Source organism: Streptacidiphilus jeojiensis (assembly GCF_042510965.1).
GTDB classification, from domain to species: Bacteria; Actinomycetota; Actinomycetes; order Streptomycetales; family Streptomycetaceae; genus Streptacidiphilus; species Streptacidiphilus jeojiensis.
In genome coordinates this window covers 1-54,707 of the sequence record NZ_JBEUKS010000023.1, presented here as the reverse complement: position 1 = coordinate 54,707, position 54,707 = coordinate 1, and the positions used below count along the sequence as shown (strand labels likewise).

General features: G+C 71.7%; 54 protein-coding genes, 5 tRNA genes and 1 pseudogene (1 of these 60 running past the window's edge). 30 read left to right on the top strand and 30 right to left on the bottom strand.

All coding sequences use genetic code 11. The features are described from left to right. From ABUW04_RS38980 to ABUW04_RS38965, 4 genes are all read left to right on the top strand, one after another. Positions 1-168, top strand: partial view of a glutamate--cysteine ligase family protein gene (locus ABUW04_RS38980; RefSeq protein WP_030266464.1) — the 3' portion only. 1,359 nt of this gene lie to the left of the window's left edge; the window shows 168 of its 1,527 coding nt (coding positions 1,360-1,527); its start codon lies beyond the left edge, outside the window; the stop codon is at positions 166-168. Between the two features lie 193 nt (positions 169-361). Further along, positions 362-1,141, top strand: coding sequence for a CPBP family intramembrane glutamic endopeptidase (locus ABUW04_RS38975; protein ID WP_380569013.1), 780 nt, complete (start codon positions 362-364; stop codon positions 1,139-1,141). An 89-nt stretch (positions 1,142-1,230) separates the two neighbouring features. Next, a complete protein-coding gene (locus tag ABUW04_RS38970) occupies positions 1,231-1,788 on the top strand; it encodes a hypothetical protein (protein ID WP_380569012.1) in 558 nt (185 codons plus the stop codon). Between the two features lie 217 nt (positions 1,789-2,005). Beyond that, positions 2,006-3,529, top strand: coding sequence for a hydrolase (locus tag ABUW04_RS38965; RefSeq protein WP_380569011.1), 1,524 nt, complete (start codon positions 2,006-2,008; stop codon positions 3,527-3,529). Between the two features lie 61 nt (positions 3,530-3,590). Here ABUW04_RS38965 and ABUW04_RS38960 read toward each other — a convergent pair whose 3' ends face one another. Together ABUW04_RS38960 and ABUW04_RS38955 are read right to left on the bottom strand one after the other, a co-directional pair. After that, positions 3,591-4,274, bottom strand: a complete 684-nt coding sequence (locus tag ABUW04_RS38960) for a response regulator (protein ID WP_030266452.1) — start codon at positions 4,272-4,274, stop codon at positions 3,591-3,593. Positions 4,275-4,298: 24 nt separating this feature from the next. Next, positions 4,299-5,624, bottom strand: a complete 1,326-nt coding sequence (locus tag ABUW04_RS38955) for a sensor histidine kinase (protein ID WP_380569009.1) — start codon at positions 5,622-5,624, stop codon at positions 4,299-4,301. 231 nt (positions 5,625-5,855) lie between these two features. On the opposite strand from ABUW04_RS38955, the gene ABUW04_RS38950 reads away from it, so the two are divergent. From ABUW04_RS38950 to ABUW04_RS38940, 3 genes are all read left to right on the top strand, one after another. Continuing rightward, positions 5,856-6,554 carry an ABC transporter ATP-binding protein gene (locus ABUW04_RS38950; RefSeq protein WP_380569008.1) on the top strand — a complete coding sequence of 233 codons (699 nt, stop codon included), beginning with the start codon at positions 5,856-5,858 and terminating at the stop codon, positions 6,552-6,554. Next, the gene (locus tag ABUW04_RS38945) at positions 6,551-8,950 is read left to right on the top strand and encodes an FtsX-like permease family protein (protein ID WP_380569007.1); all 2,400 of its coding nucleotides are present in this window, start codon (positions 6,551-6,553) and stop codon (positions 8,948-8,950) included. The genes ABUW04_RS38950 and ABUW04_RS38945 overlap by 4 nt, the downstream gene beginning before the upstream one ends. 98 nt (positions 8,951-9,048) lie before the next feature. After that, positions 9,049-9,723 (top strand): PadR family transcriptional regulator, encoded by a 675-nt coding sequence (locus tag ABUW04_RS38940; RefSeq protein WP_380524914.1) that lies wholly within the window; start codon positions 9,049-9,051, stop codon positions 9,721-9,723. A 17-nt stretch (positions 9,724-9,740) separates the two neighbouring features. On the opposite strand, the gene ABUW04_RS38935 is transcribed toward ABUW04_RS38940, so the two are convergent. Further along, positions 9,741-10,370: an HAD domain-containing protein gene (locus ABUW04_RS38935; RefSeq protein ID WP_380524916.1), complete on the bottom strand. Its 630-nt coding sequence runs from the start codon at positions 10,368-10,370 to the stop codon at positions 9,741-9,743. A gap of 327 nt (positions 10,371-10,697) precedes the next feature. On the opposite strand from ABUW04_RS38935, the gene ABUW04_RS38930 reads away from it, so the two are divergent. Beyond that, positions 10,698-11,156: a Clp protease N-terminal domain-containing protein gene (locus ABUW04_RS38930; protein ID WP_380569006.1), complete on the top strand. Its 459-nt coding sequence runs from the start codon at positions 10,698-10,700 to the stop codon at positions 11,154-11,156. 332 nt (positions 11,157-11,488) lie between these two features. Here the strand turns inward: ABUW04_RS38930 and ABUW04_RS38925 are convergent. From ABUW04_RS38925 to ABUW04_RS38910, 4 genes and pseudogenes are all read right to left on the bottom strand, one after another. Then, positions 11,489-11,578 (bottom strand): annotated as a pseudogene (locus ABUW04_RS38925). Positions 11,579-11,600: 22 nt separating this feature from the next. After that, the gene (locus tag ABUW04_RS38920; protein WP_380569005.1) at positions 11,601-12,332 is read right to left on the bottom strand and encodes a DUF7873 family protein; all 732 of its coding nucleotides are present in this window, start codon (positions 12,330-12,332) and stop codon (positions 11,601-11,603) included. A 100-nt stretch (positions 12,333-12,432) separates the two neighbouring features. Then, positions 12,433-13,293 carry an alpha/beta fold hydrolase gene (locus ABUW04_RS38915; RefSeq protein ID WP_380569004.1) on the bottom strand — a complete coding sequence of 287 codons (861 nt, stop codon included), beginning with the start codon at positions 13,291-13,293 and terminating at the stop codon, positions 12,433-12,435. After that, entirely contained in the window at positions 13,290-14,189 is a 900-nt protein-coding gene (locus ABUW04_RS38910; protein ID WP_380569003.1) for an alpha/beta hydrolase, read from the bottom strand. Before ABUW04_RS38910 ends, ABUW04_RS38915 begins: the two co-directional genes overlap by 4 nt. 166 nt (positions 14,190-14,355) lie before the next feature. Here ABUW04_RS38910 and ABUW04_RS38905 point away from each other — a divergent pair, with 166 nt between their 5' ends. Beyond that, positions 14,356-14,988, top strand: coding sequence for a TetR/AcrR family transcriptional regulator (locus ABUW04_RS38905; RefSeq protein ID WP_380569001.1), 633 nt, complete (start codon positions 14,356-14,358; stop codon positions 14,986-14,988). 13 nt (positions 14,989-15,001) lie between these two features. On the opposite strand, the gene ABUW04_RS38900 is transcribed toward ABUW04_RS38905, so the two are convergent. The 3 genes from ABUW04_RS38900 to ABUW04_RS38890 all read right to left on the bottom strand — a co-directional run bounded on the left by ABUW04_RS38900 (position 15,002) and on the right by ABUW04_RS38890 (position 17,233). Continuing rightward, entirely contained in the window at positions 15,002-15,496 is a 495-nt protein-coding gene (locus ABUW04_RS38900; protein WP_380569000.1) for a hypothetical protein, read from the bottom strand. Positions 15,497-15,589: 93 nt separating this feature from the next. Next, positions 15,590-16,432 carry a peptidoglycan-binding protein gene (locus tag ABUW04_RS38895; protein WP_380568999.1) on the bottom strand — a complete coding sequence of 281 codons (843 nt, stop codon included), beginning with the start codon at positions 16,430-16,432 and terminating at the stop codon, positions 15,590-15,592. A 183-nt stretch (positions 16,433-16,615) separates the two neighbouring features. Continuing rightward, positions 16,616-17,233, bottom strand: coding sequence for a peroxiredoxin-like family protein (locus ABUW04_RS38890; RefSeq protein WP_380568998.1), 618 nt, complete (start codon positions 17,231-17,233; stop codon positions 16,616-16,618). 71 nt (positions 17,234-17,304) lie between these two features. Between ABUW04_RS38890 and ABUW04_RS38885 the strand changes: the two genes are divergently transcribed. From ABUW04_RS38885 to ABUW04_RS38870, 4 genes are all read left to right on the top strand, one after another. After that, the gene (locus ABUW04_RS38885) at positions 17,305-17,931 is read left to right on the top strand and encodes a TetR/AcrR family transcriptional regulator (RefSeq protein ID WP_380568997.1); all 627 of its coding nucleotides are present in this window, start codon (positions 17,305-17,307) and stop codon (positions 17,929-17,931) included. 108 nt (positions 17,932-18,039) lie between these two features. After that, positions 18,040-18,591 carry an RNA polymerase sigma factor gene (locus ABUW04_RS38880; RefSeq protein WP_380568996.1) on the top strand — a complete coding sequence of 184 codons (552 nt, stop codon included), beginning with the start codon at positions 18,040-18,042 and terminating at the stop codon, positions 18,589-18,591. Then, positions 18,588-19,154 carry a hypothetical protein gene (locus ABUW04_RS38875; RefSeq protein WP_380568995.1) on the top strand — a complete coding sequence of 189 codons (567 nt, stop codon included), beginning with the start codon at positions 18,588-18,590 and terminating at the stop codon, positions 19,152-19,154. The genes ABUW04_RS38880 and ABUW04_RS38875 overlap by 4 nt, the downstream gene beginning before the upstream one ends. An 8-nt stretch (positions 19,155-19,162) precedes the next feature. Further along, a complete protein-coding gene (locus ABUW04_RS38870) occupies positions 19,163-20,461 on the top strand; it encodes an MFS transporter (RefSeq protein WP_380569023.1) in 1,299 nt (432 codons plus the stop codon). On the opposite strand, the gene ABUW04_RS38865 is transcribed toward ABUW04_RS38870, so the two are convergent. Further along, positions 20,355-21,650 carry an MFS transporter gene (locus tag ABUW04_RS38865; protein WP_380568994.1) on the bottom strand — a complete coding sequence of 432 codons (1,296 nt, stop codon included), beginning with the start codon at positions 21,648-21,650 and terminating at the stop codon, positions 20,355-20,357. The two genes, ABUW04_RS38870 and ABUW04_RS38865, sit on opposite strands and share 107 nt — an antisense overlap. Before the next feature lie 27 nt (positions 21,651-21,677). Between ABUW04_RS38865 and ABUW04_RS38860 the strand changes: the two genes are divergently transcribed. The 3 genes from ABUW04_RS38860 to ABUW04_RS38850 all read left to right on the top strand — a co-directional run bounded on the left by ABUW04_RS38860 (position 21,678) and on the right by ABUW04_RS38850 (position 22,760). Next, the gene (locus ABUW04_RS38860) at positions 21,678-22,106 is read left to right on the top strand and encodes a MerR family DNA-binding protein (protein WP_380568993.1); all 429 of its coding nucleotides are present in this window, start codon (positions 21,678-21,680) and stop codon (positions 22,104-22,106) included. 95 nt (positions 22,107-22,201) lie between these two features. Next, a complete protein-coding gene (locus ABUW04_RS38855) occupies positions 22,202-22,453 on the top strand; it encodes a hypothetical protein (protein WP_030266399.1) in 252 nt (83 codons plus the stop codon). 25 nt (positions 22,454-22,478) lie between these two features. Continuing rightward, positions 22,479-22,760 carry a hypothetical protein gene (locus ABUW04_RS38850; protein WP_380568992.1) on the top strand — a complete coding sequence of 94 codons (282 nt, stop codon included), beginning with the start codon at positions 22,479-22,481 and terminating at the stop codon, positions 22,758-22,760. Between the two features lie 6 nt (positions 22,761-22,766). Here the strand turns inward: ABUW04_RS38850 and ABUW04_RS38845 are convergent. The 7 genes from ABUW04_RS38845 to ABUW04_RS38815 all read right to left on the bottom strand — a co-directional run bounded on the left by ABUW04_RS38845 (position 22,767) and on the right by ABUW04_RS38815 (position 25,123). Continuing rightward, a tRNA-Gln gene (locus tag ABUW04_RS38845) sits at positions 22,767-22,839 on the bottom strand. A 92-nt stretch (positions 22,840-22,931) separates the two neighbouring features. Continuing rightward, positions 22,932-23,016, bottom strand: a tRNA-Ser gene (locus tag ABUW04_RS38840). Between the two features lies 1 nt (position 23,017). Then, positions 23,018-23,091: transfer RNA gene (locus ABUW04_RS38835), tRNA-Leu, on the bottom strand. 13 nt (positions 23,092-23,104) lie between these two features. Further along, positions 23,105-23,177: transfer RNA gene (locus ABUW04_RS38830), tRNA-Leu, on the bottom strand. Positions 23,178-23,274: 97 nt separating this feature from the next. Next, positions 23,275-23,351, bottom strand: a tRNA-Met gene (locus ABUW04_RS38825). A gap of 72 nt (positions 23,352-23,423) precedes the next feature. After that, positions 23,424-23,621, bottom strand: coding sequence for a hypothetical protein (locus ABUW04_RS38820; protein WP_380568991.1), 198 nt, complete (start codon positions 23,619-23,621; stop codon positions 23,424-23,426). A gap of 311 nt (positions 23,622-23,932) precedes the next feature. Then, the gene (locus tag ABUW04_RS38815; protein ID WP_380568989.1) at positions 23,933-25,123 is read right to left on the bottom strand and encodes a helix-turn-helix domain-containing protein; all 1,191 of its coding nucleotides are present in this window, start codon (positions 25,121-25,123) and stop codon (positions 23,933-23,935) included. Between the two features lie 123 nt (positions 25,124-25,246). Between ABUW04_RS38815 and ABUW04_RS38810 the strand changes: the two genes are divergently transcribed. The 3 genes from ABUW04_RS38810 (at position 25,247) to ABUW04_RS38800 (ending at position 27,636) form a co-directional block, all read left to right on the top strand. After that, a complete protein-coding gene (locus ABUW04_RS38810) occupies positions 25,247-25,963 on the top strand; it encodes an HAD family hydrolase (protein ID WP_380568988.1) in 717 nt (238 codons plus the stop codon). A 502-nt stretch (positions 25,964-26,465) separates the two neighbouring features. Then, positions 26,466-27,188 (top strand): SMI1/KNR4 family protein, encoded by a 723-nt coding sequence (locus ABUW04_RS38805; protein WP_380568987.1) that lies wholly within the window; start codon positions 26,466-26,468, stop codon positions 27,186-27,188. Positions 27,189-27,309: 121 nt separating this feature from the next. Next, complete coding sequence (locus ABUW04_RS38800; RefSeq protein ID WP_030266384.1) at positions 27,310-27,636, top strand: 4a-hydroxytetrahydrobiopterin dehydratase; 327 nt, start codon at positions 27,310-27,312, stop codon at positions 27,634-27,636. A 133-nt stretch (positions 27,637-27,769) separates the two neighbouring features. Here the strand turns inward: ABUW04_RS38800 and ABUW04_RS38795 are convergent, their stop codons facing one another. Together ABUW04_RS38795 and ABUW04_RS38790 are read right to left on the bottom strand one after the other, a co-directional pair. Then, positions 27,770-29,188, bottom strand: coding sequence for a sugar porter family MFS transporter (locus ABUW04_RS38795; RefSeq protein WP_030266380.1), 1,419 nt, complete (start codon positions 29,186-29,188; stop codon positions 27,770-27,772). 173 nt (positions 29,189-29,361) lie between these two features. After that, on the bottom strand, positions 29,362-30,024 hold the full coding sequence (locus tag ABUW04_RS38790) for an FMN-binding negative transcriptional regulator (protein WP_380568985.1): 663 nt from the start codon (positions 30,022-30,024) through the stop codon (positions 29,362-29,364). Positions 30,025-30,097: 73 nt separating this feature from the next. On the opposite strand from ABUW04_RS38790, the gene ABUW04_RS38785 reads away from it, so the two are divergent. Further along, entirely contained in the window at positions 30,098-31,444 is a 1,347-nt protein-coding gene (locus tag ABUW04_RS38785; protein WP_380568984.1) for an aminotransferase class I/II-fold pyridoxal phosphate-dependent enzyme, read from the top strand. Positions 31,445-31,508: 64 nt separating this feature from the next. On the opposite strand, the gene ABUW04_RS38780 is transcribed toward ABUW04_RS38785, so the two are convergent. The 3 genes from ABUW04_RS38780 to ABUW04_RS38770 form a co-directional block, all read right to left on the bottom strand. Further along, positions 31,509-33,101, bottom strand: a complete 1,593-nt coding sequence (locus ABUW04_RS38780) for a VWA domain-containing protein (protein WP_380568983.1) — start codon at positions 33,099-33,101, stop codon at positions 31,509-31,511. Between the two features lie 149 nt (positions 33,102-33,250). Then, positions 33,251-33,517: a DUF5302 domain-containing protein gene (locus tag ABUW04_RS38775; RefSeq protein WP_030266367.1), complete on the bottom strand. Its 267-nt coding sequence runs from the start codon at positions 33,515-33,517 to the stop codon at positions 33,251-33,253. A 78-nt stretch (positions 33,518-33,595) separates the two neighbouring features. Continuing rightward, positions 33,596-34,093 (bottom strand): MarR family winged helix-turn-helix transcriptional regulator, encoded by a 498-nt coding sequence (locus ABUW04_RS38770; protein WP_380568982.1) that lies wholly within the window; start codon positions 34,091-34,093, stop codon positions 33,596-33,598. A 99-nt stretch (positions 34,094-34,192) separates the two neighbouring features. Between ABUW04_RS38770 and ABUW04_RS38765 the strand changes: the two genes are divergently transcribed. Continuing rightward, positions 34,193-34,606: an organic hydroperoxide resistance protein gene (locus tag ABUW04_RS38765; RefSeq protein ID WP_030266362.1), complete on the top strand. Its 414-nt coding sequence runs from the start codon at positions 34,193-34,195 to the stop codon at positions 34,604-34,606. 88 nt (positions 34,607-34,694) lie between these two features. Here the strand turns inward: ABUW04_RS38765 and ABUW04_RS38760 are convergent, their stop codons facing one another. Continuing rightward, positions 34,695-35,171, bottom strand: a complete 477-nt coding sequence (locus ABUW04_RS38760) for a MarR family winged helix-turn-helix transcriptional regulator (RefSeq protein WP_380568981.1) — start codon at positions 35,169-35,171, stop codon at positions 34,695-34,697. An 85-nt stretch (positions 35,172-35,256) separates the two neighbouring features. Here ABUW04_RS38760 and ABUW04_RS38755 point away from each other — a divergent pair, with 85 nt between their 5' ends. Beyond that, a complete protein-coding gene (locus tag ABUW04_RS38755) occupies positions 35,257-35,706 on the top strand; it encodes a hypothetical protein (RefSeq protein ID WP_380568980.1) in 450 nt (149 codons plus the stop codon). After that, positions 35,703-37,328 carry a multicopper oxidase family protein gene (locus ABUW04_RS38750; protein WP_380568979.1) on the top strand — a complete coding sequence of 542 codons (1,626 nt, stop codon included), beginning with the start codon at positions 35,703-35,705 and terminating at the stop codon, positions 37,326-37,328. Before ABUW04_RS38755 ends, ABUW04_RS38750 begins: the two co-directional genes overlap by 4 nt. Here ABUW04_RS38750 and ABUW04_RS38745 read toward each other — a convergent pair. Further along, positions 37,315-38,748, bottom strand: a complete 1,434-nt coding sequence (locus ABUW04_RS38745; RefSeq protein WP_380568978.1) for a pyridoxal phosphate-dependent decarboxylase family protein — start codon at positions 38,746-38,748, stop codon at positions 37,315-37,317. The two genes, ABUW04_RS38750 and ABUW04_RS38745, sit on opposite strands and share 14 nt — an antisense overlap. A 206-nt stretch (positions 38,749-38,954) precedes the next feature. On the opposite strand from ABUW04_RS38745, the gene ABUW04_RS38740 reads away from it, so the two are divergent. The 4 genes from ABUW04_RS38740 (at position 38,955) to ABUW04_RS38725 (ending at position 46,475) form a co-directional block, all read left to right on the top strand. After that, complete coding sequence (locus tag ABUW04_RS38740; protein ID WP_380568977.1) at positions 38,955-40,832, top strand: HSP90 family protein; 1,878 nt, start codon at positions 38,955-38,957, stop codon at positions 40,830-40,832. Beyond that, a complete protein-coding gene (locus ABUW04_RS38735) occupies positions 40,829-43,945 on the top strand; it encodes a tetratricopeptide repeat protein (RefSeq protein ID WP_380568976.1) in 3,117 nt (1,038 codons plus the stop codon). Before ABUW04_RS38740 ends, ABUW04_RS38735 begins: the two co-directional genes overlap by 4 nt. Before the next feature lie 90 nt (positions 43,946-44,035). Next, positions 44,036-44,758: a hypothetical protein gene (locus ABUW04_RS38730; RefSeq protein WP_380524933.1), complete on the top strand. Its 723-nt coding sequence runs from the start codon at positions 44,036-44,038 to the stop codon at positions 44,756-44,758. Between the two features lie 733 nt (positions 44,759-45,491). Then, complete coding sequence (locus tag ABUW04_RS38725; RefSeq protein WP_030266338.1) at positions 45,492-46,475, top strand: phospholipase D-like domain-containing protein; 984 nt, start codon at positions 45,492-45,494, stop codon at positions 46,473-46,475. Positions 46,476-46,626: 151 nt separating this feature from the next. On the opposite strand, the gene ABUW04_RS38720 is transcribed toward ABUW04_RS38725, so the two are convergent. Beyond that, the gene (locus tag ABUW04_RS38720) at positions 46,627-47,121 is read right to left on the bottom strand and encodes a hypothetical protein (RefSeq protein WP_380568974.1); all 495 of its coding nucleotides are present in this window, start codon (positions 47,119-47,121) and stop codon (positions 46,627-46,629) included. Positions 47,122-47,334: 213 nt separating this feature from the next. On the opposite strand from ABUW04_RS38720, the gene lnt reads away from it, so the two are divergent. From lnt to glmS, 3 genes are all read left to right on the top strand, one after another. Then, on the top strand, positions 47,335-48,885 hold the full coding sequence (gene lnt, locus ABUW04_RS38715; RefSeq protein WP_380568973.1) for an apolipoprotein N-acyltransferase: 1,551 nt from the start codon (positions 47,335-47,337) through the stop codon (positions 48,883-48,885). Between the two features lie 100 nt (positions 48,886-48,985). After that, positions 48,986-49,273: a hypothetical protein gene (locus tag ABUW04_RS38710; protein WP_380568972.1), complete on the top strand. Its 288-nt coding sequence runs from the start codon at positions 48,986-48,988 to the stop codon at positions 49,271-49,273. Between the two features lie 89 nt (positions 49,274-49,362). Continuing rightward, a complete protein-coding gene (gene glmS / locus ABUW04_RS38705) occupies positions 49,363-51,189 on the top strand; it encodes a glutamine--fructose-6-phosphate transaminase (isomerizing) (RefSeq protein ID WP_030266331.1) in 1,827 nt (608 codons plus the stop codon). Here glmS and ABUW04_RS38700 read toward each other — a convergent pair. From ABUW04_RS38700 to ABUW04_RS38685, 4 genes are all read right to left on the bottom strand, one after another. After that, on the bottom strand, positions 51,176-52,546 hold the full coding sequence (locus ABUW04_RS38700) for a GNAT family N-acetyltransferase (protein ID WP_380568971.1): 1,371 nt from the start codon (positions 52,544-52,546) through the stop codon (positions 51,176-51,178). The genes glmS and ABUW04_RS38700 overlap by 14 nt on opposite strands. A gap of 63 nt (positions 52,547-52,609) precedes the next feature. Continuing rightward, positions 52,610-52,996 carry an ArsR/SmtB family transcription factor gene (locus ABUW04_RS38695; protein WP_380568970.1) on the bottom strand — a complete coding sequence of 129 codons (387 nt, stop codon included), beginning with the start codon at positions 52,994-52,996 and terminating at the stop codon, positions 52,610-52,612. Continuing rightward, the gene (locus ABUW04_RS38690; RefSeq protein ID WP_380568969.1) at positions 52,993-53,364 is read right to left on the bottom strand and encodes a hypothetical protein; all 372 of its coding nucleotides are present in this window, start codon (positions 53,362-53,364) and stop codon (positions 52,993-52,995) included. Before ABUW04_RS38690 ends, ABUW04_RS38695 begins: the two co-directional genes overlap by 4 nt. A 114-nt stretch (positions 53,365-53,478) precedes the next feature. After that, entirely contained in the window at positions 53,479-54,276 is a 798-nt protein-coding gene (locus ABUW04_RS38685) for an SGNH/GDSL hydrolase family protein (RefSeq protein ID WP_380568968.1), read from the bottom strand. Positions 54,277-54,707: the final 431 nt, after the last annotated feature.

The window sequence follows — 54,707 nt, the reverse complement described above, 5'->3', positions numbered from 1 at the left end:
GACCGCTGCCGGACCGGGATGAACGGGGCGGCCTGGCAGAGCGCCGTCTTCCACGACCTGCGGGACCGCGGCGGGCTGGACCGCAGGACCGCGCTGGAGCGGATGACGCTGCGTTACATGGAGCTGATGCGGCTGGGCGAGCCGGTGCACACCTGGCCGGTGCGCTGACGGCGGCAGGCTCAGTCCGCTGTGCGATGATCGTCCGAATCGACCGTTCAGCCAGCGCCCGCGTGGGAGACGACACCCCGTGACCACTCCGCTTCGCCTCGTAGAGCTCGCCCGCATGAGGATCGCCGGCTGGGGGTCGCACGGGGATGCCGGGGGGCTCCCCCCGGGGGGTTGGAGCAACGGCGAGGACAGCATGCCGACCCAGCTGCCCGCGCCGGTCAGGCTGACCCGCCGGCTGATGGGGCTGGAACTGCTCACCGTGCTGGGGCTGTCGCTGGGCGCCAGCGGGGTCAGCGCACTGATCAGCTTCATCGGGTCGCTGACCGCGCCGGCCGCGCTCAACACCCAGACCGCGACCCTCAACGGTTCACTGGCCCCGGGGCGTCCCTGGCTGGACCTCAGCTGGCAGCTGTTCGACATCGCCACCCCGCTGGTGCCGGTGGTGCTGGTCGGCTACCTGCTGCTGCGCGAGGGCGCGTCGCTGCGCTCGCTGGGCTTCGACCTCACCCGGCCCGGCTGGGACTTCGGCCGCGGGGTGCTGATCGCCGCCGGCATCGGCGGCTCCGGACTGCTGCTCTACCTGGGCGCGCGGGCGGCCGGCTTCAACCTCACGGTGATCCCCAGCTCGCTGCCGGACGTCTGGTGGCGCATCCCGGTGCTCATCCTCTCCGCCGCGCAGAACGCGGTGGTGGAGGAGGTGATCGTGATCGGGTACATGATCCGCAGGCTGAGCATGCTGGGCTGGTCCTGGCCCGCGATCGTCGCCGCCAGCGCGCTGCTGCGCGGGTCGTACCACCTCTACCAGGGGGTGGGCGGCTTCGTCGGGAACGTGGTGATGGGCGTGATCTTCTGCCTGCTCTACCGGCGCTGGCGCCGGGTCGCGCCGCTGGCGATCGCGCACACGCTGATCGACACGGTGGCGTTCGTCGGGTACGTGCTGCTGGCCGGGCACGTGAGCTGGCTGCCTACCTGAGGCGCACTGCCGTACCTGTTCGCTGACGGCTCATCGCCGCTCGGGTCAGAAGTCTTGGCCAGGCCTTGTAATCATGTAATGGTGATTTCATGACTGGTAGCGGCAAGACCGGGGAGTCGGTGGCGGCGTGGTTCGCCGAGCGACTGCCCGAGGGGCTGTTCGAGGAGGCGCCGGAGATCCAGGCCGACCGTGAGGAGATCACGGTGGTGGGCCGGATCCCGGCAGGGGAGTCCGCGGAGCGGGCGGTGGGCGAGTTCCGGGAGCGGACCCGGGGCGAGCGGATGAAGGTGGCCAAGGAGGCCGAGCGGCGCTACGGGCGCAAGGTCTCCTGGGGCGTGCTGCACGGGGACCAGCGGGTGATGTTCACCCACCTCGCCGTGCCGGCGATGACTCGGCTGCGGCAGCCCGAGCGCCAGGTGCTGGACACCCTGGTGGCCGCGGGCGTGGCCCGCAGCCGCAGCGATGCGCTGGCCTGGTGCGTCCGCCAGGTCGGTGCCAACGCCGACTCCTGGCTCGGTGACCTGCGGGACGCCCTGCGGCACGTCCGCGAGGTGCGCGAACAGGGACCCGATGCGGCGGGATCCGGCGCGGCGGGACCCGACGCGGCGCCGGAGGCCGAGGCTCCGACGGACACTCAGGCGGAGTGAGACCAGGCGCACCGATCGAGCCGCCGGCGCTGTCAGCGCCGGCGGCTTTCCTGTGGATTCGGGCAGGCGTCAAGCTGCGACCTGCGATGTCATGAGATCGTCAAGAATCTTTAACCCACGAGACCTATCCACCGTCGGGTCTACGCGCGAATACTCCGAGTCTACGCGCGGATACCCCTGTCCGACGCGTCGTCAACTCCAATCGGAGGAAGCACTCATGACGGGTGTTGGTAAGGACCGGCGGCTGGTCGCCGTGTTCGCCGCAGCGATCACGATCGGTGCCGGACTGGTGGGCGTCACCGTGGTCGCCCCCACCGCGCACGCGGCCACCAAGTACAACGTGCTGTTCGACGACGGCCACGCGGAGACCGCGGGCAACGCCGACTGGATCATCAGCACCAGCATGCCCGACCCGCTGGCCCAGAACAGCAGCCCGTCCGTCGAGACCGACTGGACCGGGGCCCTCTCCAGCTGGGGCGTCGCCCTGCAGAAGACCGGCTCCTACAGCCTCAAGACCACCACCAGCGCGCTGACCTACGGCACCAGCGCCTCCCTGGACCTCAGCAACTTCAACGAGGTCGTCATCGACGAGCCGAACACGCTGTTCACCGCCGCGGAGAAGACCGCGCTGATGAACTTCGTGAAGAACGGCGGCGGTCTGTTCCTGATCTCCGACCACACCGGCAGCGACCGTAACAACGACGGCTACGACTCCCCGGCGATCATCAACGACCTGATGACCAACAACACCGTGGACAGCACCGACCCCTTCGGCTTCTCGGTCGACCTGCTGAACATCGCCTCGGGCACGCCCAAGGCCATCAGCGACTCCACCAACCCGGTGCTGAACGGCAGCTTCGGCACGGTCACCGGCAGCGACTTCTACAACGGCACCACCTTCACGCTCACCCCGGCCGACAACTCCGCGGTCAAGGGCCTGCTCTACCGCAGTGGCTACAGCGGTAACACCGGCGCCTTCTTCGTCACCAGCGGCTTCGGCTCCGGCAAGGTCGCCATCTGGGGCGACAGTTCGGACGTCGACGACGGCACCGGCCAGTCGGGCAACACCCTGTACGACGGCTGGAACGACACCACCGCCACCAACGCCGCCCTCGCGCTGAACGCCACCGCCTGGCTCGCCGGCGCGAGCGGCTCCACCTCCACCGCCTCGGCGAGTGCCTCGGCCAGCGCCTCCGCGAGCACGTCGGCCAGTGCCAGTGCCAGTGCCTCGGCCAGCGCCTCCCCCACCTCGACCGGTAGTTGCGCCTCCAGCCAGCTGCTCGGCAACCCCGGCTTCGAGACCGGCTCCGCCTCGCCTTGGACCGCCAGCACCAGCAGCAACATCTACAGCGGCACCAAGGAGCCGGCCCGCACCGGAAGTTACGACGCCTGGCTGGACGGCTACGGAACGACCACCACCAACACGCTGTCCCAGTCGGTGACCCTGCCCAGCGGCTGCTCCAGCTACGCGCTCAGCTTCTACCTGCACATCGACACCGCGGAGACCACCACCAGCACGGCCTACGACACCCTGAAGGTGCAACTGCTGAACAGCTCCGGCACGGTGCTCTCCACCCTGGCCACCTACTCCAACCTGAACGCCGCCTCCGGCTACACCCAGCGCAGCTTCAGCCTGGCCTCCTACGCCGGACAGACGGTCACCCTGAAGTTCACCGGTGCCGAGGACAGCGTCGACCAGACCTCGTTCGTCCTGGACGACACCGCCCTCAACGTCGGCTGATCCCGGTCGGCGCGGGCCGTGCCCCCCGGGGGCGGCCCCGCGCCGGAACCCCAGACAGGACCTAGGCGTCGGTCGTCGCGGCGCCGGGGGAGATCAGGCCGGTCTCGTAGGCCAGGACCACGGCCTGGACCCGGTCGCGCAGGCCCAACTTGGAGAGGATCCGGGCCACATGGGTCTTCACCGTGGTGGCGCTGAGAGTGAGCCGGTCGGCCAGTTCGGCGTTGCTGAGGCCGGTGGCCAGCAGTCGCAGCACCTCCAGCTCACGGGGTGTCAGTTCGGACAGGTCGCGGTGCCGGGTCGCCTTGACCTCGTCCCGGGGTGCGAAGCGCTCGATCAGCCGGCGGGTGATGGTCGGGGCGAGCAGGGCGTCGCCGGAGCGGACCAGGCGGACCGAGGCGACCAGGTGCTCGGGGGTGACGTCCTTGAGCAGGAAGCCGCTGGCGCCGGCGGTCAGCGCCGCGTAGACGTAGTGGTCCAGGTCGTAGGTGGTGAGGATGAGGACCCTGGTCCCGTCCGATCCACCGGCCATGATCTGCCGGGTGGCCTCCAGGCCGTCCAGTTCGGGCATCCGGATGTCCATCAGGACCACGTCCGGCCGGGTGCGCCGGACCGCGGCGACGGCGTCCGCGCCGTTTGCGGCCTCGGCCACCACTTCGATCCCGTCGGCCGCCAGGATCATCCCGAAGCCGGTGCGGACCAGCGCCTGGTCGTCGGCGATGACGGCGCGCAGGGGCGGTTGGGTCACGCGGTGCTCCTCATCCGGTGTGCCTCATGCCGTGCTCGAAGGGGTGTGTTCCAAGGGGATGCGGGCCTCCACCCGGAAGCCGCCGTTGATCGTACGCCCTGCGTCAAGCGTGCCGCCGTAGACGGCGAGCCGTTCGCGCAGGCCGAGCAGGCCGCGGCTGTTTCCGGTCAGCGACTGGAACCCCGGGGTGCCGCCGGTGTCGACCACCTCGATCTCCAGCACCCCGGCGGAGTGCCCGATGGTGACCGAGGAGGCCGCGCCGACGGCGTGCTTGATGGTGTTGGTCAGCGCCTCCTGGACCACCCGATAGGCCGTCAGATCGATTCCGGACAGCAGTGGTTCGGGCGGCAGCGACACCGAGACCGAGACCGGCGTCCCGGCTGCGCGGACCCGGTCGACCAGCGGGGTGAGCTGGCCCAGGCCCGGCTGCGGCACCAGCTCCTCCGCGGTGGGACGGCCGTCCCTGAGGTCCTTCGGCCGGCCGCCGGTGCCCGAGGCCGCCAACAGGCCCATGACGTGCCGGAGTTCGGCCATCGCCGCGCGCCCCCCGGCCTCGACGGCGAGCATCGCCTCCTTGGCCATCTCCGGGGAGGTGTCCAACACGGTTCGGGCCGCTCCGGCCTGAATGACCATCACGCTGACGTTGTGGGTGACCACGTCGTGCAGCTCGCCGGCGATCCGGGAGCGCTCCTCCTCTACGGCCTGGCGCATCGCCGTCTCCTGGGCCTGCTGGATCTCGGCGATCCGGAGCTGGGTGGCGGCCACCCGGGCCCGCCAGAACCGGGCGGTGCCACCGATCAGACCGAGGACCAGCATCAGGATGAGCATCGGCGGCACGGCCGTGTCCGCGTTCTGGAACATGGTGGTCGCCAGCAGCGCGGCCAGCAGGAGACTGCCCAGCACCGGGATCTGGTTGCGGCTGTGCAGGACCGCCGCGCAGATGGCGATCCCGCTGATCAGCAGGGTGACCACGACCGGCAGGAAGTAGTCGCTGCGCAGGGCGATCAGCACCACCCAGAAGGCGACCAGCGGGTACCGGCGCCGCGCCGCCAGGGCCAGGGCGGCCACCGCGCCGGCCAGGTAGTGGTGCCAGTCCGGGGTGAGCGGGACGGCGGTCAGGTCCACCGGCTGCGGCGGGACCGGAGCCGTCGGTGGGAACGGATACGCGGTGACCGGCCCCTGCCAGGTGATCACGGCGTGGCGCATGGAGAGCAGCACGAGGACGGTGAGCAGAACCGCGAACACCGCGTCGGCCCGCAGGGACCAGCGCGGCAGCCGGACGGCCTGCCCCTCGGGACGCAGTACGGTGCGCAGATATCGGCGCAGGTCGCGCCCTCCTACCAGTTCCATGGGGCCATTCTGCGGCCGCTCCGGCCGCGGGCGCATCCGTCTTGCTGATCACCCCGGACGCCGGGGGAAGTACATCGCAGGGATGACCCCGGGCGGAGTCGTCCGAGCGGCCGACGAAAGGTCGCTTCGACGGCCGACGCGGCCCGACTGCCCACGCTCCTAACGTCGTTGCCGCCGGGGGAGAGCCGCGGCGACGACAACACGGACGAGACGACAGGGACGGGCCCGGCAATGGCGAATGTGATCGAACTGGAAGGCGTGGTCAAGCGTTACGACAGCGCCGGCGCACCGGCGCTGGGTCCGGTGACGCTGACCGTCGCCGAGGGAGAGGCAGTGGCGGTGACCGGTCCCTCGGGCAGCGGCAAGTCGACCCTGCTGAACCTGATCGCGGGGCTGGACCGGCCTTCCGAGGGCCGGGTGTCCGTCGGCGGGCTGCAGATCGACGGACTCGGCGAGAAGGCGCTGGCACGCTTCCGCCGCGAGCGGATCGGGATGGTGTTCCAGTTCTTCAACCTGCTGGACGACCTGACGGTGCGGGACAACATCCTGCTCCCGGCCCAACTCGCGGGCAGCGCACGGGGGAAGGCCGCCACCAGGGCGGCCGAGCTGATGGGCGTGCTGGGTATCGCCAAGCACGCCGACGCCTACCCGGGCCGGCTGTCCGGCGGCGAGCGGCAGCGGGTCGCGGTGGCCAGGGCGCTGGTCAACCGCCCGGCCCTGCTGCTCGCGGACGAGCCGACCGGGGCGCTGGACACCGCGTCGGGGCACGAGGTGCGGCAGTTGCTGGTCGATCTGCACCGCAGCGGCCAGACCGTGGTCCTGGTCACCCACGACCTGCTTCTCGCCGAGGCCTGCGCCGAGCGGACGATCCAGCTGGTGGACGGGCACGTCGCGGTGGACCGCAGCAGGAACGCGGAGGTCGTCCGATGAGCGCCGGGTGGATGCGGCGGGGCCGCAGCGGCAGCGGAGGCGGGCGGATCAGGCTGGGCCGGGTCGGCCGGCGGCGGGTGCAGACCATCGTGATGACCCTGTCCGTACTGATGGCGGTGGCCTCGGCGGTGGTCGCCGGGTCGCTGATGGCGAGCGCCTCGGCACCGTTCGACACCGCCTTCGCCCGGCAGCACGGAGCGCAGCTGACCGCGCAGTTCGACGAGGGCCGGGCGACGGCCGAACAGATCGCGGCCACCGGGCGGCTGGCCGGGGTGACCGCGAGCTCGGGCCCGTACCAGGTGGCGCAGATCGACCCGCCCGGTCCGGACGGCGCCGACCTGCAGCAGACCGAGACCGTCGTCGGCCGGGCCACGGCCGGTGGCGGCGTCGACGACGTCACCCTGCGGTCGGGGCGCTGGGCGTCCAGGCCGGGGGAGATCGTGCTCTCCACGGACGCCAACTCGGTGGGGCCGGACACCAGGCTCGGCACCACGCTGAAGACCTCCGGTGCGGCCGACAGCCCCACCCTGACCGTGGTCGGCCTGGCCTCGTCGGTCACCGACAGCGCGGACGGCTGGGTGGTCCCCGCCGAGATCGACGCGCTGCGCACGGCCGGTGCGGCGACCAGCGCGCAGATGCTCTACCGCTTCAGCTCCGCGGCGACCACCGCCGAGGTGAACGCGGACCGGGCCGCGATCGCGGCGGCCCTGCCCAAGGGCGCGATGGTGAGCGCACAGTCCTACCTGGACGTGAAGCTGGCGGCCGACGAGAACACCGCGCTGTTCGTGCCGGTGATGCTGGCCTTCGGGGTGCTCGGCCTGCTGATGTCGGTGATCATCATCGCCAGCGTGGTCAGCGGGGCGGTGGGCGCGCAGATCCGCAGGATCGGCATCCTGAAGTCGATCGGGCTGACGCCGGGTCAGGTGGTCCGGGCCTATCTGGCGCAGGCGCTGATCCCGTCCAGCGTGGGCGCGGTGATCGGGGTGGTGCTCGGCAATGTGCTGGCGATGCCGCTGATGGGCGACACCGCGCAGATGTACGGGGGCAGTGCCTCCGCGGTGACCTGGTGGATCGACCTGGCCGTGCCGGCCGCCGCGCTGGTCCTGGTCGCCGTGGCGGCGCTGGTGCCGGCCCTGCGGGCGGGCCGGCTGCGCACGGTCGAGGCGCTCGCGGTGGGACGCGCGCCGCGCACCGGCCGGGGGCGCTGGGCGCAGCGCCTCGCGGCCCGGCTGCCGCTGCCCAGGGCGGTGACGCTGGGACTGGCCGCGCCCTTCGCCCGACCGGTCCGCTCGGCGGCGCTGCTGGCCGCGGTGGTGTTCGGGACCACGGCGGCGACCTTCGCCATCGGGCTGACCTCGTCCGCCAGCGCGGTGACCACCGCGCGGCACCCGCAGGGCAGCATCCCGGTCTCGGTGTTCCTCGGCGGTGACGGACCGGCGCCGGTCGCCGCGGGCGGCAGCGCTCCGGCGCAGGCGGACCCGGCGAAGGTGCGTGCGGCCATCCTGGCCCAGTCGGGCACCGCGGCGGCCATCGGGCAGAGCCAGGGGACCGTCAGCGTGGCCGGCGGCACCGGGACGATCCGGGTCCGGCTCTACCAGGGGCCGTCCTCCGCCGAGGCGTTCGCCCTCATCTCCGGCCGCTGGTTCGACGGCCCCGGGGAGATCGTGGTGCCCACGCACTTCCTGACCACCACCGGTACGAAGGTCGGCGACACCGTCACCCTGGTCGACCAGGGCGTGCAGGTGCCGGTGCGGATCGTCGGCGAGGACTTCGACCCGGGCAACGCCGGGCTGACCATCAACACCGACATGGCCACCCTGGCCGGGGCCCAGCCCGGGCTGCACCCGGTCTTCTACGACGTGGTGCTCAAGCCGGGCACCGATGTCGCGGCCTACACCAGCGGGCTCCGCACCGCCCTGCAGTCCAGCGGCGTGCAGGTCGAGGCGAACGAGACGGAGCACGTGAGCCCGGTCGTGGTGGCCTTCGACGCGATGTCGGTGCTGCTGACCCTGATGCTGGTCTCGGTGGCCGGGCTCGGGGTGCTCAACTCGGTGGTCCTGGACACCCGGGAGCGGGTGCACGACCTGGGGGTGTGCAAGGCGGTCGGGATGACGCCCGGTCAGACCGTGGCTCAGGTGCTGTCCTCGGTGGTGGGGGCGGGGCTGGTCGGTGCCGCGCTCGGTGTCCCGATCGGGCTGGCGCTGCACGACTACATCATCCCGGTGATGATGCGGACCGCGGGCAGTGGTACCCCGTCGCAGATCGAGGACGTCTACGGACTGCTGGAGCTGGTCCTGCTGGGCGTGGGCGGGGTGGCCGTCGCGGTGTGCGGGGCGATGCTCCCGGCCGGCTGGGCGGCGAAGGCCCGGACCGCCACGGCGCTGCGGACCGAGTAGAAGATCTTGAGATTCGGCCTTGCCGAACGACTACTACCGATATATCGTTGAGGCATCGAGACCACTCGATAGAAGTCGTTCATGAAAGGACGAAGATCATGCGTACAGGAAATCCATTCGAAGAAGGCGCGCAGCCCGAAGGCCGACCCGGCCGGGGCGGGCGCGGAGAACACGGTCACCGGGGGCGCGGTCCGCGCGCCGAGTTCCGTCAGGCGTTCGGCGGGTTCGGCCCGCCCCCCGGAGGTCCCGGCTTCGGTCCGGGACCGTTCGGACCCGGTTTCGGCCCCTTCCGGGGCGGAGGCCCCGGTGGGCGCGGCGGCCGTCACGGCGGCCGGGCCCGGCGCGGCGACGTCCGCGCATCGCTGCTGGCCCTGCTGAAGGACCGGCCGATGCACGGCTACGAGATGATCCGCGAGATCGCGGAGCGCTCGGGCGGCAGCTGGAAGCCCAGCCCCGGATCGGTCTACCCCACCCTCCAGATGCTGGAGGAGGAGGGACTGATCAGCAGCGAGGAGACCGGCGGCAAGAAGCTGTTCCAGCTCACCGACACGGGTCGGGCCGAGGCCGACAACGGCCCGGAGGCCCCGTGGGAGGAGGCCGGGCAGGGCGAGCACTGGCAGATCGTCAGGGAGTTCGGCCAGGCCGGCGGCGCGGTGCAGGACGCACTGCGGCAGGTGGTGCTCACCGGCAGCCCCGAGCAGCGCACCAAGGCGCTCGCGGTGCTGGCCGACGCCCGCAAGAAGCTCTATCTGATCCTCGCCGAGGAGGCGTGACCCGGTGACCGTCCCCTTCACACCAGGGGGCGGATCGGGGGTTCGCGCAACAGCCGGTCCACATGGGAGCGGCGCAGACCCTGGCCCGGGTCGACCGGCAGTAACAGCCGGTCGACCCGGGCCTCGCTGTCCCGCAGCACGGTGTCCGGGATGAGGTCGTCGACCCAGGCGAAGGGCCGGCCCGCGGCGTGCCGCACGATCGGCAGCCAGTCGCCGCCCGCCCGTCGGCCCACCGGTACGAACGGCAGCTCGGGCAGTTGCAGCAGCGGCGCGATGCAGAGATTGGCGTAGGCCTCCCAGGTGCTGGCCCAGACGAGCTGGTAGACCTCGGCGAGTTCGCGCAGCCAGGTACCGTGCCGGGCGGATATCAGCACCGTGCTGCCCTGGATCCGGTAGATCGTGAAGTCGCCCTCGGGGCGCGGGCAGACCGGGTTGAGCACGCCGTCGACGTCCAGGTACAGCAGCGGCTTGTCGGTGCGGGCCGGTCCGCCGGCCGGGGAACGGCCGGCGCGGCGCGGCGCTGGTAGGGGATCGATGGAGGGCTCCGGGAACGGCGGCGGCGCGGCACGGGTGTGGCCGTTGTGGTGTCCGACGTGTCGCGGACGGCGGTGGTTGCGGTCGATCGGGGGCGCGGAGGGTCCTCGCACGCCTGGTCGTGCAACCGCGCGCCGGATGGCGAATGGCGGCGCGTAGGGTGGCGGACCTGTGGAACAGGGCAGTTGGGGGGCGGTCCCGGAGGCCGGGACTCCGGCTGCGGGTCAGCTGAAGCTGGGTGTTCGCTGTGGGACGATCGTATCTGTGGGTTGACTCCTGCTCACGCTGCGCAGCAGACTGCGACGTGGCGACCGGCAGCCGGCCGCTGCTTCTTCTGCCCCGTCCCTGCTGACGATGTGGTGGACCACGTGTTCCCTGACCTCTATGGTGCCGAAGACGTTCACAGCGAACGCGGGCGCCGACTCCCCGAACCGGCAGGTGTGCTCGCGCCGGTGATGGCCCGCGCCCGGCGGCGCGCCGTCCGCGCGGGTGACGCCGAGATCGACAGCGGGCACCTGCTGCACGCCCTGCTCGAATCCGACGAGCAGGTGCTCGGCCTGGCCGCCCCGCAGCCCACCCAGGCGACCCGGCTGATGGGGTACCTGGCCCAGCGCAGCATCGGTTTCGGTCGCGACTGGCAGCAGGGGGAGGGCGAGAGCGCGGACGAAGGGACCGGCATACCCAGGCAGCGACTGGCGCTGCAGCCGGGGTTGAGCGATGCCGCGGAGGCCGCGGTCGGTCGGGCCCGGGTCGCCGCCCTGGTACGGGACGCCGGGGAGGCGGACCCGCTGGACCTGCTCGCCGAACTGGCCTCCGACCCGGGCAGCCGGGCCGCCAAGATGCTCAAGGGCGCCGGCGCCGACCCGTCCGAAGTGGCCGTCCGGGCACGGCAGCGCTGAGGCCGGTCCGGCGCGACGGCCGACGGGGTGGGGACGAGACGAGGTGGGGGACGTGACGAGACCCGGGAGCGGTATCCATCTCCCGGGCCTCTGGTGATGCCACCCAATTGCTGGCGCCAGCACATTGAAGAGTTGCGGATCATTCTCAAATCGCCGTGTTCTGCCTTTGAACTACCCCTGCGCGCTGGAGCAGGGGGCCGGACTTGAACCGGCATCCGACGATGGTCGTCCGCACTCGCTCGATCTGGCGCTCGGCGGCGAATACTGAATCTGGAGCGAGAGTCTGAGATTGATCGCGGCTGCCTCTGCCTGCTTGGGCTACCCCGGCCCGCTGGTGCCGGGGGGAGGAGTCGAACCTCCACTGGACCGCGTCGGTCACGACAAGCTTCAGTTTCAGCTTGCGCTCCTTGGCGCACCCCGCCCGAGGACGGGGGGTCTGTGGGGCTACCCGAAGAGGTAGCCGAACACCCTTCCGCCGACGCGCCGGTCGCTGACCTCCGCGCCGTTGGCCTCCTCACGGGCGTACTTGACCGCCTGCTGCAGCTTCTCCACCCGCTCCAGCAGGTCGTTGACCCGCTTCGCGGGCAGGGCCCCGGAGAACTTGACGGTGGTCCAGTAGCCGACGGCGACGTCCTCCGTGTAGACCTCGACCTGTGCCGGGTGCTTCTCGGTGGCCTCGGCCTTGACGTGGTTCCGCATCACCTTGCGGGTGCGGATGGTCCGGGTCGGCTCGGTGCGCCAGGAGTCCGTCGACTCGTCCCGCGACCAGGCCTCCGAGGCGTCCAGCACCGGCAGCTTCTTCACGAAGGTGTGCAGGTCCACCAACTGCTTCTCCAGGAACAGCAGGTAGCTGACCGGCGCACCCTCGACGATGACGTCGCCGTCGACCACGACGTCGGCCTTGGCCGTGCAGTTGGCCCAGTCCTTGGTCGCGGTGACGTCGAAGAGGCGGGTCAGCGTGGTGGCGGTGGACCTCAGCACGTCCTCGGCCTTCACCTGCACCCGGGTCGACTCGGGCGGGAACTGGTCGCCCTCCTCGTCCTTGGGCTGGTAGGTCCGCGAGATGCCGGCCAGGAGCGCGGTCTTCTGGACGTCGTGGTGCGCCTGGGTGAGGTCGGCGAAGGACTTGGACTTGACGCCCTTCTCCACCGCGATGATCTGATTGAGCTTGGTCACGCTCACTCCCTTCGAGCCGGGTCGAACGCTAGCACGGAGATCGCGTGGGGCAGTTGGGATTTATCGGGCTTCCCGTCCCGTCGGCGGGCTTCCCGTCCGGTCAGCGGACCTCCTCCCCGCGAGCCGGCTCCCGGACGAACGCGCGGATCAGCCCGGCCAGTTCGGCCGGCTGGTCCAGCGGGATCAGCGTGCGGCTGTCCGGCACCTCGACCAGCCGTCCCTGCGGCAGCAGTCGGGCCAGCCGCCGGCCGTGCTCGACCGGCATCACCCGGTCCCCGTCGGCCCAGACCACCAGCGCCGGTCTGTAGAACGACGGCAGCGACTCGGCTGCGCGGAGCAGGAGTTGACGGTCCGTGAAGGCCGCCCTGAGCATCCGCACGGCGTCCCTCCGGATGTCCTGCTGCCGCATCACCGGCCGGACCCAGCGGGCGGTGGCGGCGTCCCCGCGCCGGGTGAGCCAGCCGAAGGCGATCGGCAGCCGCCGCAGCGCACGCAGCCGCATCTGCTGCATGAACAGGCCGAACAGCCGCGGCGGGAGCCTGCCGGCGAGCGCCAGGGTCTTGCCGGTCAGCCCCGGTGGAAGGTTGTCGAACGCCTCGCAGGAGACGAGCACGGCCCGGCCCACCCGGGGGTTGCCCTCGCCCATCAGCAACTGCACCAGTGCGCCGCCGGTGTCGTTGCCGACCAGGGTGACCTGCTGAAGGTCGAGCCGCTCCAGCAACTCCGCCACCAGCGAGGCGATCCCGGGCAATGAGAGGTCGGCGTCGGCGTGCACCGGATGCGGATGAGCGCCGAACGGCAGCGTCGGCGCCACACAGCGGTGGTCGGCCGACAGGTCGGTGACCACCGCGTCCCACAGTGAGGCGTCCATCAGCATCCCGTGCAGCAGCACGACTGGCGGACCGTCACCACCGGTGTCCTGGAGGGCGATCGTCCCGGCGGACAGTTCGATCCCGGTCATGGCAGATGCCGGCGCAGGAAGGACAGTTCGGCCTCGACGGCCTGCTCGTGCGACTCCAGGAACGGCGCGTAGTGCCGGCCGGGGAGCCGGACCAGCTCCCCGGCCGGGGCCAGCGCGGCCGCGCGGACGCCGGGCTCCGGGAGCACGCTGCTGTCCTGGTCGCAGACGACCACCAGCAGCGGGCAGCGGACCTGCGCGGCCTGGCGCCCCGGCCGGTAGCGGCCGACCTGGAGCGCGATCCGGGCGGCGACCGTCTGCTCCCAGTCGGGGTGGCGGTGGTCGGGGTCCAGCGCCCGTTGGCCGTCCATGGCGTCCGGGGTGGTCAGCGACGCGACCGCACCGCGCACCCCCGCTGCCGGCACCAGCAGCGGCTTCCGGCCGACCAGCGCGCCGAGGGCGTCCGCGACGGCCAGGCCGGTCAGCCGCAGCAGCGCGAGCGGGGTCATGCTGCGCAGCGCGTTGGGCGCGGCGGCCCTGCCGTCGGCGAGCGGTGTCTGCGCGATCACCGAGGCCAACTGCGGGTTGTCCGCGGCGATCCGGATGACATGGCCGCCCGACAGCGAGAAGCCCCAGAGCGAGATCGCCGCCGGGTCGACGTCGGGGAGTCCGGCCGCGAAGCCGATCGCGGCCTGCCAGTCGGCGAGTTGTTCGCCGATGTCGACGACCTGGCGGGGAGCGCCCCCGCTCTCGCCGAACCGGCGGTAGTCGAAGGCGAGGACGGCGAACCCGGCCTCGTTGAACCGCCGGGCGAACAGCTCGCTGGCCGGCTCCTTGGTGACCGAGGTCCCGCCGGCCATGATCACGCAGCCGCCGTTGGTCCCGGGGTGGTGCAGCGCGGCGCACTCGACGCCGCCGCTGGCGAAGCTGACTTTCTGCGGTCGGACGGACACCTTCATGGAGACCTCCATCGTCTGGTGCTGAGCCATCCCTGTGAGAAGTGAACCACGTGGCTCACTATTGCGTCAGGACTTTCGGTGCGATCGGGCGACGTCCTTGTCGTGATCGGCGGGCCTGGCATCATCGGTCGGGTCGTGCACCCACTGCGAGAGAGGACGTCCGACCATGGACGCTGCCGATACGACGGCCGGTTATCGGCGCTCGACGGGATCGCGGCGCGGCGAGGCCAGGCGCCAGGACCTGCTCCGCCGGGTCACCGACGACCTGGCGGTCAACGGTCTGGCGGACTTCTCGCTGCGCCGCGCCGCACGGTCGGCCGGCACCACCCACAAGGTGCTGCTGTACTACTTCGACGGCGTCGAGGACCTGCTCAAGCAGGCGGTCTTCGAACTGCGCGGACGGCGGATCGACAATGCGCTGACCGCCGCCCAGGGCTCCGGCCGGCCGGTCCCGCAGACGCTGGCGGACCGGGTGCGCGCCATCTGGCCGATCCTGATGGGCGAGGAGACCGGGCTGCGGCGCGTCCTCGACCAGGCCATCGGCCTGGCGATGTACGACCCGGTGCGCTACGCGGAACTGGGGCAGGGGGCGACCAAGCAGTACCTGCCCTCGCTGCTGTCGCTCTGCCCGGAGGGCTGGTCCGACCAGCGGAAACTAGAGGTCGCGGAGATGATCCTGGCGACCCTGCGGGGTTTCGTGGTGGACCGGGCGACCGGCAACGGGGACCTGTCCGGGGCCGACGCCGGATTCGAGGCGCTGGCCCGCGCGCTGGAGCGGGAGGAGGCGGCGGACGCGTAGCGTCCAGCCCGGGTTATGCAGGTTCGGCAGGCTGCGCGGGCACAGGGTCTGTGGACTCAGGCTGTGCGGGCACAGGGTGCGTGGGCTCAGGGTTTCCGGGCTCGGAAGGATCGGCAGGGCGGACCGGCCCGGCGGTGCCGTCGCCGATGAGCATCGAGAAGATCAGCACGACGATGCCGCCACCCAGCACCGCCCCGGCCCAGCCGCCGCGCGTGATCCTGGCCGAGGCACAGACCTGGCCGGGGGCTGCGGAGTACCCGCCTCCGTCCTTGCCCAGCACATCGTCCCCGGACGGTGAGACGACGGAGCCGCAGTGCAGGTAGACGGGGGAATCGAGCTGGTCCGACTGGGCGGAGCTGAGCGTCGGGTCGACGGGCAGGAACAGCATCACGACCGCGGCGACGGCGGCGAGCAGGGTCAGTACCGCCCCCACCCTGACCGCCGTTGGCAGGGTGCCCACCGTCGAGCCCGGTCGTACGGCTGATGGTGCGGTCGTGTCCGTGGCCATGGTCATCCCCCGGTGATCGGCTTCCGAAGTGCGTCACTCTATCGGGGCGGCCGGGGGTCGGGCTGAGGTTCGGTCAGGGATTCCGGCGGGCGGTCAGCGGACCGTGAAACCGTGTTTGCTGCCCAGTTTGGCGAGGCTGGTCTGGCCGGGGATGCCGTTGGCGTCGGGGCCGGTGAAGCCGAGGCGGCGCTGCCAGGCGGCGTAGGCGGTCACGGTGTCGGTGCCGAAGGAGCCGTCGACCCGTTGCGCGGGGAGCAGCCCCTCGGACTGCAGGGCCTGCTCGACCGGGAGGACGTCCGCGCGGTGCGCGGCGCTGCCCTGCGGGGCGGGGCCGTCGCGGTGGGCGGAGTCGATGACATTGGCGAGGCTGACGGTGACGCTGCGGCTCGACGCGGAGGACCAGCGCCAGGACGTCACCGCCCGGCCGCCACGGTAGTCGTGCGGATCGGCGGTCGGCGGGCACTGCCCGTCCGGGAAGCGCGGCGCGAAGTACCCGGTCACGTAGGAGCTGGTGCGCGCGTGCGAGTGGCTCCACACGCCGTTGCCCTGACCGTTGTCGCTGGCACCGCTCTGGATGCTGTTGCCGCCCTTGGTGTAGACGTCGGCGGCGTCGAAACCGACGACGATCTCGGTGTGCGCGCCGTTGCCGAAGTCGACCTCGGCACCGACGCTGGGGTACTCCGACCACTGGCCGTTCGCCTTGGCATGGGCGGCGATCGCGGACACGTTGTCGAGCTTGGGCACGATCGCGCTCAGCCCCACGTCGTTGAACATGTCCCAGTCAAAAATCGCGCACCAGCTGACGCCGTCCTCTCCGTACTCCTTGCCGAACCGGGTCCGGTTGTCCCAGCCCTCGCCGCTCACCCAGGTCTCGTAGACCCGCTCCGGGATGGACATGACGTGGTCGACGAGCTGCTTCCACTGCGGTGTGCCCATGCTGGCGACCTCCCGGGCCGGTGCGGCGAGCCGGGCGGCCGCACCGCCGCCCGGTCAGGGAAGCGTTTCGAACTCCGGACGGGCCGGTCGGCAGTGACCCGCAGTTGTTCGGCAATTGCCCGGAGATGCAGGTGAACTGATCAACCATTGAGCGTTTTTGGGCGTGACCTGAGTGGTTGTGATTCAGGGGATGGTCCGGTGCGCCGCTGCGGGCGCCTCGGCGGCCAGGGCCAGCAGGTCGTCGACCGACCACTGGTCGCCCGCGTGTTCGCCGTACTTGCAGGCGGCGATACGGCCGTCGGCAGTGATCAGGAAGTCCGCGGGCAGGCCGAGGCGGCCGCCGGAGGGCCTGCTGGCGGGGAGGTGCCCGCGACGGCGCAGGACCGCCCACAGGCCGCGGGCCACCGCGTTCAGCACGATCGGCCAGGCGCGGGGGTCGAGCAGCGCTCGGGGTGCGGACTCGACGCCGAACTCCCGGTAGAGCCGCTTCCCGGGGTCGCCGACGACGGCGAAGGGCAGGTCGGCGACGTGCGGGAGCAGTTCTGGCGCGCCCGCGTGGAAGACCGCCACCTCGCGGATCCCGGCTGCACGGAGCTCCTCGTGGCGCACCGCGATCGAGCGCAGGTGCAGATTGCAGATCGGGCAGCCGGCGAACCGCCGGAACTGCAGGTGCGTCAGCCGTGCGCCGGAGTCCGGCAGCAGGCTGACGGGTCCGCCGTTGACGGTGTCGAGCGAGCGCTCGGCGATGGCGTCCCCCGGTTGGAACTTCCTGTCCGTGGTGCCCCTGGCTTCCCTGGACATGTTGCCGCCCCCTTGTAGGTGTATGGCGTACGCCTACGACGCTATGCGCGTATGTTGTACGCTGTCAAGCCATGCCCCGCCCACGCTCCCTGACGCACGATCAGATCGCCGCCGCCGCGCTCGCGGTCATCGACCGGGACGGACCGGCCGGCCTGTCGATGCGCGCCGTGGGCAGCGAACTGCGGATGAGCACCATGGCGCTGTACCGCTACGTCCGGGACCGCGAGCAGTTGGAGGGCCTGGTGGTGGCCGGCGTCCTCGCCTCGGCGGAGTTGGCCACCCCGCCGGAGGCGCCCTGGACCGAAAGGCTCACGCTGCTGGTCGAACGGGTCCGCGCGGCCGTCGCCGCACATCCCTCGGTTGTGCCGCTGCTCCTGCTGCACCGGCACGATTCGGCTGCCTCGCTCGCCTGGGGCGAAGCCATGCTGGGCGTGCTGACCGAGGCGGGCTTCTCCGGAGTGCAGCGGGTGGTGGCCTTCCGTGCGCTGCTCAGCTATCTGATCGGTGCGCTCCAGGTCGAGCACCTCGGACCGCTGTCGGGAACCGGCACCGTCGCGATCGCCGGACTTCCGCCGGCGGACTACCCGCACCTGGCCGCCACCGCGCGCGACGCCCGGTCCGTCCCGCCGGAGCAGGAGTTCGGGCAGGGCCTCGCCATCCTGCTGCGCGGGCTGGAGCGGGGGCCCCAGCCCCGGTAGGCCGATTAGGCCGATGTCACGGATTCCGCGGCCGGGTGCACCTAGCTGTGTGGTCGGTGCTGTGCCGTCCTGGGGAGAAGGGAACTGCCGGGGGTGATCGAGGAATCCGTGTCCGATGAGGACTTCGTCCTGCTCTACCGGCAGCAGCGCTCGGCCCTGGTGTGGCACGTCCGAAGCCATGGCGCGAGCGAGGCGGAGGCGTGCGACGCGGTCCAGGAGGCCTTCGCGTCCGCGCTGCGCGCCAGGGACCGGATCCGCGACCCGGGCGCCTGGCCGGCCTGGTTGCGGACCGTCGCCGTGCGCTGGTACCTGCGATCGCTGCACGGGTCCGGTGGCCGTGCGGGCGGCGGTGGCCGGTCGCCGGTCGAAGTCCTTCTGGTGGCCGACCCGCCGGATCTGGTCGAGGCAGCGGGGACGACCGCTGACGCCGTCGACGCCGTGGAGGCGGGCCGGCAGCAGGAGTTCGTCCTCGCACTGCTCGCGGCGCTGCCGAACCGGCAGCGGCAGGTCTTCGGACTGCACTACGAGGGCTGGAGCACCGCCGAGATCGCCGCGTTGCTCGGAATGGAGCAGGCCGCGGTCCGGCAGAACATCGCCCGGGCCCGCCGCACGCTCAAGGAGTCGATCAGGGAGAGGTTGAGGGAGGGGGAACTCGGATGACCGACGATCAGGTGCACGACGACGGGTTCGACGAGACGGATGAGTTCGTACGGGGCGTCAGGGACGGCTACATCGCCCGCTCGGACGCGGCGTTCGACTTCGCTGCCGGGCTGGCCGACGTCCATCGGCGTGCCGGTCTGACGGTGGGTGACCTCTGCGCTCGGATCGATGCGCTCGCTTCCCTGCTGGACGCCGTCGAACGGCTTCAGGGTCCGGCGACCGGTGATGTCCGACGGGCGCGTGAGGGCCTGTTCGCCCTGCGCCACGCCGTGACGGCCCGGCCCCGGCCCTGGGCCGAGGTCGAACAACTGCTCAGCACGGTCGCCGACCACCTCGACCGTGCCGATCAAGTCCTTCGGGACCGCAGCGGAATCTCCCTCGACAGGGTGATCCGCCAGAGCCTCGGCGATGTGCTCGACCGTCCGGTCGACACCGCATCCGAGTTGCGCACCCTGCGCGGCCGGATCACGGCCGGGTTCGGCATCCCGCAGGGCGGCGCCTCCGCCAGGCCGTGGACCCGCGGCGGAGAAGCGCCGGAGGCCGGCGGCAGGCATCGGTCGTGAGGGCAGGTGTGTTGCGCGGCCCTGAGGGCCGTGACTTCCGTACCTTCTGGGCCGGATACGCCACCTCGCTGCTCGGTACGGCGATGTCGACCCCCGCGGTCGCCTTCGCCGTGCTGGACGGCGGCGGCGACGCAGCCGGCCTGGGTTGGGTGATGGCGGCGGGGATCGCGCCCCAGGTCGTCTTCCTGCTGCTCGGCGGCGTGGCCGCGGACCGGTTCGGCCGACGGCGGGTGATGCTGGGCGCGGACGCGGTCCGCTGCGCGGCGCAGGCAGCCTTCGCCGCCGCGCTGCTGCTCGACCACGGACGGCCGCAGATCTGGCTGTTCGTGCTGCTGGCGGCGGTCCGGGGAACGGGGGAGGGGTTCTTCCGTCCGGCGCTGAGCGCCCTCACCGTCGAGATCACCCCGGTCGACCGGCTAGGCGACGCCAACGCCCTGTTGGGGCTGGCGCGTTCGGCCGCCGCGGTCGCCGGTCCGGCGCTGGCCGGCCTGCTGATCACGGTCGCCGGCCCGGCGGTCGTCATCGCCGTCGACGCCGCCTCCTACGGGGCGAGTGTGCTGGCCCTGGGGCGGCTTGACGTTCCGATCTCCTCGCCTGCGTCGGCGAGCCGGTCGCTGCGCCGCGACCTCGCGGACGGCTGGGCGGAGTTCCGGGCGCATTCCTGGCTGGTGGTCACCACAGTGCAGTTCACCTTCGTGAACCTGGTCGTCTGGGGGCCTTTCCTGCTGCTCGGGCCGGTCCTGTTCGACCGGCGGCCCGGCGGCGCCGGTGCCTGGGGCCTGACCATGGCGGCGTACGGAGCGGGGGCCGTGGCGGGCGGACTGCTGGCGCTGGGCCGTCGGCCCGGGCGCCCACTGGTCGGCGCCACCGTTGCCACGCTGGGATACGGCGTCCCGTGCGCGCTCCTGGCCGTGCACGCCGGGGTGGCGCTGGTCGCCTCGGGCGCGCTGGTGGCGGGGGTCGGCTCGGCGCTGGCTGCGGCCTTCAGCGGTACCGTCCTGCAGCAGCAGGTCCCCGCCGGGGCGCTCGCGCGGGTCAGTTCCTTCCAGACCTTGGGCAGCTACTCGGCCGGCCCGTTGGGGCTCGCGGCGGCCGGCCCTGCGACTGCTCTGTTCGGCGCGGGCACCGTCCTGGGGTTCGCAGCCGTCTGGGCGACGCTGAGCGCACTGGCCGTCCTCGCCGCACCCGCCGTCCGACGGATCACCTGGCCGCCGCCTCCGACGGGGACGGGTGCTGACGCACATCCGTCAGACGGTTCCGCCGCCGTGCCCGGAGCCGTGACGCGGCGGCGACGAGGGCGAGGGTGACGGTTGCAATGCCCGAGGCGGCCAGCACCTGACGGGGGCCCAGGGCCACGGTCAGCGGACCCCCGAGGGCGGTGCCGACGGGTGCGGCGGTGAGCAGCGCCGCGCCGCGGGCGGCCAGGACCGTGGTGAGCAGGGCCGCCGGGGTGCGGTCCTGGAAGAGGGTGAAGGTCAGCGCCGTGAACGGCCCGTAGATCGCACCGCCGACCCCGAAACAGACGAGTGAGACGCCCACGGACGCACCGAGGTCGAAGGGCACCAGAGTCAGGCCCCAACCGGCGACGATGGCGAGGGTGACCGGCCATAGCGGCAGCTTGCGCAGGGCGGTCGCGGACAGGGCGCCGAGAACGGCCCCCACTCCGAAGAGCGTCCAGTACAGACCGAGGAGGTCCGCGCCGGAGTGCAGATCCTGGGTGACATGCAGCGGGAGTGCCACCTCCACCGGCCCGTAGAGGAAGTTGAAGAACCAGGTGAGGGCGAGGATTCCGAAGAGCTCCGGCTGGCCGCGCAACACCCGCAGGCCGGCCTTGGATCGGCCGGTGTCGGGCGGCTCGGCCGTCGGTGTGGGCCCGTTCGGGTTGCCGAGCCGGCCGGTCTGGAGCGCGAGGACGGCGAAGCTCACGGCGTCAAAGCCGATGATCCAGGCAGGGCCGACTGCGGCCGCCAGTAGCCCGGCGAGTGCAGGCCCGACGATGACGGCCGCGGTGGCGCTCGAACTGATCAGCGCGTTCGCGGCCAGACGCTGCTCCGGTGGCAGGATCTCGGCGAGCAGAGAGTACTTTCCCGCGCTTCCCCAGGCGTGCAGCATCGAGGAACCGGCCAGCAGGGCGATGTAGAGGACCGGATTCAGCACACCCGCGGCCCAGGCTAGCGGCACCGAGCCGAGCAGCAGTGCACGGAGCCCGCTGTCCGCGGCCAGGAGGTGTCGGGCCGGTAGGTGGCGCAACCAACGGCCGAAGACGAGCGCGCCGACCGCTCCGGGCAGGGCGTAGGCGGCGATCGCCGCACCGACGACCAGGCCGGACCGCCCCGGCGGCGCGATGACGACCGCCAGCCAGGCGACGGCGACCACGCTCATCCCGTCACCCAGATCGGAGGCGGCCAGTGCGGGCAGCAGCCGTCGGAGCTCGACATGGGCGAAGAGCGGCCGGTAGGAGCGCGGCAGCAGGCGGGTTGTCGACGGGAGGGCCACCCGTTCAGACTCAGGGTTCAAGCACGCTTGAAGTCAAGTGACGTCGAGGGGGACGGATCAGTGCGGGAACTGGCCATCGGGGACCTCGCGCGGCAGGTCGGGATGCGGGCTTCCGCATTGCGGTACTACGAGAGCGTCGGCCTGCTGCCTCAGGCGGCGAGGGTCGCGGGGCGGCGGGTCTATCCGGTCAGCACCGTGCGGCGGATCGCGTTGATCAGGATGGCTCAGCGGGCCGGGTTCACCCTCGCCGAGATCCGCCAGTTGCTGAGCACAGACGGCGACCGCGGTGCCACCGGGCAGTGGCGGACCCTCGCCGAACGCAAGCTCCCCGAGCTGGACCGGTCCATCGAGCAGCTGCGATTGCTGCGGGATGCCGTCGCCGAGTGTCTGCTCTGCGGCTGCATGAACTTCGAGAGCTGCCGGCTGCTCGCCCCGGGCGCCGACCAGGATGTTTGAGGACTGCCGGCTGATTACACTGCGTGGCCTCTGGTGCCCAGATGGTGACGGTCCGCTGGGTCGCGAGGAGCGCCGCGCCGTCGGATGATCGGGGCATGGACGACGTGAGCGGTCGTACCGCGAAGGTGTGGATCAAGGATGAGGTCGAAGGTGAGGCCGATCCGAAGCATGTCGTGATGCAGGTCTACGACCCCCGGAAGCACCCCCTGAGCGCCGAGGTCGTGGTCCGGACCAGGCACGACGTCATCGCCGTCGCCGACGAGTACGGGGTCCGGCTGGACCAGGTGCGGTTCGTCGGCGACAGCGCGAAGACCGTGGACGAGAACTCCGGTCCGGCGCGCAGCTGACCCGGACCGTCGCCCGTCCGGCCGAGTGACCTTCACCCAGGAGCGGGAGGCCGCAGTGGACCGCGAAGAGCTTCGAGCGCAGTTGGAGGCCGAGGGCTTCCGGAGCAACGCCTACTGCCTGGACGGCGGACTGCCCGACAACGCCTACTGCCTGGACCGCGACGGCGCCGACTGGATCGCCTACCACTGGGGCCGCGGCAGTTGCTCCTGGCTCCGCCGCTTTCGCGCCGAGTCACCTGCCTGCGAATACCTGCTGGGCCTGATCCGCGAGGACGCCCGGGCCCGAAAGGCCCCGCACCCCCAGTGATTCACGCTCCCCGCCGAGGATTCGAACCTCGATCTTCGCTTCCAGAGAGCGATGTGACTGCCGATTGCACCAACGGGGATCGAGCGGAAGGTGCGGGAGTTGAACCCGCAGCGGTGTCACCCGCCACGCTTTTCTGGAGCGCTTGGCACGCCTATGCCGGACCTTCCAACGCGGAGGATGCAGGATTCGAACCTGCGCAGGCGTCAACCTGACGACGGCTTAGCAAGCCGCTGCCTTACCACTCGGCCAATCCTCCGTAGCGCTGACAGGAATCGAACCTGCAACCGACGGTCCCTCAGACCGCCCCCTCTGCCAGTTGGGGCACAGCGCCTTGTTGCTTTGCGTAGCGTCGGTGCGATTCGAACGCACACTGGACCGGTCCTGAACCGGCTCCCTCTGCCGTTGGGGTACGACGCCTTGGTGCTGCAATTGCCGTGCGCTGCCGAGGAATCGAACCTCGCAAGCCCGAAGGCGCAGGGGTTACAGCCCCGCTCGTGTCCCAGCACTCAACGCTTGGTGGCGGGTACGGGATTCGAACCCGTGACCTAAGGCTTATGAGGCCTTCGCGCTGACCCGCTGCGCCAACCCGCAGCACCAATCGTAGGAAGCAAGTAATTCAGGAGCTAATGGTTTTTGCGCACCGGCGTGCGCCCCGACATGCCGTCACTCCGACCACGTCCGCGGCCGGTCCACAGCCACCGGCTTGCGCAGACCGACATGCTCCTGGTGTCGCACGAGGGTGTAGCCGGGGCCGGCATCGCGCTCGATCTCCCCGACGATGACGCCGTCGCACACCCACTCGTCGCACCAGGTGCACACGCCCGCCGCCCGGCCAGCGGCCGGCTCCGTCTTCTCGCTCATGCCCGCACGGCCTGTTGGGCAAGTCGGAAGCAGTTGGTGTAGCCGTATTCCTCACCGAGGTGGCCCATGTCGACGTTCTTGCCATCCGGGCCGATCGGCAGGACCGGGCCGGTTGAGCTCGGCGGTTCGGTGCACATGTCGCAGCGGACCGGATCGGGCTGGGCGGCGGCGCGAGTGCGCCTTGCCGCCTGCCGCTTCGAGGGAGCGTCCGTAATCACTCGGATGCCTTTCGTCGCTGTCCTGAAAGCGACGTTAGGGATGATCCGCGAGGGCGGTTCGTGCTCTCAGCACGGCCGTGCCCACAGCACGGGTCAGAGCATGTCCATGCGTCCGGCCAGCTGCTCCGCCTGGCGGGCCTGCATCGCTCGCGCCCGACGCATCAGCCCGACGACCATGGTTCGTGCCAGCTCAGTCCGAGACAGGTCCTCAGGGGCCAACTGCTCCGCCTGTAGCAGGTGCAGCAGCACTGCCGGATCCTCGCGCCGCAGGTCGTGGCAGCGCGCAACCTCCAGCAGGAACGTGAACCTTCGCTCCAGCGACGGCAGCCGGCTGGTGTCGATCTGGTCGGCGTCGTGCAGAGCCTCGCTGGCCTCGCCTGCCTCCATTTCGATGCTCATCGCATGGAGCGCGACATTAGTCGGACCGAACACGGTCCACATGACATTGCCCTCTCCGGCCTGCTTAGCTGCCGGGGCCGCCGCGCTCCGCAGTCGGTCCCGGGCAGCCCACCAGTCCTTGCGGCGGGCCGAGGCCACCACCGTCACCAGCTGGAGCGCGCCAGCCATCGCCGCGCAGTCCGCATCGCCTCCCTGCGCACGGTGCTTCAGTTGTTCGCTGCCCTTCCGTGCGACTTGTTCGGCGGCGTCGGGGTCGCCGGCGGCGAGGAGGGCGTGCCCGAGATTCCACTGTGCGGCAGCGATCCTCAGCGGGTCGTCAGCATCCTCAGCTGCGCGTACGGCCCGGTCGGCAGCCATCATCGACAGGTCCGTGCGCCCGGCTCGCCGCAGGTAGGAGCGCAGCAGGAAGTACAGGTCCGCGGAGACCCGCAGTGTTTCGCGCCGCCGCTCGCTGTCACCGGTGCGGTGTGCTCGGACGGCATGCTCAGTGTCGGTGATGAGGTCCGGCAATACGTCAGCGGCGTCCGTGAAGCGGGTCGGCGATGACTGCCAGGATCGCCACGCGGCCTCGACGCGCTCGCGCAGTACTTCCGGCCCTGCGGGATCCGTGGACCGCGGAGGCCCGAAGCTCATCAGGGCCCGCGCGATGGACGGGGCGGCCGTGTCCTCGGCTGTGACGGCCACGGTGGTGCCTTCGGACAGCAGAGCGGCGACGGGCACTCCGAGTTCCTGGGCGATCCGGTGAAGGACTGCGATTGTGGGGATCCGCAGTCCGCGCTCGATTTGCGAGTAGTAGTCCACGGAGATTCCGGCCAGCCCGGCGATGACGTCCTGCTGGCGGGTGCCGCGGAAGTGGCGCACCCGGGCGCCGATGGGTAGTTTCACGGCCGCCTCCGCTCGCGCCCTTGTAGCCTTGTTTGCCAGCCTAGGGCGGTCAATGACGCAGCGTCCCCTCTCCGACCACTCGTGTGACAGGGTTGGGTTCTGGCCGATGGGACGGAGCGGGCTATGGCGGGGTACCGGCTGGTGCTGTGGGATGTGGACCACACCCTGATCGCCTCCGGTGGCGTAGGGAGTTCAATCTCCCAGCAGGCCTTCCTCGCGGTCACCGGCCGCCGTCAGGAGTACCACCCGAACGTGTCCGGGCGTACCGAGCGAGCGATTCTCGCCGAGTCGTGCCGCCTGCACGGCCTGGACCCCGACGACTACCGGTTCGACGACTACGCCGACGCCCTTGCTCAGGGCTACCTACGGCGCGCCGGCGAACTACGCGAGCGAGGCCAGGCCTTGCCCGGTGCGACGAACATCCTCGCTGCCACGGCCAGGCTCGAAGGGGTACGGCAGACTGTGGTGACCGGCAACGTTCGCCGCGTTGCCGAGATCAAACTCCAGGTCTTCGGCTTGGACCGGCACATCGACTTCGACCTCGGCGGTTACGCGGAGGACTCCGATGTCCGCGCGGACCTCGTCCGCACCGCATATGCGCGGGCCACCTCCGCCGATGGGCTGGCCTACGGCATTCAGGAGTCCCTCGTCATCGGCGACACGCCGTCAGACATCGAGGCTGCTCATTTGGCAGGTGCCGTCGCCCTTGGGGTGGCAACGGGCAGGACCAGCGCGGCCGAGCTCCTGGACGTCGGCGCGGATGCCGTAGTGGCGGACTTGGCCGATACGGACTGCGTCGTCGAGATGATCCGCGACGGCGTCGAACCTGCGGCTCCGTGAACCCCCGATCGGCTCACCGTCCTGGTCAACGACACGAGGGGCGGCCGGCTGGTCGGCTCTGCTTGGGGCGACGGCAGACGGTGATGGGTGGCGGTGGTTTCTCGAGGCGGGGGCCGCCATGATTCCTACGGACCTGAACGGCTACGCTCGCGAGGTCCGAACGTCACGCTTTGGAAGCAGAGCGACGTTGAATTTCGTTATAGGTAGCGCGATCTTCGGCGCTGGATTGGCGTGCATCATTCGCTCTGGGCGCACGATTGACAGTGCCAACCCGCCATGGACGCCACGCGAGCGGCGATGGGTTCTCGCCGGGCTCGTTTTGATGTCTACCGGCCTGATCGTTCATCACTCGCTTTCCCCTTTCTGAGAGAGCAGAGCGTCGGCCGTCCCGGGTACGTGCCCAGGGCGGCCAAGGTCGCATGACAATGACAATCGTCCGGCCGTTCCCTCGCAGATCATTGGAGCGATCGGCTGCTTGTGCAACAAGAGATATCGTCACGGCATGTCCGACGCTCTTGACGTAGGCGCAGCGCTGCAGGGCGGTCTCCGCGATCGTCATCACGCCTGGGAGTTCATCCGCGCGTTTACCGCGGCGTGGACCGGTCGGGGCGTTCAGGACGCGGACGGTGTCAGCGAGGCGGAACTGTCCACGGCAGAGGACGAACTCGGTGTTCGTCTGCCCGTGGCGGTCCGGGAGGGCTACGCACTGCTGGGCCGCAGCCTCGCACTGACCTGCGTTCAAGACCCTCTGGTGCCAGCCACCGGCCTGTTCGTACTGGACGGCAACCTGATCTTCCGCCGCGAGAACCAGGGCTGCGCCTTCTGGGGCATCCCACTCGATCAGATCGATCTGGACGACCCACCCGTCGTCGTCCAGACACACGACGGCTGGATGCCCTTCCTGGACCGAATGTCGACGGCATGGGTCGAGCTTGTGCTCAGTGAGTCGATGTTCGCCGGTGACGGCCCCGATGCGCTCTACGACGCCTGCGAACTCCCCGACGCGCTCCTGCCGACCCTCCAGCAGCGATACACGCGAGTCGACCTCCCGGACCATCCCATGTGGGCCAGCGCGGATGACTCCCCACTGCGCTGGTACGCCGCACCAGGCCGACTTCTCCGACACGACGGCACGCAGGATCACAGCTGGCTCCACGCCCGTGGTCACGCGGTGGCGGACCTCGAGGACATCCGTAACGACCTACCAGGCGGATGGGTCCGCTGATCCAGCCGGAGCGGCGTAGGCGGAAGGAGTTGGGCGCCCTGTCGGCGGCGATGCCGCCGTGGCAGGATGCGCCGGTCGGACGGGAGCTGGCCGGGGCCCTCGCTCCTGCACTGGAGGCGCTGTGAGCGAGCCCGTAGCCCTGACCGAGGACGAGATCGCCGAGGCCCTGAGCCGCGTGCCGCAGTGGGAGCGGAAGGGCGACAGCATCACCCGCCTGGTCAAGGTCCGCTACCACGCGGGGGTCGCGCTGATCGTCCACGTAGCAGACGTCTCCCGACTCACCCACCACCACGCCGACGTCAACCTGACCTTCGACGGCGTCCGCTTCACCGTCACCACCCACGACGCGGGCGGAGTACTGACCGAGGCCGACTTCACCCTGGCCGAGCGCATCGACGTCATCGCATCGGGGCACGCGGCCCGGTGGGACCTCGAACCGGTGGAGTGATCTGAGGCGTTGGACGAGTGATTGTGCAACGAGGGTCCATGGTCGGGCGCTCCCCGGAGACTCCCCAGAGGTGCACGACAGGGGCCGCTCTCCACCGTGGAGATGCGGCCCCTGCTGTTCGGGAGTTGTTGCTTCAGCCCATAGATTCCAGGGTTCGGCCCTTGGTCTCCTTGATGAAGAAGTAGACGAAGGGGATGGAGAGCAGGGCGAAGCAGGCGTAGATGACGTAGGTCGCTGAGAGGTTCCAGTCGGACATGGTCGGGAAGCTGACGGTGATGGCCCAGTTGGCGATCCACTGGGCCGATGCGGCGACGGAGAGGGCGAGGGCGCGGATCTTGTTGGGGAACATCTCGCCGAGCAGGACCCAGACCACGACGCCCCAGGAGAAGGCGAAGCAGAGGACGAAGACATGGGCGGCGACCAGGGCGACGGTCGCCTGGGTGTTGGGGAGGGTGGCCGTGGTGCCGGTGCCGTGGCGGTAGGAGAAGGCCCAGGCGGCCACGCCGAGGGCGACGGCCATGCCGGCGGAGCCGGCCAGGGCGAGCGGGCGGCGGCCGATGCGGTCGACCAGGGCGATGGCGATGACCGTACCGACGATGTTGACCAGTGAGGTGGAGACGCTGATCAGCAGCGAGTTGCTGGCGTTGATGCCGACCGACTGCCAGAGCAGCGAGGAGTAGTAGAAGATCACGTTGATGCCGACGAACTGCTGGAACACCGAGGCGCCGATGCCGATCCAGACGATCGTCTGCAGGCCGGCCCGGCCGCCCAGCAGGTCGCTCAGGCTGGCCTTGTGCTCGGAGGCCATGACCTGCTGGATCTCTGCGATCCGGGCGTCCGGGTCGCTGTCCTGGCCCTCGACGTCGCGCAGCACCTCGCGGGCCCGGTCCATCCTGCCGACGGAGATCAGGAAGCGCGGCGACTCGGGGATGGCGTAGGACATCAGGAAGTAGATCAGCGCGGGGACGGTCTCCACACCGAGCATCCACTGCCAGGCCTGGATGCCGGCGATGTGGTCGTTGGGGTTGCCGCCGGCGCCCTCGTTCAGGGCGTAGTTGACCAGCTGCGAGATGAAGATGCCGAGCACGATCGCGCCCTGCTGGAACGAGGCGAGCCGTCCGCGCACGGCGGGCGGCGCGACCTCGGCGATGTAGGCGGGGGCGATGACGGAGGCCATGCCGATGGCGACACCGCCGACCACGCGCCAGACGCCGAGGACGAAGATGTTAGGCGGGAACATCGAGCCGACGCCGCTGATGGCGAACAGCACGGCGGCGATCTGCATGACCCGGATGCGGCCGATGCGGTCGGCGAGCCAGCCGGCGCCCATGGCGCCGACGGCCGAGCCCAGCAGCGCGACCGAGACCACCAGGGCGGTCTCGCCGCTGCCCACGCCGAAGTGGTGCTGGATGCCGGTGACGGCGCCGCTGATGACCGAGCTGTCGTAGCCGAAGAGGAAACCGCCCATCGCTGCTGCGGCGGCGATGAAGATGACGTGACCGAGGCTGCCCTCGCCGGAGGCTGGTTGCTGAGATGTCGCTGAACTGGTCAGTGTGGGCTCCCGGGAGTGCGGCGGGCCGCAGCGGAGGCCGCGTCCCCGAACTGATGGTCCGTCCGGCCAGCCTAGGAACGCGGGCCGACCGGGGACGGATGCCAGGCCGTTCCCTGGGCCGTCCGGGTGGATGCCTGCCCCGGACGGCCCACGGCATTCGGGGGCCGGTTGGATCAGTGTTCGACCGGGCAGTCACCAGGCTCGGCGAGCCGGGCGGCCCGGCGGCGCAGCAGCTGGGCGCGGGCGCCGGGGTCGGCCGGGCGGTCGCGCAGCAGCAGTTCCTCGGCCACCGCGGCCTGGAAGTCGGTCGTCTTCTTGTCGTCGTACTTGAACTTGGGGCGCACCTCCTCGATGTGCAGCCGCAGTCCCCGGATCGCAGACAGCATCCGGCCGAACGGCGGTTGGCCGGGGACGATCGGACGGTGCGGCACATCCGGTTGGAAGTGCGCGGTCTGACGGTCCAGCAGGGCGGCCTTGGCGGCCGGGTCGTCCACCGGCTCGGCGGTGCAGACCAGGTGGACCGAGGCGTAGTAGGTGGTGGGGACGCCGTCCTCGGGCGGGGTGTCCGCGGGGGCGCGCCAGGGGCCGGGGACGAAGGCATAGTCGTCGGTGACGGCCAGGGTGAGCCGGGGGTTGGCCTCGATGGCGGCCCAGACCGGGTTGGGCCGGGCCAGGTGCAGCACCACCTCGTCGCCGCCCTGGTAGACGAACTGGGTGGGCACCAGGATCGGGGCGGCGCCGTCCGGGCCGTTGGCGGCGAGTACGCCGAAGTCGCGGGTGGAGAGCCAGTCGCGCCACTCGTCGTCGCTGCCGCGGTCCCAGGGGTTGATCAGCATGGTCCAGACACCTCGCGTTACGGTCGTTGCGTCGCAGTCGACAGAAGTTATGCACTAGTGCATAGTGTTCTTTGTGCTAGGAGATTATCGGATCACGGGACGCCGGGCCACTGAGATCGCGGCCGACATCGAACACGCGGTCACCTCGGGCGCGCTGGAACCCGGGACGGCCCTGCCCCCGCTCCGCGATCTGGCCGCCGACCTGGGCATCAACCCCAACACCGTGGCCGCCGCCTACCGGCTGCTCCGAGACCGCGGTGTGATCGAGACCGCGGGCCGGCGCGGCAGCCGGATCCGTTCCCGTCCCTCGCTCACCCCCCGGGACGCCTCCCGGCTGGCGGTGCCCGCGGGCACCCGCAACCTGTCCGACGGCAACCCCGACCTCGCGCTGCTGCCGGACCTGGAGGAGGCGGTGCGCGAGGCCGCGCTGGCCCACGCCGCCGATCCGGTGATGTACGGGGGACCGGCCGTCGACCCCCGGCTACGTGCCCTGGCGCAGGCGTCGTTCGCCGCCGACGGCATTCCGGCCGGACCCGTCGGCGTCGCCTCCGGGTCGCTGGACGCCATCGAGCGGATCTTCCTGGCCCGGCTGCGCCCCGGTGACCCGGTCGCGGTCGAGGACCCGGGCTGGGGCAGCCTGCTGGACCTGCTGCCGGCCCTGGGGCTGAAGGCCGTCCCGGTCGCCGTCGACGACGAGGGGCCGGTCGTCGCGGACGTCGCCAGGGCGCTGGAGCAGGGCGTCCGTGCGCTGGTCGTCACCGGTCGGGCGCAGAACCCCACCGGCGCCGCGGTCGGCGCCGAGCGCGCCGCCGCGCTGCGCGGGCTGCTGGCGGCCCGTCCGGGGGTGCTGCTGGTCGAGGACGACCACGGCCACGGCATTGTCGACCTGCCCTTCCACCCCCTCTGCGCCGGCCCGGACGGTCGGCCCACCACCACGACCTGGGCGGTGCTGCGCTCCGCGGCCAAGTCGCTCGGCCCGGACCTGCGGGTGGCCGTGCTCACCGGCGACCCGGAGACCATGGACCGGGTGCGCGGACGGCAGCGCCTGGGCGCGGGCTGGGTCAGCCATCTGCTGCAGCGCACCGTCGCCGCGCTGTGGCAGGCCGAGGACAGCGCCCCCGCGGCGGTGTCCTACCGGGTCCGGCGGGACGCGCTGCTCCGGGGACTGGCCGAACGCGGGGTGCCGGCCCGGGGCCGGAGCGGCCTCAATGTCTGGGTCCCGGTGCCGGACGAGACCGCGGCCGTCGCCGGGCTGCTCCAGCGCGGGTGGGCGGTGGCGCCCGGGGCGCGGTTCCGGCTGGGTTCGGCGCCGGGCGTCCGGCTGACGGTCTCGCAGCTGACGGAGGACGAGATGCCGGGGCTGGCCGAGGACGTCGCCGCGGTGCTGCGGGGCAGGGACGGGGACGTCCGGGGGGTTTGACCCCCCGGACGCGCCCGGACGCGCCCGGCCCGCCGCGAGGAGGCGGCTCAGCCGTGCCGAAGGCTCAGCCGATGAGCAGGCCCTGGGCCCTGGCGCGCTGCAGCCAGTTCGGGTACTCGGCCGTCATCAGGTCGTACAGCTGCTCGTCGGAGAGGTTCGCCGGGTCCTGGACGCAGAAGAAGTCGGCGTTGTCGATGAAGCGGCCCGGCAGGTCGTCCAGCTCCTCCAGGAAGCGGAAGGTGCCGTCGCCCCAGTTGGACGCCATCGCCGAGAACCTGCGGGCGAAGCGGGACTGCTTGCCGGGCGGCGGTGCCGACTCGGCGACCTGCGGGGCGTCGACCGACTTGGAGGACCGCCCTATTCCCATGAACTGCCAGAACAGCGGTTCGTAGCTGGAGGAGAGGACATGGGCCTTGGTGGCCGCCTCGCTGGTGGTGTGACCGTCCGTCACGAACATCACGTAGACCGGCTGGCGGTCCGAGATCGGGCTGTGGCGCAGGTCGGCCGAACCGAAGTACTGCTGGCGGATCAGGTGCATGGCGGCGGCGTAGTCGGTACCGCCCTCCAGCCGCCACTGCTGCAGCATCCGGTCCGTCCAGCCCTGGTAGCTGTCCATGCCGACGCTGCCCGCCTCGTGGCCGCGGGCGCCGAACAGGAACACGTCGACCTCGGCGTTGTCGTCGAAGCGCAGACCGAGGGCGAGGACCCGCTCGACCAGTGACTGCACCTTGCCGGAGCGGTAGAGGCCGCCCATCGAGCCGGAGATGTCGAGGCAGAGCGCGACCCGGGCGGTGTGCTCGGACAGGCCGCGCTTCTCCAGGGTGACCGCGGCGCGCTTGGTGAGGTCGAGCAGATTGCGGTCGCCGCGGTCGGCGAGCTGCTTCTCCAGGTTGATGAGCTTCTGCTTCTTGAGGCTTATCGGAGCGCCCGGTGCGGACCCCGCGGGGGCGGGGGCGGGCGGCGCGGGCTGCTGGTACTGCTGGGGTTGCGGCTGCGGGTACTGGGGTTGCTGGTACGGGGGTTGGGCCTGCGGCTGCTGGTACTGCGGCGGGGGCGGGCCGAAGCCCACCGGCTGCTGCGGCGCCGGCGGCTGGTAGGGCTGCGGGGCGGGTGCCGGGGTCGGTTCCGCGTCGCCCTCCACGGAGATGCCGAAGTCGGTGGCCAGTCCCTCCAAGCCGGAGGCGTAACCCTGCCCGACCGCGCGGAACTTCCACTCCCCGGCCCGCCGGTAGAACTCGCCGAACAGGAACGCCGTCTCGCTGCTCGCGCCCTCGATGTCGAACTCGGCGACGCTGGCGCCGTCCTGGGTCATCACCCGCAGCCGCAGCCCCGGTACCTGGCCGAAGGTCCCGCCGTCGGCGGAGGCGCCCACCACGATGCGGTCGACCGCCGGCTCGATCGCGGCCAGGTCCAGCAGCACGGCGTCCATCATCTCGCCGGGCTGCGGCCGCTTGCCCTCGTGCCGGACCGCTCCGGAGGCGTGCTGGGGCTGGTTGTAGAAGATGAAGTCGGCGTCCGAACGGACCTTGCCGGAACTGTCCAGCAGCAGCGCGGACACGTCGACGTCCGGTGCGGGCGCATCGGTGCGCCAGCTCACCACCGCGTGCAGGGCGGTTGTCGGTACGGGGCAGTTGGAGCCCTTGCGCATCGAGGTCATGCGGACATCCTGCCTCCTGCGGCCCGTCTGACAAGGCATCCGTACCGTTCTGTGACGACCTCGCGTCGCTGCCGGGGCGGAACGGGAGCGGGGCGGTGACCCGACGGCCACCGCCCCGCTCCCGTTCTGTCTCCCCTGCGCCCTGAGCGTCAGCCGCTCTTGCGGCGGAAGTCGCGCTGTCCGCCGGACTTGCCGTGGGCGCCGTGGATCTTGGATGTCTCGGCGCTGCCGCCCGCGGTGGCGGCGTCGGCGTGCTGGCCGCTCTTGCGGGCCAGCGCCTCGCGGAACTTGCGCTTCACATCCTCTGCCGGGTCGTTCGAGCCGTTCGCAGTCTGCTGCTCGGACGCGGCTTCACTCTCAGCCTCCGGCGCTGCCGCGTCGCCGGGGGTCTTGTCGGCCACTGCGTCTTCAGCCATGGGGGCCTCCTATCGTGGATCAAGCACAGCCGGATCGGGTGCGTGCCCAGTCTGGCACGGCTCGGCGGCCGGGTTTGATCAATTGTCGGCGACCGGGGTCCCGGGATCGACGGCCCCGCCGGCGACGGCGTCCAGCCGGTCGGTGAGGCGCTGCAGCATTCCCTGCAGGACCTGGAGCTCGGCCGGATCCAGGCCGAGGCTCGCGGCGCAGGCACGCAGGGCCCGCTGGGAGTCCGTCGACCGGGTGGCGCCCTTGGCGGTGAGTTTGACGTCCACCGAGCGCTCGTCCTGCGCGCTGCGGGTGCGCTGCACCAGGCCGGCCGCCTCCAGCCGCTTCAGCAGGGGGGACAGGGTGCCGGAGTCCAGCCGCAGCAGCTCGCCGATGCGCTTCACCGGGAGCTCGCCGTGCTCGGTCAGCGCCAGCAGGACCAGGTACTGGGGATAGGTGATCTGCTGCTCGCGCAGGGCGTCACGGTAGAGGCTGCCGAACGCGCGGGAGGCGGTCTGCAGGGCGAAGCAGACATGGTGCTCCAGGCGGAGCAGGTCTTCGGCGGTTGCGGTCGGCTGCGTGGGCATGTCTCAAGGGTACTACTTAGTTGTGCACAATTGAATTGTGTGTGATGCTTATGGGGCAGGGAACGGGAACCTCCGAGCGCAACCCATGAGGAGACATCGATGGACGCCATCTACACCGCCGCAGCCACCGCCAACGGACGCGAGGGCCGTGCCGTGAGCTCCGACGGGCAGCTCGACCTCACCCTGGCGATGCCGCCCGCGCTGGGTGGCGACGGCAAGGGCACCAACCCGGAGCAGCTCTTCGCGGCCGGCTACGCCGCCTGTTTCGCCAGTGCGCTCGGTCTGGTCGGCCGTCAGGCCAAGGTCGACACCAGCGAGGCGTCGGTCACCGCCGAGGTCAGCATCGGCAGCAACGGCGAGGGCGGGTTCGGCCTGGCCGTGGTGCTGCGGGTGGAGCTCCCCGAGGCGCTGCAGGGCGAGACCGGCAAGAGCCTGGTCGAGCAGGCGCACCAGGTCTGCCCCTACTCCAACGCGACCCGCGGCAACATCCCGGTGGAGCTGGTGGTCGAGTAGTCGCTGCCGCACCACCCACCGCACTGCATCGTCAGGCGGCCACCGCGCACGTGCGGTGGCCGCCTGACTGCGTGTCGGTGCCCTGTCGTTAGGACAGGTCGTCGGGTGAGCGTTCCTCGGCGTCTGCGAAGCGGCGCAGCAGGTGGAGGAGTTGGGCGCGCTCGTCCGGTTGCAGGCAGGTCAGCAGGTTGTCGTTGGCCGCCTCGGCGCGGCTGCGGACCTCGGCCAGTACCGCCAGCCCGGCCTCGGTGGGCCGGATCGCGTGGGCCCGGCGGTCGGTGGGGTGGGGTCGGCGCACCGCCAGTCCGCGTGCCTCCAACTCGTCGATGTTGCGCACCATCGTGGACTTGTCGCTGCCCAGCAGGGCGATCAGGTCGCGCTGGGTCACCGGCTCGTCCCGGGCCAGCTGCAGCAGGACCCCCGCGTGGCGGTTGTCGATGCCCAGGGGCTGGAGCTGTCGGCTGAACTCCCTGGCGGCCCGGCGGTGCGCACGGCGGAGCAGCAGGCCGACGACGTCGGTCGCGGAGGGCTGCTCCTCGGTGTCGGGGTGGGAGTTGGCGTCCATGGAGCGCGAGTATATGCTCCGACTGAGATAGTTCCACATGGGACATTCTCAAGAGGGACTTCACTCGGTGCGGGGGAGGACGGCTGTGGAGAAGAGCAGGCCGGGGGTGCGCCTGACGGCGCTGCGGGTGCTCAGGGGGACGGTGGTGCTGGCCGGGTTGCTGGCCTTCGGGCAGCCGGTGCTCGCGGGCGGGTTCCTGCAGGGGCACTACCCGCTGCTGCAGGCGCACGAGGTCGCCGCGATGATCCTGGCGGCGGTGGTGCTGCTGTCGCTGGTGGTCGCGCTGCTGGCGTGGCGTCCGGGCGGCGCTCCGGGGGCGCTGCCGCGAGGTCAGTTGATCACCCTGGTGGTCATCGCCGTGCAGATGATGCTCGGCTTCAGCCGTGAGCTGATCATCCATGTGCCGCTCGGGGTCGGGGTGTTGATCCTGGTGCTGAAGAACGCCGAGCGGGTCTGGAAGCTGCCGCTGCGGGCCCCGGCCGCCGGCGCCGCCGAGCCGTCCGAGCAGGCTTCGCCCGCGGAGGTGGACGCGTGAGCCGGCCCGGGCTGAGTCGGTCCGCGCTGAGCCGGCGCCGCTTCCTCGGCATCGGCGGTGGCGTGGTCCTGGGCGCCGGCGCGATCGCGGCCGGGGCGCCGTACCTGGGCGGGCTGTTGACGCAGGGTCAGCCCGGGCTGCTGCTGCGCAGCGGGGTTCCGCTGCCGCGCCCCTACCAGGTGCGGCTGCCGCGTCCGCAGGTCCTCGCCCCGGTCCGCAGCGACGCCACCGCCGACCACTACGAGATCACCCAGCGGCCCGCGCTGCTGCGGATCCTTCCGGGGCTGGACACCGAGGCCTGGACCTACCAGGGCAGCTTCCCCGGCCCCACGCTGGTGTCCCGGTCCGGGCGGCGCACCGTGGTGACCCACCGCAACCAGCTGCCGCACCCCACCGTGGTGCACCTGCACGGCGGCCACACCCCGGCCGACAGCGACGGCTATCCGACCCAGCTGGTCCACCCGGCGGGCGGAGCGGCGGCCTCGGGGATGGCCGCAATGCCGGGGATGGACGGCATGACCGGCGTGACCGGCACGACCGGTGCGGTCGCGATGGACAGCGGCGACGGCGGAACACAGCGCACGTACACCTATCCGCTGGAGCAGCGGGCCGCCACGCTCTGGTACCACGACCACCGGATGGGTTTCACCGGGCCCAACGTCTGGCGCGGCCTGGCCGGGTTCCATCTGGTCACCGATGACGAGGAGGCGGCGCTGCCGCTGCCGCGCGGCGAGCGGGATCTGCCGCTGCTGATCTGCGACCGCTCCTTCGCGGCCGACGGCTCGTTCGCCTACCCGGCGCTGGACGCCGCGCAGACCCGGCCCGGGGTCACCACCCGCTACATGGACGGGGTGCTCGGCGACACCGTGCTGGTGAACGGCGCGCCCTGGCCGGTCCTGGACACCGACCGGGCCCGCTACCGGCTGCGGATCCTCAACGCGTCAAACGCCCGCCGCTACCGGCTCGCGCTGGACCCGCAGCCGCCGGGCGGCGGCGGGCTGGTGCAGATCGGCAGCGACGGCGGGCTGCTGGCGGCGCCGGTCGCGCACGACAGCATCGACGTCGCCCCGGCCGAGCGCTTCGACGTGGTCGTCGACTTCTCCCGCTACCCGGCCGGGACCAGGGTCCGGCTGGTCAACCGGCTGGGCAGCGGCGGCACCGCCGAGGTGATGCGGTTCGACCTGGGCGGCGGTGCGGTCGCCGACGACTCCCGGATCCCGGCGCGGCTCTCCACGATCTCGGCGCCGGACCCGTCGAAGGCGGTGGCCACCCGCTCCTTCCTGTTCCAGAAGTCGGCCGGCGGCTGGACCGTCAACGGCGAGGAGTTCCGCCCGGGGCGCTCGCTGGCCGCGCCGCGGCTCGGCACCACCGAGGTCTGGCGCTTCGTCAGCGACTTCCACCACCCGGTCCACCTGCACCTCAACCACTTCCAGGTGGTGTCGCGCAACGGCGGCGCCCCGGGCCCCTTCGACGGCGGCTGGAAGGACACCGTGGACGTGCAGCCCGCCGAGGCGGTCGAGATCGCGGTGCGGTTCGAGGACTACCCGGGCCGCTTCATGCTGCACTGCCACAACCTGGAGCACGAGGACATGGCGATGATGGCCGACTTCACGACGCGCTGAGCCCGGCCAGGAGGTCCGCGCCGGCCGCGCGGACCTCCTGGACCAGCACTGCCAGGTCCGCTTCGGTCACGGCCGGGTTGATCAGGCAGGCGCGGACCGCCTCGTGCCCGTTCAGCAGTGTGCCGGTGACGAAGGTGCGCCCGCGCCGCTGCACCTCCACCGACAGTGCGCTGTTGACCTGCTCCAGCAGTTCGTCCGACACCCCGTCAGGGGCGAAGCGGAAGGCGGCGATGGAGCTCTCCACCGGGGCCATCAGCTGCAGTTCGGGCTCGGCGGCCACCAGTTCGCCCAGGCGGCGGGCCATCGCCGTGCAGTGCGCGACGTCGCGGGCGATGCCCTCGCGTCCGGAGGCGGCGATGGTGGCCCAGACCTTGAGCGAGCGGAACGGGCGGGTCTGCTCGATGCCGTACTCGGAGAACCAGCCCAGGCCGCCGGCGTTCTCGTCCCTGAGGTAGGAGGGGACCAGGCTGAAGGTGCCGCGCAGCTCCACCGGGTCGCGCACCAGCACGCAGCCGCAGTCGACCGGGACGCCCAGCCATTTGTGCGGGTCCAGGGCCAGCGAGTCGGCGCGGTCCAGGCCGGTGTAGCGGTCGGCGATCACCGGGTCCAGCAGGCCGAAGGCCCCGTAGGCGCCGTCGACGTGCAGCCACAGGCCCTCCTCGGCGCAGACGTCGGCGATGGCCGCCAGGTCGTCCACTGCACCGGTGTTGACGGTCCCGGCGGAGGCGACGGCGAGGAACGGGTGCAGCCCGGCCGCACGGTCGGCCTTGACCTGCAGCCGCAGGGCCGCGGGGTCCAGGTGCCCGGCCGGGTCGGTGGGGACGGTGCGCAGGCTGCGGCTGCCCAGGCCCAGCAGTTCGACGGCCTTGCGGACGCAGGAGTGGGTCTCCGCGCTGACGTAGCCGACCAGCTGCGGCAGCGCCGCCAGCCCCTCCTCGCGGACGTCCACGCCCAGCTGCCGGGCGGCCCGGCTGCGGGCGGTGCCCAGCGCCACGATGGTCGCCATGGACGCGCCGGAGGTCAGCAGCCCGGCCCCGGGCAGGTGCGGGAACCCGGCCAGCTCGGCGATCCAGCGCACCACCGTGCGCTCCAGGTGGACGTCGGCGTGGTCGCCGCCGGCCGAGCTGGGGTTCATCGCGGCGGCGGCCATCGTCGCCAGCACCCCGGCCGGGGCCGGTGCGGCGTTCACCCAGCCGAAGAACCGGGGGTGCCCGTTGCCCATCGGGTACGGCAGCACATCGGCGCCGATGTCAGCGACCAGCTCGGGCAGACCCCGTCCGCGCTGCGGCAGCGGCAGGGTCAGCAGCCGCTCGCGGGCGGCCGGGTCCATCTCCTGCCAGACCGGTCCCTCGGGGAGTCCGCCCAGGTAGTCGGCCAGCAGGTCCACCGCGGCGTGACCTGCGGTACGGAAGTCGTTCATGCCGACGATCGTACGGGGAGGCGGCCCGGCGTCGATTGTCGGACCCTCGTGGCAGGGTCTGCACCAGGACCGGGGAGGCAAGATCGGCGGCTGCTGAAATCCCTGGTCCGCTGTCAGAGCGCCGCCCTACCATGGGGCGTCATTCCGCCTGTGCGGCCCACCGGTCGCCACCACCCGCGCGGCCACGCCCGTGCACCCCTTACTCCATGACACCTGAAGCTCCCCCTGCCGCCCCGGGCGGCGCCGAACCGTCCGCCCACACCTTCCAGGTCGACCTGCGCGGCCTGGTCGACCTGCTCTCGCACCACCTCTACTCCAGCCCGCGGGTGTACGTCCGCGAGCTGCTGCAGAACGCCGTCGACGCGATCACCGCCCGGCGCCTGGACGACCCGGCCGCTCCTGCCGTGGTCCGGCTGTACGCGAGCCCCGGAGAACTGCGGATCGAGGACAGCGGCATCGGCCTGACCGGCGCCGATGTGCACTCCCTGCTGGCCACCATCGGACGCAGCTCCAAGCGCGACGGGCTGGAGACGGCGCGCCGCGAGTTCCTCGGACAGTTCGGCATCGGGCTGCTGGCCTGCTTCGTGGTGGCCCAGGAGATCCGGGTGGTCACCCGCTCGGCGCGGTTCCCCGAGCAGCCGCCGGTGGAGTGGGCGGCGCGCGACGACGGCTCCTACACCGTCAGGGAGCTCGCGCAGGACGCGCGCACCGAGCCCGGCACCACCGTGCACCTGACCGCGCGCCCCGGCGCGGGGGAGTGGCTCGCGCCCGCGCGGGTGCTGGAGCTGGCCCGCGACTTCGGCTCGCTGCTGCCCTACGACGTGGCGGTGGTCGGCCCGGACGGGGTCGAGCAGCCGGTCACCGACCTGCCCCCGGTCTGGGCACGCTCCTACCCGACCCCGGCCGCGCGCAGGATCGCCCTGGCCGGGCACTGCGCCTCACTGCTCGGCTTCGAGCCGCTGGACGTCATCGACCTCGACGTTCCGCTGGCCGGGATCCGCGGCGTCGGCTACGTGCTGCCGGCCGCGGCCAGCCCCGCGCAGCGCGGCGGCCACCGGGTCTCACTCAAGGGGATGCTGCTCACCGACCGGGCCGAGGGCCTGCTGCCGGACTGGGCCTTCTTCGTCCGCTGCGTGCTGGACACCGACACGCTTCGGCCCACCGCCTCCCGCGAGAGCCTGTACGAGGACGAGACCCTGGCCGCCGTCCGCGAGGCGCTGGGCGTCAAGGTCCGCGACTGGCTCGGCACGCTCGCCGCCGGCGATCCCGATCGGCTGGCCCGCTTCCTGGCGGTGCATCAGCTCGGGGTGAAGTCCCTGGCCAGGCACGATCCGGAGATGCTGCGGCTGATGCTGCCCTGGCTCACGGTGGAGACCAGCGACGGCAGGACCGCGCTGGACCGCTTCGCCCGCGACCACGGCACCGTCCACATCGCCGCCACCGTGGAGGAGTTCCGCCAGATCGCCCCGATCGCCGCGGCCCAGGGGATCGGCGTCGTCAACGGCGGCTACACCTACGACGCCGACCTGGTCGCCCTGCTGCCGCAGGTGCTGCCCGGTACGGTGGTCGCCGACCTGGACGCGGGCACGGTGACGGCGAGTCTGGACCCGGTCGACCCGGCCGTCGAACTCTCGCTCGCCTCCTTCCTCGCCACCGCCCGGACCAGGCTGGACCCGCTCGGCTGCGACGTCGCCCTGCGCACCTTCCAGCCGGTCGGCGTGCCGGCGCTGCACCTGGACGACCGCGAGGCCCGGCACGAGCGCGCCCGCGCCGAGACCGAGGAGAGCGCCGACGCCCTGTGGGCGGGCATCCTCGGCGCCCTGCGCGGCAGTGCGCCGCGCGCCCGGCTGGTGCTGAACCACCACAACCCGCTGGTCCGGCGGATCGCGGCGATAGCCGACCAGGAACTGGCCGGCACCGCTGTCGAGGCCCTCTACGGGCAGGCGCTGCTGCTGTCCCGCCGACCGCTCAGCGCCGCCGACTCGGCGCTGCTGAACCGCTCGTTCCTGGGACTCCTGGACTGGGCCACGCACCACACCACCACTGGCACCACTGGCGACACCACCGAGGGGGAGGGCCGATGACGGGCGGGGAGACGCCGGGCGGCGAGATGCCGGGTCAGGGCGACGAGGAGGCGCGCATCCGCGCCGCGCTGTGGGAGAACCACCGGGCGCCCAACGGCGCGCAGCGCAATGCGCGCGGCGAGGAGCTGGTCGCCGCGGCCGAGGCCACCGGGGACGCCGCGCTGCTCCTGGACACCCTGTCGCACCTGATCACCGCGTACGAGTACAGCGCCGAGCGCAGCAAGATGTTCGTGCCCTTCGCGCGGATGCTGCGGATGTGGGACGAGGACCCTGCGGTCTTCAACGACCAGTCGACGTACGAGCTGTTCTGGCGGTTCAAGTGGGTCACCTCCAGCATGCTGGACTACCCGGAGATCCCGCTGTCCTCCATCGAGGACTGGCTGGTGGAGATGGAGCGCCGCTACCGGATCGCCGGCTACAACGCCCGCACCGTCCGGGTCCAGGACTTCTACGTCGCCAGGCACCTCGGCGACCTGCCGCGGGCCGAGGCGGCCTATGCCGACTGGCTGGCCGGGGAACGCGACCGGATGAGCGACTGCCACGCCTGCGAGGCCTGCAACCAGGGCTGCTGGGAGGTCCGTCAGGGCCGGGACGAGGTCGCCCTGGACCGCTGGGCCGAGGTCCTGGCCGGGCGGCTGACCTGCGCCGAGGAGCCGCACCGGGTGCTCGCGTACTCCCTGCTGCCGTTGCTGCGGCTGGGCCGGGTGGACGAGGCCAGGACCAACCACCTGCGCGGCTACCGGATGGCGCGGGGCAACGAGAGCCTGCTGCCCGCGGTCGGGCGGCACATCGAGTTCTGCGCGCTGACCGGCAACGAGGCCCGCGGCCTGGAGATCCTCGCCGAGCACGCCCAGCACCTCACCGGGGCCGGGAACCCGGACAGCGTCCTGTCGTTCGCGGAGGCCGCGCTGGTACTGCTGGACCGGCTCCTGGTGCTCGGGCTGGCCGAACAGCAGGTGGTGGGGCCGGCCGGAGCCGGCGGCAGCGGCAGCGGTGGCAGTGACTGGACGGTCGCCTCGCTGCGCGAGCACGTCGAAACGCTGCGGGTCGGCCTGGTGCAGCGGTTCGACCGCCGCAACGGCACCGACGCGGTCTCCCGCGAGAGCGCGGAGCGGATCGCCGTGCAGCCGCTGCTGGAGCGGATGCCGCTGGGGCTGAGCGCGGTGCTGCCGGGCGCCGCCCGCCCGGCCGTGCCAGCACCGCTGCCGACGCCGGCGGCTGGTTTCGACGAGCAGCTCGCCGAGGCCCGCCGACTGCGCGACCTCGGCCACCCGGCCTCCCGCCAGGCCTGGCTCGCCGTCGAGGCGGCGCTCCGGGACGGGGCGGGGTCGGGCGACGGGGCGGGGTCGGGCGACGGTGCGGGGCCGGGCGACGGGGCGGGGCCGGGGGAGCAGACGGGCGCGGGGGACCGCGAGCCGGAGCCGCTGCTGCGGGCCGAGCTCGCCGCCCAGCGCGGCATCCGCCACGGCAGGCAGGACAGCGCGGCCGCCCGGGACGCCTTCGAGGCGGCCGTCGCCGCCTACCTGGAGGCGGGCCGGCCGGGGGACGCCGCCGTCAACCAGGGACGTGCCGCCATCGCGCTGGCGCTGGCCGCCGACCGGAGCGACGGCGACGGCGACGGTGATCTCGACCGGGCCCGGGCTCTGGCCGACAGCGCCGTGGCCGCGGCCCGGGCCGCCGTCGCCGACGGTTCGGCCAACTCCCGGCACCTGGCGTCGGCGCTGCTCAACCGGGCGAAGGTGCACACCGTCGAGGCGCTGGAAGGCCACGCCGAGTCCGCCCGGACCCCGGCGCACGCGGCGCTCGACGAGACGGTCGCGCTCGCGGCCGACGAGCAGGTTCGGGCCGCGCTGGACGAGGCCGAGGCCACCCGGATGGTCTGCGTGCTCGCCGACGCGCGGCACAACCGTGCCGCGCTGTTCGGGGACCGTCCGGAAGCCGCCGCGGCGGAACTGCGCGCGGCCGCCGACGGCTACCTCTCCGTCGGCCGGCCCTGGAACGCCGCCGAACCCCTGGTCCCGCTGGCCAGGATCCAGGCCCAGACCGGAGACCTGACCACGGCCGAGGCCACCGCGGTCGAAGGGCTCGCCCACGGCGGCGACCTGCTCGACGTCGAGGAGGCCGGCCTGCTGCACCTGCTCCTCGCCGATCTGCTCGGGCACCGGGAGGCGTATGAGGAGGCGGTCCGGCACGCGCTGGAGGCCACCCGCAGGCTGGACGAGGCGGGGCTGTCCGCCGGCCCCGGCGCCGGGGCACGCTACCGGCTCGCGCGCTCCTACCAGGCGCTCGGGCGGCATGTGGAGGCCGCGGAAGTCCTCCAGGCCGCCCTGCCGGACCTGCTCGCGCACGGCGACCAGGCAGCCGTGACGGCCCGTCAGGCCCTGGCGGAATCGCTGACCGAGCTGCGCGAGCACGCCGCCGCGGCGGAGCAGTACGCGCTGGCCGCACCGATCGTGGAGGGCTGGGGCGAGCCCTTCCCGATGGCCCAGATAGCCTCGCGGGCCGCGGAGGCGCTGAGCGCCGCCGGGCGCGCCGAGGAGGCCGAGGCCGCCTACGTCCGGGCCCAGGCACTGTGGCAGCAGGCGGGGATTGCCGGCATGGTGGTGCGGACCCTGCGGGCGCGCGCCTGGCTGACGTTCCGTCATGGTCGTACTGCCGAGCAGGGCCGGGCCCTGATGCTGGAGGCCGAGCAGACCGCGCGGCAGGCCCTGGCCGAACCCGACCTCGATCCGGAGCGCGCCGAGGAGCTGCGGCGCGAGCACGCCGACACCTGGCGCCAGCTCGGCGGCCTGCTGCGCGATGTCGCCGAGGACGACGGCTGGGACGGCCACGAGCTGGACACCGACCAGCAGACCGCCCTGTTCGCGGAGGCCTGGGAGTCCTTCCGCCGCGCCGCGGACGCCTTCGCCGACTGCGGCGAGTCCGCCCTGGGCCAGCGTGCGCAGGCCCTGCTCGACGCCGCCGCGATACGCATCGGCCAGGGCGAGCACGAGTCCGCGGCGGTCGAGGCCGAGGCGGTCCGGACGCTCGCCAAGGAGCACCCGGGGGTACTGGACCCGGTGGCCCAGCGGGCCGAGGCGATGCTGTCCTGGCTGGAACGTCAGGAGGGCTGAACCGGGCCGGGCGCGCGGTGCTGCGGAACCGGGCGAGGTAGCGCCGACGTCCTCCGCAAGGTCGGGTGGCCTCGGGGTGGGGGAGGGCGGATGTTCCGTCGCAGATGTCCGGTCGGTGAGGACGAACGCGTCTGGATCGAGGAGTCCTTGCACTGGCTTACCGGCCAGTTCGGTGAGGAGGTGCTGCGGCGCGAGGTACTGCTGCCGCAGGACACCCGCTTCCCCCGTCCCTACCGGGGCGGCGGCGCCGAGGTCGAGCAGGTGGTGCGACTGCTGTTCGCCCACCTCGGGGTGGACCGCGCGGCGGTGTCGGTCGAGGTCGAGGAGGAGGACCCGGGGGAGCGCGAACTGCTCGCGAACCTGCCTTCGGCGGCATGGCGCTCCCAGGGGGCCGCAGGCCACTACCAGCGGTCGGCGGACGGCTCGCCGATGATCACCCTCACCGGCGAGCTCAGCTCCGACCCGGTCGCCCTCGTCGCCGTCCTGGCCCACGAGCTCGGCCACCACCGGCTGCTCGGCGAGCACCGCATCCCGGCTGCGCGGCGTGACGGCGAACCCCTCACCGACCTGCTGACCGTGTTCTTCGGCACAGGTCACTTCAACGCCAACGTCGCCCACCGCTTCAGCCAGCACGCCGGAGGCTGGCAGCGCCGCAGGCTCGGCTACCTCACCCAGCCCATGTTCGGCTACGCCCTCGCCCGCTATGCCTGGCTCCGCGGCGAGACCGAGACCGAACCCGCGTGGGTCCGCCTGCTCGACACCAACCCGCGCGGCTACCTCCGGGAGGGACTGCGGTATCTGCGGACTGTCTGAGGTGGGGAGGGGGTGGCGGGGCGGCGTAGCTGGTGTGCGGCAGCTGCGGGTGGCTTACGTGGCGGGTTCGTTGCCGCCCTCCGCCGTCCGTGGCTTGTTGCTGTTGCTCGCTGCGCTCGCGGGCCAACAGCAGGGAGGGGGCTGCTTGGCTGGTCGCTGTAGGCCCGTGAGGGGGGCGTGCGGGGCGGGCAGGGGGCGTGCGGTGGGTCGAGTTGCCTGAACTGGGGTCACTTCTCGTACGTCGGGTCACTCGTCGTACGGAGATGTCGGACATATCCGGGCATTCACGTAGATCAAGTGACCCGTTGTCCGAAGATTGACCCAAAGTGTAGAGGGCACCTACCTGGCGAATCGTTTCTGCAGCCGCACCGCCGACCGACCCGCCGCCCGGCAACGGCGAGGCCCCGCACTCCTCCCGTCCTTGTCGCCGCGAGCGGAGCGAGCAACAGCAACAAGCCACGGGCGTGCCACTCGGCAATGGTGGCGCCATGTAAGCCACTCGCAGTTGCCGCCAGCGACCCGCTACGCCGCTCGCGATGGCGCCGTCCCGGCCTGTGATTTCGCTGTGATTTTGCTGTGATTCCAGAACGTGCACAAACGGAGGGACGCGCGTAGACAAAAGGACATGACAAGTTAACCGGACGCCTCTTCCCTCAGTTCTACGCGCGTGGTTTTCTGGTTGGCGCGCCAGCCCGCCGGGGCTGACGAACCCTCAAGTGTCCAGGGAGACACGATGATCCGGACCACCCTGCGCCGCGCCGGAACCATCCTCGCGGCCTGCGCGGCAGCGCTGGGTACCGCCCTGCCGGCCCACGCCGCGAGCAACTACACGGCGTTCGCCTTCTCGCTCACCAGCACCGAGCCGACGATCTACAACTTCATCAACTCGGCCACCAGCACGCTCGACATGACGATGTACGAGCTCAGTGACACCACCGCGGTGGCCGACCTGGTGGCCCGCGAGAAGGCCGGGGTGACCGTGCGGGTCATCCTGGACCGCCAGCAGACCTCCACCAACGCCTCGGCGTACTCCACCCTCAAGGCGGCCGGCGTCGGCGTCGTCTACTCGTCCTCGTCCTACGTCTACACCCACCAGAAGACCATCACGGTCGACGGCACCGAGTCGCTGATCCTCACCGGCAACCTGACCTCGAAGTACTACACGACCAGCCGTGACTACGGTGTCTTCGACACCGACAGCACGGACGTCGCGGCGATCGAGAAGGTCTTCAACGCGGACTACGCCCACACCGCGATCACCCCGAGCGACGGCGACGACCTCACCTGGTCGCCCACCGACTCGCAGACCCGGCTGCTGAGCGTGATCAACGGTGCGACCAAGACCCTGGACGTCGAGGAGGAGGAGTTCAGCGACACCGCCGTGGTCAACGCCATCGTCGCCCGGGCCAAGGCCGGGGTGACCGTGCGGGTGGTGCTGGAGTACCCGTCGGACTACTCCTCGGAGGTGTCCGCGGTGAAGGCGGCCGGCGGCACCGTGCGCGGCTACTCCTCCAGCACCGGCTACTACATCCACGCCAAGGCGATCGTCGCCGACTACGGCCTGTCCACCGCGAAGGTGGAGGTCGGCTCCATGAACATCACCAGCAACTCGCTCAGCAACAACCGTGAGCTCGGGATCATCCTCACCGACACCGGTGTGGAGGGCGTCGTCGAGACCGCCTTCGCCTCCGACTACTCCGGCGGCGCTGCGGCCTGAGGCCGGATCAGGAGACCGGATCAGGTGGTCGTGCGGGACCACCGAGGGCAGCCCGGGGCGCGCTGGCGCGTCCGGGCTGCCCTTTCCGTTGCCGCCTCCTGCTCGGCGCGCCCCGCCCGCTCGGCCTGCCCCGCTCGGCCTGCCCGCCCGCTCAGCCCCGGGGTTCGGGGAGGGCGATGGCGTCGGACGGCGGGCCGGGCTTGGGGCGGCGGGGCTCGCGGTCGCCGGCGGAGGGCGGGTTGCGGCGCGGTCCCTCACCCCGGCCGCCGGTGCGGTGAAGGCGGTCGGCGAGGTAGCGCATCGGGGCGCTCAGGGCGATGACCACCGAGTGGTGGGTGACCACCCAGAGGAACTGCCGGGGGCCGTCCATGCGTCCGCCGTACTCGATCAGGGCCACGCGCCGCCAACGGGTCGGGGTGTTGGCCCGCTGCAGCGGGTAGGCGATGAACGGCCACAGCGGCAGCAGGGCCACGACGGCGAGGTTGACCGTCAGCGCGCGGACCGGGTGCCGGCGCCGGTGCGGGGCGCGGTAGTGGCTGCGCCGGGCCAGGTCGTTGATGTCATGGTGCGCCCGTGGCCTGCGGCGCCGTGCCTGACGCCGTGCCTGACGCAGTGAGATGTGCAGCGGCCGTGGAAGTGACGGCATATCAGCCTCCCTGTCTCCAGGGTGCCCCAGCGCTGCGCCGATCGGAAGCGGTTCCCGTGTTCGAGGTGCTGATCAGGGGGAATGCGTCGAGACTGGGAGTGGTGACTGAGGAGAGGGATGCAGGTGCACAGTGTTGCGGGGAGGGGGGCCGACGGTGACCGGGCCGGGAGGCGGAGCGAGGGGGACCGGGACGGGCGGGGCGGCCAGGCCGTGATGACGAAGGCCGAGGCCGACGCCGGTCCCGCCGCGGAACCGGGGCGGCTGCGCCGGCTGGGCCGCCGCTCGCGGATGCCGCTGCTCGCGGCCGGGACCGGGGCGCTGCCGGTGCTGATCTTCCCCACCGTCGGCTGGTGGTGGTTCGCCTATGTCTGCCTGGTGCCGCTGATGCTGGTGCTGCGCACGGCCCCGACCCGGCGCCGGGCGATGGTGCTCGGCTGGTGGGGCGGGGTGGGCTTCCTGGTCGGTGTGATGAGCTGGCTGATCCCCACCCTGAGCGTGGCCATCCTGGTGCTGGCCGGGCTGCTCGGGCTGTTCTGGGCGCCCTGGGGCTGGCTGGTGTGGCGGCTGCTGCGCGGCAGCCCGGACGCGGGGCGGGCGGCCGCGGCGGTGGTCCTGGTCCCGTGCGGCTGGCTGGCCATCGAGACGATCCGCTCCTGGCAGTACCTCGGCGGCCCGTGGGGACTGCTGGGCGCGAGCCAGTACCAGCAGCACGCTGCGCTGGTGCTGGCCTCGGTCGGCGGGGTGTGGCTGGACAGCCTGTTCATCGTGGTGGTGAACACCGCCGTGGTGGTGCTGATCGCGGCCTGGGGCCGCTCCGCCGTGGCCTACGGCACCCTGCTGGCGCTGGGCGGCTGCACCCTGGCCGCGCTGGCCTGGGCCCCGCAACCGCGGCTGACCGGGGCGAAGGCCACCGTCGCCGTGGTCCAGCCCGGTGGCACGGTGGACCTGGACGACCGCACCGAGGCCGGCGAGGAGCTGACCCGCACCCTCATCGGCACCAGTCCCGACCTGGTGGTCTGGGGCGAGAGCAGCCTCGGCTACGACCTGGGGGACCGGCCGGACCTGACCGCCCAGCTGGGCGCACTGTCCGCCCAGGTCGGGGCGGACCTGCTGGTCAATGTGGACGCGCCGCGCCCCGAGGGGGGCATCTACAAGAGCTCGGTGCTGATCGGCCCGCAGGGGCTGACCGGGCAGCGCTACGACAAGATCCGCCTGGTGCCCTTCGGCGAGTACATCCCGATGCGCCCGGCCCTGGGCTGGATCGCCTCGCTGTCCAAGGCCGCCGCCGTCGACCGGCGCCGGGGCACCGAGCCGGTGATCATGAGCGTGCCCGAGCCGGGCGGCGGGACGTTGAAGATCGGACCGCTGGTGTGCTTCGAGTCGGCGTTCCCCGACATGAGCCGGGCGCTGGTGAACCGGGGCGCGCAGCTGGTGGTGGTGCAGTCGTCCACCTCGACCTTCCAGGACACCGCGGCGCCCGAGCAGCACGCCTCACTGGCGGCGTTCCGGGCCGCCGAGACCGGCCGTCCGGTGGTGCAGGCGACGCTCACCGGGGTCAGCACCGCCTACGACCCGTTCGGCCGCCAGGTCGGCCGGGCCCTGGGCACCGACGACCGGGGGACGTTCCAGTACCGTATGCCGCTGGCCACCGGCTCCACCCTGTACGTCCGCTGGGGCAACTGGGTGCCGGCCGGGTGCTGCCTGCTGCTGGTGGCCGCGGCGGCCGGCTGGGTCCTGCTGGAGCGGCGGAACCGGCTGGTCTGACAGCGGAGGGACAGGAAAGCGCACCCGTACGTGCGAGATCCTGCCCGATTTCGGGCAGGATTCTTGGTTTCGACGGTGGGGATGCGTAGGGTCACTCCTTGTGTCCAGTCCTGCCCGGTCCGCCGCGTCCGTACCCGACGATCTGCTCGACCACCTGGCCCGCACCACGGCCCTCGGGCCGAACGAGGCGGCGCGGGTGGTCGCCGACGTGCTCGCCTACTTCGCCGAGAGCGCCGAGGAGTACGTGCGCCGCCGGCACGGCGAGCTGCAGGCGCGCGGGCTGACCAACGACCGGATCTTCGAGCGGATCGGCGCGGAGCTGCCGCACCGGCGGGTGCGTGCGCCCGAGCTGTCCACCAGGCAGCTGCGCCGCCTCGTCTACGGCTGAGCGCCTCGTCCGTCCACCCCTCACCCTCGCACCCTCACCCTCACCCTCGCACCCTCACGCTGAACGAACTCTGAACGAAGGAGTCCTGTATGTGCGGAATCGTCGCCTACATCGGTCCCAGGGACGCTGCGCCCATCCTGCTGGAGGGTCTCCAGCGCCTCGAGTACCGGGGGTACGACTCCGCCGGGGTGGCCGTCGCCGCCAAGGGCGGGCTGAAGGTCCGCAAGAGCAAGGGCCGGGTCGGCGAGCTGGCCGCGCTGGTCCCCGCCCGCTTCACCGGCAAGGCCGGCATCGGCCACACCCGCTGGGCCACCCACGGCGAGCCCAGTGACGCCAACTCGCACCCGCACCTGGACGGCGCCGAGCGCATCGCCGTGGTCCACAACGGGATCATCGAGAACGCCGACGAGCTGCGCGCCAAGCTGATCGCCGACGGCTGCGTCTTCACCTCGGAGACCGACACCGAGGTGCTGGCGCACCTGATCGCCGGCCTGGCCACCGAGGGCGTCGAGCTGGAGGACGCCGTGCGGGCCGCCCTCAAGCGCGTCGTGGGCACCTACGGCATCGCCGTGCTGGACGCCGAGCAGCCCGACCGGATCGTGGTCGCCCGCAACGGCAGCCCGATCGTGCTGGGTATCGGCGAGAAGGAGATGTTCGCCGCCTCCGACGTCTCCGCGCTGGTCCGCTACACCCGCCAGGTGGTGCACCTGGACGACGGCGAGCTGGCCACGGTGCGCGCCGACGGCTTCAACACCTTCACCCAGGAGGACGCCCGGGCCACTGCCAAGCAGCCCTCCACGGTGGACTGGGAGGAGTCCTCCTACGACACCGGCGGCCACGCCCACTTCCTGCTCAAGGAGATCCACGAGCAGCCCACCTCGGTCGAGCGCACCCTCAGCGGCCGGGTCGACGAGCGCTTCTCCACCGCGCACCTGGGCGGCCTCAACATGGACGCCCGCGAGGCGCGCGCCTTCACCCGGGTGAAGATCCTCGGCTGCGGCTCCGCCTACTACTCCGGTGAGCTGGGCGCCCAGCTGATCGAGGAGCTGGCCCGGATCCCGGCCCACGCCGAGCCCGCCTCCGAGTTCCGCTACCGCAACCCGGTGATCGAGGCGGACACCCTCTACATCGCGGTCAGCCAGTCCGGCGAGACCTACGACACCCTGGCCGCCGTGCAGGAGATCAAGCGCAAGGGCGGACGGGTCCTCGGTGTGGTCAACACCGTGGGCAGCGCCATCGCCCGGGAGTGCGACGGCGGGATGTACCTGCACGCCGGGCCGGAGATCTCGGTCGCCTCCACCAAGGCGTTCACCTCCACCTCCATCGCCTTCGCGCTGATCGCGCTGCACCTGGGCCGGGTCCGCGACCTGTCCCCGGCCGACGGGCGGCGGATCTGCGCCGGTCTGAAGGCGATTCCGGATCAGATCCGGGAGATCCTGGCGCAGGAGAAGGAGATCGCCGAGCTGGCCGGCAAGTACGCGGACCACCCCGGGATGATGTTCGTCGGCCGGGTGCGCGGCTGGCCGGTGGCCCGCGAGGGGGCGCAGAAGCTCAAGGAGGTCTCCTACGTCCACGCCGAGGCCTACCCGGCGAGCGAGCTGAAGCACGGCCCGCTGGCGCTGATCGGCCCGGACCTGCCGACCGTCGCGGTGGTGCCGGACGACGAGCTGCTGGAGAAGAACCTCACCACCCTCGGCGAGATCCGGGCCCGGCGCGGCCCGGTGCTGATGGTCGGTCACACCCGCCCGGACCCCAAGCTCGCCGAGGACGCCATCCTGGTGCCCAGGAACGAGCCCGAGCTGGACCCGATCCTGCTCGGCATCCCGCTCCAGCTGTTCGCCTACTACGCGGCGGTGGCGCTGGAGCGGGACGTCGACAAGCCGAGGAACCTGGCGAAGAGCGTCACCGTCGAGTAGCCGGTCGAGTAGCCGGCGCCTCAACGCTCTCGTGGGCGAGGTGGGCGGTGATCACCAGGGTGCCGTCCTCGACCTGGTAGTCCAGCGGGACGCCGAGTCGGCGCAGGGTCGCGATCATGCCGCTGTTGGAGGCGGTGGTGACCGCGTAGACCTCGTCGATCCCGGCGTCCCGTGCCAGTTCCACCAGCCGGCGCACCAGCTCGCTGCCGAGGCCCCGGCGCTGCCGGGCGTCCTCGACCAGGACGGCGATCTCGGCGCTGTCGTCGTCCCACATCAGATGGGCGAGGGCGGCCAGGCTGCCGTCCGGGGCCTCCGCGGTGAGGGTCTGACCGTAGCGGGGCTCCAGCAGGTGGCCCAGGTAGCGGTCGCTGTCGGCGACCGGGCCGTGGTAGCGCCGGCGCAGGGTGGCGCTGCTGCAGCGCTCGTGCAGGGCCACCGCGGCGGCCCGGTCCGACGGGTCGGCCCGACGCACCGTCAACTCCTCGGCCGGGGCGCCGCCGCCGTCGATCTCGATCACCGAGCGGGTGTCCGGGACCCGCGGGCCGAGCTGCGCGTCCAGCTCGATCAGGGCCCGGGCCCGGGCGAACTCGGTGGGGGTGAACGGCGGTTCGTCGCGGGTGACCAGCAGGATGCCGCCGGAGGGGTCGCGCAGCCGCATGGTGCTGCCGTCCAGCTGGTCCTCGTCGATCCCGCCCGGCTGCGAGCGGATGCTGCAGCGGCCGAACAACTGGCGCAGCGCCAGCGGCAGTTCGGCGGCGTCCAGGGCGGTCCTGGTGGCCAGGTTGAGGATCCTGGTGGGCACGTCCACCAGGTCGTGGGTGTCGGCGCGCTCCAGCCAGACCTCGGTGCCGCCGGCCGCGACCACGGCCCGGGTGATGTCCTGCGCGGCGGTCTGCGGATGCGCCTGCACCACGAACTCGTCGACGGTCTCCTCGGCGAGCGGGTGCGCCTGCATGGAGATGATGTTGACGGGCAGGTCGGCCAGCGCCCTGCACAGCCCGGCCAGACTGCCCGGGGCGTCCGGGACGGTGGTGCGGATCCGCCACAGCGGCGACTGCGGCGAGTGCGCCGGGAGCGACACCGCCTCGGTCGCCGCGGCGGAGACGATGTCGCCGGGGGCGGGCCCCGGTGGGGCGTCCGGATGGCGGTGCTTCCACCAGCTGTGCCAGGCGGCTGTCGCCAGCAGCGCCAGCGCGGAGGCCACCAGCAGCACCGGACCGTCATGGCCGTGCACGACGACATTGGCGATCAGGTCGGCGATGGCGACCGCCATGAAGACGGCGGACAGTTCGACGGTGTCGCGGCGCCAGTGGTGTCGGTTGGTGCGCCGTTGGTCACGGTTCGTCAATTCAGCCATGCAGGCATCCTGTCGAACCGGTGTTTCGCGGTCACAAACGGATCATGACCAGAACGTTAAGAGTCATTGATTCAATTTTGTAAGGCTTTGTCCGAAATGCGGTTCGGGTGCGGAGCTGGTGTCGGACTCGCGGAGCTGTTCCAGGAGCCCCTGCCGGTCGGCGAGCAGGACGGTGAGGATCCGCCGGGCACACCGCAGCAGTTCCGCAACATCGCCACCGGCCAGTGCGTACACCACAGTTGGCCCCTCCCGGGTGGACACCACGATGCCGGCGCGGCGCAGCTGCGCGAGCTGCTGGGAGAGGTTGGAGGGTTCGACGCCGATGTCCGCGAGCAGCTCGCGCACCGGCCTGGGCCCGTCCTGGAGCAGTTCCAGTACCCGGATCCGGACCGGGTGCCCGAGCATCCGGAAGAACTCGGCCTTGACCTGGTAGAGCGGGGGCTGGCTCACAGGTCGAGCCCGGCCTCGACCTGGTGCAGCTGGCGGCGGGCGAGGGCGAGGTTGGCCCGCTTGCGGTCCAGCACCAGGTAGAGGAAGAGGCCCTGGCCGCTGCGCGAGGTCAGCGGTCGGATCACGTGGTACTGGCTGGTGAGGGTGGTCAGGATGTCCTCGATGCCGCCGCCCAGGTCGAGCATCTCCATGACCCGGAGCTTGGCGCGGACCACGTCGGTGTTGCCCGCGGCGGCGACGGCCAGGTCGAAGTCCTTGCCGCCGCCCATGGCGCCCAGCGCCATGCCGCTGTTCACGTCGACGAGGGCGGCGCCCAGCGCGCCCTCGATCATCATTGCTTCCTTGAGTGCGATGTCGATGTCTGCCATGGCGATGACGCTAGGTGCATGACTGACTACGGCGCTGATGAATTGCAGAACACCGCAACTCGCGGGGCCGTGAGGTGTACCTTGCCTGGCCGGGCCCGGCCGGGGTCCCTGGGGTCAGGCCGGGTAGCGCTCCAGGGTGGGGCGCTTGGCGAGGCGTCCGTCGCCGGAGGACTTCCCGGTCAGCCGGCGCCCGATCCAGGGCAGGACGTGGACCCGGAGCCAGCGCAGGTCGGCGCGGAGCTTGACGGCCCGGGGGATCGGCGGGGCCGGCGGCAGCGGCTCGCGCCAGTCGAAGGCCGGCGGGTAGCCCAGGGCCTGGAGGACGCCCTCGGCGACCCGGCGGTGTCCCTCGGCGGAGAAGTGCAGCCGGTCCTCGGCCCACATCCGCGCGTCGTCGAATGCGGGGACGTGGAAGAGGTCGACCACGGTGATGTTCTCGCGCTTGCCGAGTTCGCCGACGAAGCGTTTCAGTCGCAGGGTCTGCGGCATGATCCGGGCGCTGCTGCGCATCCGCCGGCTGGGGTCGACGCTGTAGAACATCACCAGCCGGTCGGCGCCGGCGGCGAGGCGCTCGGCGAGGCCGCCGAGGGTGCGTTCGACGTGGTCCAGGTCGCAGCCGGGCCGCATCACGTCGTTGAGGCCGCCGGCGAGGGTGACCAGTTCGCCGTCGAGGGCGACGGCGGCGTCACCCTGTTCGGCCGCAATCTGACCGATCAGTTTTCCGCGCACCGCGAGATTCGCGTAGCGAAACTCCGCACCGGGCTCGGTCGCGGCTAGTTCGGCCGCGAGGCGTTCGGCGACTCGGTCGGCCCAGCCTCGGTAATGGCCGTTCGGCAGGACGCTGTCGCACATGCCTTCGGTGAAGGAGTCACCGAGCGCGACCATGCTGCGGAAGACGGGGGTCTGGCTCATAGTTTCTGGATCCTAAGCCCTCCCCGCAGCCGCCTTGCAGCCGAGGTCAGCAGGTGTGGTGGCGGCCGTCGGGCGCGGCGCCGCGGATCTTCCGGAGGGCGTCGGCGGACCACGAACCAAGACCGCCAGGGGCGGGCCCCTGTGACGGGTGGGCAAGTACGGTCGAGAGTCGTATTACTGGTGGCATGACAACCAGTAACTCGGGTTGTTATATTCGTCAAGTCTGCGGTCCTCGATGGACTGCGGGGGGATTCCGCATGCCCGTCGGGCAGTTGGGCTGCTGCTACAGCCCGGTCCGCGATACGGAGGGAGCCCTGATTCAGGGTGAGTACGAAGCCGAGCAACACCTTTGAGTGGACCGAGCTCGACCAGCGGGCGGTGGACACCGTTCGGGTTCTGGCGGCGGATGCCGTGCAGAAGGTCGGGAACGG

Excerpts from the sequence above, each read along its gene's own strand:
- ABUW04_RS38975 (WP_380569013.1), top strand. The coding sequence starts at position 362 with ATGCCGACCCAGCTGCCCGCGCCGGTCAGGCTGACCCGCCGGCTGATG.
- ABUW04_RS38970 (WP_380569012.1), top strand. The coding sequence starts at position 1,231 with ATGACTGGTAGCGGCAAGACCGGGGAGTCGGTGGCGGCGTGGTTCGCC.
- ABUW04_RS38965 (WP_380569011.1), top strand. The coding sequence starts at position 2,006 with ATGACGGGTGTTGGTAAGGACCGGCGGCTGGTCGCCGTGTTCGCCGCA.
- ABUW04_RS38955 (WP_380569009.1), bottom strand. The coding sequence starts at position 5,624 with ATGGAACTGGTAGGAGGGCGCGACCTGCGCCGATATCTGCGCACCGTA.
- ABUW04_RS38950 (WP_380569008.1), top strand. The coding sequence starts at position 5,856 with ATGGCGAATGTGATCGAACTGGAAGGCGTGGTCAAGCGTTACGACAGC.
- ABUW04_RS38945 (WP_380569007.1), top strand. The coding sequence starts at position 6,551 with ATGAGCGCCGGGTGGATGCGGCGGGGCCGCAGCGGCAGCGGAGGCGGG.
- ABUW04_RS38940 (WP_380524914.1), top strand. The coding sequence starts at position 9,049 with ATGCGTACAGGAAATCCATTCGAAGAAGGCGCGCAGCCCGAAGGCCGA.
- ABUW04_RS38915 (WP_380569004.1), bottom strand. The coding sequence starts at position 13,293 with ATGACCGGGATCGAACTGTCCGCCGGGACGATCGCCCTCCAGGACACC.
- ABUW04_RS38910 (WP_380569003.1), bottom strand. The coding sequence starts at position 14,189 with ATGAAGGTGTCCGTCCGACCGCAGAAAGTCAGCTTCGCCAGCGGCGGC.
- ABUW04_RS38905 (WP_380569001.1), top strand. The coding sequence starts at position 14,356 with ATGGACGCTGCCGATACGACGGCCGGTTATCGGCGCTCGACGGGATCG.
- ABUW04_RS38900 (WP_380569000.1), bottom strand. The coding sequence starts at position 15,496 with ATGGCCACGGACACGACCGCACCATCAGCCGTACGACCGGGCTCGACG.
- ABUW04_RS38895 (WP_380568999.1), bottom strand. The coding sequence starts at position 16,432 with ATGGGCACACCGCAGTGGAAGCAGCTCGTCGACCACGTCATGTCCATC.
- ABUW04_RS38890 (WP_380568998.1), bottom strand. The coding sequence starts at position 17,233 with ATGTCCAGGGAAGCCAGGGGCACCACGGACAGGAAGTTCCAACCGGGG.
- ABUW04_RS38885 (WP_380568997.1), top strand. The coding sequence starts at position 17,305 with ATGCCCCGCCCACGCTCCCTGACGCACGATCAGATCGCCGCCGCCGCG.
- ABUW04_RS38875 (WP_380568995.1), top strand. The coding sequence starts at position 18,588 with ATGACCGACGATCAGGTGCACGACGACGGGTTCGACGAGACGGATGAG.
- ABUW04_RS38855 (WP_030266399.1), top strand. The coding sequence starts at position 22,202 with ATGGACGACGTGAGCGGTCGTACCGCGAAGGTGTGGATCAAGGATGAG.
- ABUW04_RS38820 (WP_380568991.1), bottom strand. The coding sequence starts at position 23,621 with ATGAGCGAGAAGACGGAGCCGGCCGCTGGCCGGGCGGCGGGCGTGTGC.
- ABUW04_RS38810 (WP_380568988.1), top strand. The coding sequence starts at position 25,247 with ATGGCGGGGTACCGGCTGGTGCTGTGGGATGTGGACCACACCCTGATC.
- ABUW04_RS38805 (WP_380568987.1), top strand. The coding sequence starts at position 26,466 with ATGTCCGACGCTCTTGACGTAGGCGCAGCGCTGCAGGGCGGTCTCCGC.
- ABUW04_RS38790 (WP_380568985.1), bottom strand. The coding sequence starts at position 30,024 with ATGCTGATCAACCCCTGGGACCGCGGCAGCGACGACGAGTGGCGCGAC.
- ABUW04_RS38780 (WP_380568983.1), bottom strand. The coding sequence starts at position 33,101 with ATGACCTCGATGCGCAAGGGCTCCAACTGCCCCGTACCGACAACCGCC.
- ABUW04_RS38775 (WP_030266367.1), bottom strand. The coding sequence starts at position 33,517 with ATGGCTGAAGACGCAGTGGCCGACAAGACCCCCGGCGACGCGGCAGCG.
- ABUW04_RS38770 (WP_380568982.1), bottom strand. The coding sequence starts at position 34,093 with ATGCCCACGCAGCCGACCGCAACCGCCGAAGACCTGCTCCGCCTGGAG.
- ABUW04_RS38765 (WP_030266362.1), top strand. The coding sequence starts at position 34,193 with ATGGACGCCATCTACACCGCCGCAGCCACCGCCAACGGACGCGAGGGC.
- ABUW04_RS38760 (WP_380568981.1), bottom strand. The coding sequence starts at position 35,171 with ATGGACGCCAACTCCCACCCCGACACCGAGGAGCAGCCCTCCGCGACC.
- ABUW04_RS38745 (WP_380568978.1), bottom strand. The coding sequence starts at position 38,748 with ATGAACGACTTCCGTACCGCAGGTCACGCCGCGGTGGACCTGCTGGCC.
- ABUW04_RS38740 (WP_380568977.1), top strand. The coding sequence starts at position 38,955 with ATGACACCTGAAGCTCCCCCTGCCGCCCCGGGCGGCGCCGAACCGTCC.
- ABUW04_RS38735 (WP_380568976.1), top strand. The coding sequence starts at position 40,829 with ATGACGGGCGGGGAGACGCCGGGCGGCGAGATGCCGGGTCAGGGCGAC.
- ABUW04_RS38730 (WP_380524933.1), top strand. The coding sequence starts at position 44,036 with ATGTTCCGTCGCAGATGTCCGGTCGGTGAGGACGAACGCGTCTGGATC.
- ABUW04_RS38725 (WP_030266338.1), top strand. The coding sequence starts at position 45,492 with ATGATCCGGACCACCCTGCGCCGCGCCGGAACCATCCTCGCGGCCTGC.
- ABUW04_RS38720 (WP_380568974.1), bottom strand. The coding sequence starts at position 47,121 with ATGCCGTCACTTCCACGGCCGCTGCACATCTCACTGCGTCAGGCACGG.
- lnt (WP_380568973.1), top strand. The coding sequence starts at position 47,335 with ATGACGAAGGCCGAGGCCGACGCCGGTCCCGCCGCGGAACCGGGGCGG.
- glmS (WP_030266331.1), top strand. The coding sequence starts at position 49,363 with ATGTGCGGAATCGTCGCCTACATCGGTCCCAGGGACGCTGCGCCCATC.
- ABUW04_RS38700 (WP_380568971.1), bottom strand. The coding sequence starts at position 52,546 with ATGGCTGAATTGACGAACCGTGACCAACGGCGCACCAACCGACACCAC.
- ABUW04_RS38690 (WP_380568969.1), bottom strand. The coding sequence starts at position 53,364 with ATGGCAGACATCGACATCGCACTCAAGGAAGCAATGATGATCGAGGGC.
- ABUW04_RS38685 (WP_380568968.1), bottom strand. The coding sequence starts at position 54,276 with ATGAGCCAGACCCCCGTCTTCCGCAGCATGGTCGCGCTCGGTGACTCC.